50 protein-coding genes and 1 tRNA gene (2 of these 51 only partly in view) are annotated in these 56033 nt (G+C 70.7%); 31 read left to right on the forward strand and 20 right to left on the reverse strand.

Going from position 1 to position 56033, the window contains the following annotated elements; genetic code table 11:
- The 4 genes in view from glgX to treY are tightly spaced (each overlapping or abutting the next) and all read left to right on the forward strand, a layout consistent with a single transcriptional unit that may run on beyond the window.
- Positions 1-1819, forward strand: the 3' portion of a protein-coding gene (glgX, locus tag LHA26_RS10065; protein ID WP_252165489.1) for a glycogen debranching protein GlgX. 275 nt of this gene lie to the left of the window's left edge; 1819 of the gene's 2094 nt are visible here — the last part of the coding sequence; the start codon falls outside the window, past its left edge; it ends in the stop codon at positions 1817-1819.
- On the forward strand, positions 1819-3540 hold the full coding sequence (gene treZ, locus LHA26_RS10070) for a malto-oligosyltrehalose trehalohydrolase (RefSeq protein ID WP_252165490.1): 1722 nt from the start codon (positions 1819-1821) through the stop codon (positions 3538-3540). Before glgX ends, treZ begins: the two co-directional genes overlap by 1 nt.
- On the forward strand, positions 3537-5459 hold the full coding sequence (gene malQ, locus LHA26_RS10075) for a 4-alpha-glucanotransferase (protein WP_252165491.1): 1923 nt from the start codon (positions 3537-3539) through the stop codon (positions 5457-5459). Before treZ ends, malQ begins: the two co-directional genes overlap by 4 nt.
- Positions 5456-7933, forward strand: coding sequence for a malto-oligosyltrehalose synthase (treY, locus tag LHA26_RS10080; RefSeq protein WP_252165492.1), 2478 nt, complete (start codon positions 5456-5458; stop codon positions 7931-7933). Before malQ ends, treY begins: the two co-directional genes overlap by 4 nt.
- 43 nt (positions 7934-7976) lie before the next feature.
- Here treY and LHA26_RS10085 read toward each other — a convergent pair whose 3' ends face one another.
- Together LHA26_RS10085 and LHA26_RS10090 are read right to left on the reverse strand one after the other, a co-directional pair.
- Complete coding sequence (locus tag LHA26_RS10085) at positions 7977-8900, reverse strand: pirin family protein (RefSeq protein WP_252165493.1); 924 nt, start codon at positions 8898-8900, stop codon at positions 7977-7979.
- A 68-nt stretch (positions 8901-8968) separates the two neighbouring features.
- The gene (locus LHA26_RS10090; protein ID WP_252165494.1) at positions 8969-9667 is read right to left on the reverse strand and encodes a pirin family protein; all 699 of its coding nucleotides are present in this window, start codon (positions 9665-9667) and stop codon (positions 8969-8971) included.
- A gap of 173 nt (positions 9668-9840) precedes the next feature.
- On the opposite strand from LHA26_RS10090, the gene LHA26_RS10095 reads away from it, so the two are divergent.
- The 8 genes from LHA26_RS10095 (at position 9841) to LHA26_RS10130 (ending at position 18892) form a co-directional block, all read left to right on the forward strand.
- The gene (locus LHA26_RS10095) at positions 9841-10776 is read left to right on the forward strand and encodes a magnesium transporter CorA family protein (RefSeq protein ID WP_252165495.1); all 936 of its coding nucleotides are present in this window, start codon (positions 9841-9843) and stop codon (positions 10774-10776) included.
- Between the two features lie 124 nt (positions 10777-10900).
- Positions 10901-12490, forward strand: a complete 1590-nt coding sequence (locus LHA26_RS10100; RefSeq protein ID WP_252165496.1) for an isocitrate lyase — start codon at positions 10901-10903, stop codon at positions 12488-12490.
- Positions 12491-12634: 144 nt separating this feature from the next.
- Complete coding sequence (locus LHA26_RS10105) at positions 12635-13024, forward strand: four-helix bundle copper-binding protein (protein ID WP_252165497.1); 390 nt, start codon at positions 12635-12637, stop codon at positions 13022-13024.
- A gap of 132 nt (positions 13025-13156) precedes the next feature.
- Positions 13157-13230: transfer RNA gene (locus LHA26_RS10110), tRNA-Gly, on the forward strand.
- A gap of 142 nt (positions 13231-13372) precedes the next feature.
- A complete protein-coding gene (locus tag LHA26_RS10115) occupies positions 13373-13891 on the forward strand; it encodes a hypothetical protein (protein WP_252165498.1) in 519 nt (172 codons plus the stop codon).
- 1 nt (position 13892) lies between these two features.
- Entirely contained in the window at positions 13893-15941 is a 2049-nt protein-coding gene (locus LHA26_RS10120; RefSeq protein WP_252165499.1) for a TonB-dependent receptor plug domain-containing protein, read from the forward strand.
- Entirely contained in the window at positions 15938-17704 is a 1767-nt protein-coding gene (locus LHA26_RS10125) for a methyl-accepting chemotaxis protein (RefSeq protein ID WP_252165500.1), read from the forward strand. Before LHA26_RS10120 ends, LHA26_RS10125 begins: the two co-directional genes overlap by 4 nt.
- 99 nt (positions 17705-17803) lie before the next feature.
- Complete coding sequence (locus LHA26_RS10130) at positions 17804-18892, forward strand: sodium:calcium antiporter (protein WP_252165501.1); 1089 nt, start codon at positions 17804-17806, stop codon at positions 18890-18892.
- 30 nt (positions 18893-18922) lie between these two features.
- Here the strand turns inward: LHA26_RS10130 and LHA26_RS10135 are convergent, their stop codons facing one another.
- Both LHA26_RS10135 and LHA26_RS10140 read right to left on the reverse strand, forming a co-directional pair.
- Positions 18923-19738: a transporter gene (locus LHA26_RS10135; RefSeq protein ID WP_252165502.1), complete on the reverse strand. Its 816-nt coding sequence runs from the start codon at positions 19736-19738 to the stop codon at positions 18923-18925.
- Positions 19739-19768: 30 nt separating this feature from the next.
- Positions 19769-20827, reverse strand: coding sequence for a sensor histidine kinase (locus LHA26_RS10140; protein WP_252165503.1), 1059 nt, complete (start codon positions 20825-20827; stop codon positions 19769-19771).
- A gap of 204 nt (positions 20828-21031) precedes the next feature.
- Here LHA26_RS10140 and LHA26_RS10145 point away from each other — a divergent pair, with 204 nt between their 5' ends.
- The gene (locus LHA26_RS10145) at positions 21032-22897 is read left to right on the forward strand and encodes a HAMP domain-containing methyl-accepting chemotaxis protein (protein ID WP_252165504.1); all 1866 of its coding nucleotides are present in this window, start codon (positions 21032-21034) and stop codon (positions 22895-22897) included.
- Between the two features lie 48 nt (positions 22898-22945).
- Here LHA26_RS10145 and LHA26_RS10150 read toward each other — a convergent pair whose 3' ends face one another.
- Entirely contained in the window at positions 22946-23947 is a 1002-nt protein-coding gene (locus LHA26_RS10150) for a threonine aldolase family protein (RefSeq protein WP_252165505.1), read from the reverse strand.
- On the opposite strand from LHA26_RS10150, the gene zwf reads away from it, so the two are divergent.
- On the forward strand, positions 23946-25529 hold the full coding sequence (zwf, locus tag LHA26_RS10155; protein ID WP_252165506.1) for a glucose-6-phosphate dehydrogenase: 1584 nt from the start codon (positions 23946-23948) through the stop codon (positions 25527-25529). The two genes, LHA26_RS10150 and zwf, sit on opposite strands and share 2 nt — an antisense overlap.
- Positions 25530-25538: 9 nt before the next feature.
- On the opposite strand, the gene LHA26_RS10160 is transcribed toward zwf, so the two are convergent.
- The 4 genes from LHA26_RS10160 to LHA26_RS10175 all read right to left on the reverse strand — a co-directional run bounded on the left by LHA26_RS10160 (position 25539) and on the right by LHA26_RS10175 (position 29586).
- Positions 25539-25910 (reverse strand): hypothetical protein, encoded by a 372-nt coding sequence (locus tag LHA26_RS10160; protein WP_252165507.1) that lies wholly within the window; start codon positions 25908-25910, stop codon positions 25539-25541.
- 89 nt (positions 25911-25999) lie between these two features.
- Positions 26000-26398, reverse strand: a complete 399-nt coding sequence (locus LHA26_RS10165; RefSeq protein WP_252165508.1) for a response regulator — start codon at positions 26396-26398, stop codon at positions 26000-26002.
- Positions 26395-28923 carry a response regulator gene (locus LHA26_RS10170; RefSeq protein WP_252165509.1) on the reverse strand — a complete coding sequence of 843 codons (2529 nt, stop codon included), beginning with the start codon at positions 28921-28923 and terminating at the stop codon, positions 26395-26397. Before LHA26_RS10170 ends, LHA26_RS10165 begins: the two co-directional genes overlap by 4 nt.
- A gap of 3 nt (positions 28924-28926) precedes the next feature.
- Entirely contained in the window at positions 28927-29586 is a 660-nt protein-coding gene (locus tag LHA26_RS10175; protein ID WP_252165510.1) for a response regulator transcription factor, read from the reverse strand.
- Positions 29587-29708: 122 nt separating this feature from the next.
- Here LHA26_RS10175 and LHA26_RS10180 point away from each other — a divergent pair, with 122 nt between their 5' ends.
- The gene (locus LHA26_RS10180; protein ID WP_252165511.1) at positions 29709-30323 is read left to right on the forward strand and encodes a hypothetical protein; all 615 of its coding nucleotides are present in this window, start codon (positions 29709-29711) and stop codon (positions 30321-30323) included.
- Positions 30324-30344: 21 nt separating this feature from the next.
- On the opposite strand, the gene LHA26_RS10185 is transcribed toward LHA26_RS10180, so the two are convergent.
- Positions 30345-31148, reverse strand: coding sequence for a ferredoxin--NADP reductase (locus LHA26_RS10185; protein WP_252165512.1), 804 nt, complete (start codon positions 31146-31148; stop codon positions 30345-30347).
- A 154-nt stretch (positions 31149-31302) separates the two neighbouring features.
- Positions 31303-31986 (reverse strand): phosphoglycolate phosphatase, encoded by a 684-nt coding sequence (gene gph / locus LHA26_RS10190; protein ID WP_252165513.1) that lies wholly within the window; start codon positions 31984-31986, stop codon positions 31303-31305.
- Between the two features lie 59 nt (positions 31987-32045).
- On the opposite strand from gph, the gene glmU reads away from it, so the two are divergent.
- A complete protein-coding gene (glmU, locus tag LHA26_RS10195) occupies positions 32046-33398 on the forward strand; it encodes a bifunctional UDP-N-acetylglucosamine diphosphorylase/glucosamine-1-phosphate N-acetyltransferase GlmU (protein WP_252165514.1) in 1353 nt (450 codons plus the stop codon).
- A gap of 39 nt (positions 33399-33437) precedes the next feature.
- Here glmU and LHA26_RS10200 read toward each other — a convergent pair whose 3' ends face one another.
- Both LHA26_RS10200 and LHA26_RS10205 read right to left on the reverse strand, forming a co-directional pair.
- Positions 33438-33707 (reverse strand): hypothetical protein, encoded by a 270-nt coding sequence (locus LHA26_RS10200; RefSeq protein ID WP_252165515.1) that lies wholly within the window; start codon positions 33705-33707, stop codon positions 33438-33440.
- 86 nt (positions 33708-33793) lie between these two features.
- Entirely contained in the window at positions 33794-34528 is a 735-nt protein-coding gene (locus LHA26_RS10205) for an outer membrane protein (protein ID WP_252165516.1), read from the reverse strand.
- A 249-nt stretch (positions 34529-34777) separates the two neighbouring features.
- Here LHA26_RS10205 and LHA26_RS10210 point away from each other — a divergent pair, with 249 nt between their 5' ends.
- A complete protein-coding gene (locus LHA26_RS10210; protein ID WP_252165517.1) occupies positions 34778-35350 on the forward strand; it encodes a peptidase S14 in 573 nt (190 codons plus the stop codon).
- Between the two features lie 200 nt (positions 35351-35550).
- Here the strand turns inward: LHA26_RS10210 and LHA26_RS10215 are convergent, their stop codons facing one another.
- The 3 genes from LHA26_RS10215 to LHA26_RS10225 are packed head-to-tail and all read right to left on the reverse strand — an operon-like array spanning position 35551 to position 38838.
- Positions 35551-36180, reverse strand: coding sequence for a response regulator transcription factor (locus tag LHA26_RS10215; RefSeq protein ID WP_252165518.1), 630 nt, complete (start codon positions 36178-36180; stop codon positions 35551-35553).
- Positions 36177-38459 (reverse strand): ATP-binding protein, encoded by a 2283-nt coding sequence (locus LHA26_RS10220; RefSeq protein WP_252165519.1) that lies wholly within the window; start codon positions 38457-38459, stop codon positions 36177-36179. Before LHA26_RS10220 ends, LHA26_RS10215 begins: the two co-directional genes overlap by 4 nt.
- Positions 38452-38838, reverse strand: a complete 387-nt coding sequence (locus LHA26_RS10225) for a response regulator (protein ID WP_252165520.1) — start codon at positions 38836-38838, stop codon at positions 38452-38454. Before LHA26_RS10225 ends, LHA26_RS10220 begins: the two co-directional genes overlap by 8 nt.
- Positions 38839-39500: 662 nt before the next feature.
- Here LHA26_RS10225 and LHA26_RS10230 point away from each other — a divergent pair.
- From LHA26_RS10230 to LHA26_RS10280, 11 genes are all read left to right on the forward strand, one after another.
- Positions 39501-41864 (forward strand): PAS domain-containing sensor histidine kinase, encoded by a 2364-nt coding sequence (locus LHA26_RS10230; RefSeq protein ID WP_252165521.1) that lies wholly within the window; start codon positions 39501-39503, stop codon positions 41862-41864.
- A complete protein-coding gene (locus tag LHA26_RS10235; RefSeq protein ID WP_252165522.1) occupies positions 41864-42481 on the forward strand; it encodes a response regulator transcription factor in 618 nt (205 codons plus the stop codon). Before LHA26_RS10230 ends, LHA26_RS10235 begins: the two co-directional genes overlap by 1 nt.
- 365 nt (positions 42482-42846) lie before the next feature.
- Positions 42847-43122 (forward strand): STAS domain-containing protein, encoded by a 276-nt coding sequence (locus LHA26_RS10240; protein WP_252165523.1) that lies wholly within the window; start codon positions 42847-42849, stop codon positions 43120-43122.
- The gene (locus LHA26_RS10245) at positions 43119-45395 is read left to right on the forward strand and encodes a chemotaxis protein CheA (protein WP_252165524.1); all 2277 of its coding nucleotides are present in this window, start codon (positions 43119-43121) and stop codon (positions 45393-45395) included. The genes LHA26_RS10240 and LHA26_RS10245 overlap by 4 nt, the downstream gene beginning before the upstream one ends.
- Positions 45392-46264, forward strand: a complete 873-nt coding sequence (locus LHA26_RS10250) for a CheR family methyltransferase (RefSeq protein ID WP_252165525.1) — start codon at positions 45392-45394, stop codon at positions 46262-46264. The genes LHA26_RS10245 and LHA26_RS10250 overlap by 4 nt, the downstream gene beginning before the upstream one ends.
- On the forward strand, positions 46261-47286 hold the full coding sequence (locus tag LHA26_RS10255; protein WP_252165526.1) for a protein-glutamate methylesterase/protein-glutamine glutaminase: 1026 nt from the start codon (positions 46261-46263) through the stop codon (positions 47284-47286). The genes LHA26_RS10250 and LHA26_RS10255 overlap by 4 nt, the downstream gene beginning before the upstream one ends.
- Positions 47283-47822, forward strand: a complete 540-nt coding sequence (locus LHA26_RS10260; RefSeq protein WP_252165527.1) for a chemotaxis protein CheD — start codon at positions 47283-47285, stop codon at positions 47820-47822. Before LHA26_RS10255 ends, LHA26_RS10260 begins: the two co-directional genes overlap by 4 nt.
- Positions 47823-47834: 12 nt before the next feature.
- Positions 47835-48206 carry a response regulator gene (locus LHA26_RS10265; RefSeq protein ID WP_252165528.1) on the forward strand — a complete coding sequence of 124 codons (372 nt, stop codon included), beginning with the start codon at positions 47835-47837 and terminating at the stop codon, positions 48204-48206.
- A 26-nt stretch (positions 48207-48232) separates the two neighbouring features.
- Entirely contained in the window at positions 48233-48673 is a 441-nt protein-coding gene (locus LHA26_RS10270; protein ID WP_252165529.1) for a chemotaxis protein CheW, read from the forward strand.
- A 29-nt stretch (positions 48674-48702) separates the two neighbouring features.
- Positions 48703-49743 carry a chemotaxis protein CheB gene (locus LHA26_RS10275; RefSeq protein ID WP_252165530.1) on the forward strand — a complete coding sequence of 347 codons (1041 nt, stop codon included), beginning with the start codon at positions 48703-48705 and terminating at the stop codon, positions 49741-49743.
- Positions 49740-50012, forward strand: coding sequence for a gustatory receptor family protein (locus LHA26_RS10280; protein ID WP_252165531.1), 273 nt, complete (start codon positions 49740-49742; stop codon positions 50010-50012). The genes LHA26_RS10275 and LHA26_RS10280 overlap by 4 nt, the downstream gene beginning before the upstream one ends.
- A 77-nt stretch (positions 50013-50089) precedes the next feature.
- On the opposite strand, the gene LHA26_RS10285 is transcribed toward LHA26_RS10280, so the two are convergent.
- Both LHA26_RS10285 and LHA26_RS10290 read right to left on the reverse strand, forming a co-directional pair.
- Positions 50090-51184 (reverse strand): branched-chain amino acid aminotransferase, encoded by a 1095-nt coding sequence (locus LHA26_RS10285; RefSeq protein WP_252165532.1) that lies wholly within the window; start codon positions 51182-51184, stop codon positions 50090-50092.
- 233 nt (positions 51185-51417) lie between these two features.
- Entirely contained in the window at positions 51418-52206 is a 789-nt protein-coding gene (locus LHA26_RS10290) for a hypothetical protein (protein WP_252165533.1), read from the reverse strand.
- Between the two features lie 139 nt (positions 52207-52345).
- Between LHA26_RS10290 and LHA26_RS10295 the strand changes: the two genes are divergently transcribed.
- The gene (locus LHA26_RS10295) at positions 52346-52771 is read left to right on the forward strand and encodes a VOC family protein (RefSeq protein WP_252165534.1); all 426 of its coding nucleotides are present in this window, start codon (positions 52346-52348) and stop codon (positions 52769-52771) included.
- A 13-nt stretch (positions 52772-52784) separates the two neighbouring features.
- Here the strand turns inward: LHA26_RS10295 and LHA26_RS10300 are convergent, their stop codons facing one another.
- The gene (locus tag LHA26_RS10300) at positions 52785-53213 is read right to left on the reverse strand and encodes a hypothetical protein (protein ID WP_252165535.1); all 429 of its coding nucleotides are present in this window, start codon (positions 53211-53213) and stop codon (positions 52785-52787) included.
- Positions 53214-53303: 90 nt separating this feature from the next.
- Positions 53304-54401: a Gfo/Idh/MocA family protein gene (locus LHA26_RS10305; protein ID WP_252165536.1), complete on the reverse strand. Its 1098-nt coding sequence runs from the start codon at positions 54399-54401 to the stop codon at positions 53304-53306.
- Positions 54402-54562: 161 nt separating this feature from the next.
- Here LHA26_RS10305 and LHA26_RS10310 point away from each other — a divergent pair, with 161 nt between their 5' ends.
- Positions 54563-55732 (forward strand): MFS transporter, encoded by a 1170-nt coding sequence (locus tag LHA26_RS10310; protein ID WP_252165537.1) that lies wholly within the window; start codon positions 54563-54565, stop codon positions 55730-55732.
- 59 nt (positions 55733-55791) lie between these two features.
- Positions 55792-56033: the beginning of a 4-hydroxyphenylpyruvate dioxygenase gene (hppD, locus tag LHA26_RS10315; RefSeq protein ID WP_252165538.1), read on the forward strand. It continues 811 nt past the right edge of the window; 242 of the gene's 1053 nt are visible here — the first part of the coding sequence; it begins with the start codon at positions 55792-55794; its stop codon lies beyond the right edge, outside the window.

Consider the following 56033-nt stretch of genomic DNA (forward strand, 5'->3'; position numbering starts at 1 on the left):
CAATCCGAACAAGCTGCTGCTCGATCCCTATGCGCGGCGCATCCTGGGCGAGATCAAGTGGGACGACACGCTCTACGGCTATGACGTCCAGAGCGGCGACGATCTGAGCTTCGACGAGCGCGACAGCGCGCCCGCCATGCCCAAGGCGGTGGTGACCGAGGAGACGTTCGACTGGTCCGACGATGTGCGGCCGGCGACGCCGTGGAACCGCACCATCATCTACGAGGCGCACGTCAAGGGGCTGACCAAGCTCCTCAAGGACGTGCCCGAGGCGGAGCGCGGCAGCTACAAGGCGCTCGCCCATCCCAAGGTGATCGCGCATCTCCAGCGGATCGGCGTCACCGCGCTGGAGCTGCTGCCGATCCACGCCTTCGTGCAGGATCGCCGGCTGGTCGAGATGGGGCTCGCCAATTATTGGGGCTATAACACGCTCGGCTTCTTCGCGCCCGAAGCGCGCTACATGGCAACCGGCGAGGCCGATGAGCTGCGCGCCGCGATCAAGGCGCTGCACGCCGCCGGCATCGAGGTGATCCTCGACGTGGTCTACAACCACACCGCCGAGGGCTCGGAACTGGGCACCACGCTGAGCTTCCGCGGGCTCGACAATAAATCCTATTACCGCGCGATGCCGGACGATCCGCGCTACTGCGTGAACGATACCGGCACCGGCAACACGGTGGATGCCAGCCATCCGCGCGTGCTGCAGATGATCGCCGACTCGCTCCGCTACTGGGCGGAGAGCTTCCATGTCGATGGCTTCCGCTTCGATCTCGGCTGCACGCTCGGCCGCAACGGCCATAACGGCTTCGATCCGCGCGCCGGCTTCTTCGACGTGCTGCGCCAGGATCCGGTGCTGAGCCAGGTGAAGCTGATTTCCGAACCCTGGGATATCGGTCCCGGCGGCTATCAGCTGGGCAATCATCCGCCCGGCTTCGCCGAGTGGAATGACAAGTTCCGCAACACCACGCGCCTGTTCTGGAAGGGCGCGGGCGAGCGGGCGGAATTCGCCTCGCGCATCTCGGGCTCGGCCGATCTGTTCGACGAGCGCGCGCGCCGGCCCTGGGCCTCGATCAACTTCGTCACCGCCCATGACGGGCAGACGCTGGCCGATGTCGCCTCCTATGAGGAGAAGCACAATGAGGCCAATGGCGAGGACAATAAGGACGGCTCGGACGACAATAACAGCTGCAACTGGGGCGTGGAGGGACCGACCGACGATCCCGCCATCATCGCGCTGCGCGGGCGGGTGATCCGCTCGATGCTGACGACGCTGCTCACCTCGCTCGGCACGCCGATGCTGCTCGGCGGCGACGAGTTCGGGCGCACGCAGAACGGCAACAACAACGCCTATTGCCAGGACAGCGAGTTGAGCTGGTTCCACTGGGACCATCTCGAGAGCCCGCAGGGCCATGAGCTTTCGGATTTCGTGCGGCGGCTGACGGCGGTGCGGCGCCATTATCCGCTCGTCCGCTCCAGCAGCTTCCTGCACGGCCGCAACGAGATCGCCGAGGGCGTGCTCGATATCGACTGGTTCGACGAGAATGGCCAGCATCTCAGCGACGAGGATTGGCAGAACCCCGAGGCCAAGGCGCTGGTCATGCGGCGCGTGCGGCGCCGCCCGGACGGCATGGTCGAGGCGGTGACGATGCTCATGAACGGCGGCCCCGAGCCGATCGAGTTCACCTTCCCGCAGCCCGAACTGGAGCGCTATCTGGTGATCGACAGCGCCGATCCGCGCTGCCCGGAGCGCGAGGTCGGGCCGAGCATCACCGTGCAGGATCGCGCGGTGGTGGTGGTCGTCGGTACGGGCGGCCTGTAATGGCCGCCTGGGGGGCGACGCCGCGCGACGACGGCACCACCCGCTTCCGGCTCTGGGCGCCCGCGCTCGACGCGCTGACGCTGGAGCTGGACGGCGGCGCCGCGGTGGCGATGACGCCGGCGGGCGAGGGCTGGTTCGAGGCGATCGCGCCGGCCCCGCCCGGCACGCGCTACCGCTTCCGGATCAAGGACGATCTCGCCGTGCCCGATCCCGCCGCGCGCGCGCAGGCGGAGGATGTGCATGGCTGGAGCCTGGTGGTGGATCCGGCGCATGACTGGCAGAATGGCGACTGGCGCGGCCGGCCCTGGGCCGAAACCGTGCTGTACGAGCTGCATCCCGGGCTGATGGGCGGCTTTGACGGGATCGCCGAGGCGCTGCCCCGTCTCGCCGAACTGGGCGTGACGGCGATCGAGCTGATGCCCGTGGCGGCGGTGTCCGGCCGCCGCAACTGGGGCTATGACGGGGTGCTGCCCTATGCCCCGGCCAATCAGTACGGCACGCCGGCGGCGTTCAAGACGATGGTGGATCGCGCCCATGGCCTGGGGCTGATGGTCTTCCTCGACGTGGTCTACAATCATTTCGGCCCCGACGGGAATTATCTCTCGGCCTATGCGCCCGCCTTCTTCCACGAGGAGAAGCACACGCCCTGGGGCGGCGCGATCGCCTTCGACCGCGCCCCCGTGGCGGACTTCTTCATCGACAATGCGCGCATGTGGATCGAGGAGTACCGGCTGGACGGGCTGCGCTTCGATGCGGTTCATGCGATCGGCGATCCCGCCTTTCTCGATCGCATGGCGCAGGCGATCCGCGCCGGCGCCGGGGATCGGCACGTCCATCTCGTGCTCGAGAACGAGGAGAATGACGCCGACCGGCTCGCGCCCGAGCGGTTCGACGCGCAGTGGAACGATGATTTCCACAATGTGCTGCACGTGCTGCTGACCGACGAGCGCGACGCCTATTATCAGGATTTCGCGGATCGTCCGGCCGAGCGGCTGGCGCGCTGCCTGGCGGAAGGCTTCATCTATCAGGGCGATCCCTCGCCCAATCATGACGGCGCGCCGCGTGGCCGGCCCAGCGCGCATCTGCCGCCCACGCGCTTCGTGAGCTTTCTCCAGAACCACGACCAGATCGGCAACCGGGCGATGGGCGAGCGGCTGACCCGGCTGGCCGGCGCCGAGCGGCTGCGCGCGGCCACCGGCCTGTTGCTGCTGGCGCCGCAGATCCCGCTGCTGTTCATGGGCGACGAGCTTGGCAGCGAAAGCCCCTTCCTGTTCTTTACCGATTTCCACGATGCGCTGGCCGATGCCGTGCGCGAGGGCCGGCGCAAGGAATTCGCCAAGTTCGCCGCCTTCCAGAGCGAGGATGCCCGCGCCCGCATCCCCGATCCCAACGCGGCCGCCACGTTCGAGGCGTCGCGCGTCGCGCCGGGGCCGGAGAGCGAGAGCTGGCGCGGTCTCTATATGCGTCTGCTCGCGCTGCGGCGGACGCGGATCGTGCCGCATCTCGAGGGCGCGACCAGCCTCGGCGCCGAGGCGATCGGCGACAAGGCGGTGGTCGCGCGCTGGCGGCTCGGCAATGGCGAGACGCTCGGCATCGCGCTCAATTTCGGCGTGGGGGACGTGGCGTTCGCGGCGCCGGACGGCGCCCCGTTCGAGCGGATCGGCGAGGGCATTGTCGATGGCCGGCTGCGCCCCGCCTCCCTGCTCGCGTGGCTGCGATGAGCGACGCGGCGCTGATCCGGCTCGCCGCAAGGGCCGGCCTGCTGGCCGAGTGGCGCGACTTCGAGAACCGTCCGCAGACGGTGGCGCCCGACACGCTGCGCGCGGTGCTGGGCGCCATGGGCCTGCCCGCCGGCAGCGAGGGCGAGATCGCGGACAGCAGCGCGCGCCTCGATGCGCGCGCCGCCGTCCCGCACTTCGTCACGGGCGATATCCACCATCCCAGCCCGGTGGCGCTGGACGGGCTCGCCACGCTGACGCTGGAGGATGGGCGCGCCTTCGAATGCGATCCGCGCCAGCTCACAATCCATGATTGCGGCTATCACCGGCTGCGCCTCGGCGCCCACGAGATCGGCCTCGCGATCGCCCCGGCGCGCGCGCCCTCGGTGCCCGATCTCACCGGTCGCGATCGCGCCTGGGGCGCGGCGGTGCAGCTCTACGCGCTGCGTGGCGACGCGCCGCGCGGCTTTGGCGATCTTGGCCAGCTCGGTGCCTTTGCGCGCGCGGCGGCCGCCGCCGGCGCCGATGCGCTCGCGGTCAGCCCCGCCCATGCGCTGTTTTCGGCAGATCCGGGCCGGTACAGCCCCTATTCGCCCTCCTCGCGCGATTTCCTCAACATCCTCTACGCCGATCCCGAGGCCGACGAGCCCGCGGGCGGCGACCTGATCGACTGGCCCGAAGCCGCCGCCGCGCGGCTCGCGGGGTTGCGGCGCGCCTATGCGGCGTTCGAGGGCGATGCCGGCTTCGATGCCTTTGTGGCCGAAGGCGGCGCCGCGCTGCGCGGCCATGCCCTGTTCGAGGCGCTGGACCATCATTTCCGCGCGCTCGGCCATGGCAGCGGCTGGCAGGCCTGGCCGTCCGCCTATCATGATCCGGCGAGCCCGGCAGTGGCCGAGTTCGCCCGCGCCGAGGCGGACGCGGTACGCTTCCATCTCTTCCTGCAATGGCGCGCGGATCGCGGCCTGGCGCGCGCCCAGGCGGGCGCGAAACAGGCGGGCATGGCGATCGGCCTGATCAGCGATCTCGCGGTCGGGCTTGATACCGGCGGCAGCCATGCCTGGTCGCGACGCGGCGAGCTGATCGCCGGCCTCACCATCGGCGCGCCGCCCGATGCCTTCCAGGCCGAAGGCCAGGGCTGGGGCATTACCGGCTTCTCGCCGATCGCGCTCGAGGAGCTGGGCTTCCTGCCCTATCTGCGGACGCTGCGCACCGCGCTGCGCCACGCCGGCGGCGTGCGCATCGATCACGCGCTCGGGCTCGGCCGGCTCTGGGTGATTCCCGAAGGCGCGCGGCCGCTCGACGGCTGCTATATGCGCTATCCCTTCGAGGACATGATGCGCCTGCTCGCGCTGGAGGCGGCGCGCCACCGCGCGCTGGTGATCGGCGAGGATCTCGGCGTGGTGCCCGAGGGGTTTCGCGACCGGCTCGCCGAGCGCCATCTGCTCGGCATGTCGATCCTCCTGTTCGAGCGCGACAATGCCGGTCGCTTCACCGATCCCCGCCAATGGCGCCGGGCATCGGCCGCGATGACGACGACGCACGATCTCACGCCCGTCGGCGGCTGGTGGAAGGGCGTCGATATCGAGTGGCGCACGCGGCTCGGCATCGGCGCCGAGAGCGCGGAGGCGCGCGCGCACGACCGCGACCTGTTCGCCGAGCGCGCGCGCCAGTCCGGCGCGGGCGACGTCGGTGGTTCCGAGACGGCGGTGGATGCCGGCATCGCGCTGGTCGCGCGATCGGCGTGCGAGCTGGCGATCGTGCCGGCGGAGGATCTGTTCGGCCTCAGCGAGGCGCCCAACATGCCCGGCACCATCGACGAGCATCCCAATTGGCGGCGCCGCTATCCGGCGCCCGCCGAGACGCTTTTCGCCGATCCCGCGGCCGAGCGCCGCACCACCCTTCTTCGCGAGCAGCGCTCATGACCCCGCGTGCCACCTATCGCGTGCAGTTCCACAAGGATTTCCCCTTCGAGGCGGCGCTGCCGCTGGTCGATTACTGGGCCGATCTCGGCATCAGCCATGTCTATTCCTCGCCCATCGCCACCGCGCGCGCGGGCTCGAACCATGGCTATGACGTGGTCGATCCCGGGGTCATCAACCCCGAGCTGGGCGGCGAGGCGGGGTTCCGGGCGCTGGCGGCGGCGCTCAAGGCGCGCGGCATCGGCATCATTCTCGATATCGTGCCCAATCACGTCGCGGTCGGCGCCGGCGACAATGACTGGTGGCTCGACGTGCTCGAAAAGGGCGAGGCGAGCGAATTCGCCGGCTTTTTCGATATCGACTGGCACCCCGGCGATCCCGCGCTCGACGGCAAGCTGCTCGCCCCCTTTCTCGGCGCGCCCTATGCCGAGGCGCTGGCCTCGGGCGATGTCGTCGTACGCAAGCTGGGCGAGCGCATCGCGGTCGTCGCCTATGACACGCATGTCTTCCCGCTCCGCCTTGAGGACCAGGCCGCGCTCGCCGACGCCGATCTGGGCGCGATCACCGGCGCGGCGCTGCACGCGCTGTGCGAGCGCCAGCATTGGCGGCTCGCCTGGTGGCGCACCGCCGGCGATGTCATCAACTGGCGGCGCTTCTTCGACGTCAGCGAACTGGCCGGGATCCGCGTGGAGGAGGAGCGCGTGTTCGATGCGGTGCATCGGCTGCCGCTCAAACTCTATGCGCAGGGCCTGATCGACGGCGTGCGCGTGGATCATGTCGATGGCCTTGCCGATCCCGCCGGCTATTGCGTCAAGCTGCGCGCCAAGCTGGAGGCGGCAGGCGAGTGGCGCCCGGCCGACGCCGCGCCGGGGCCGGCCTATTTGGTCGTCGAGAAGATCCTCGGCGAGGGCGAGCAGCTCGATCCGGCGTGGCGTACCGATGGCACCAGTGGCTATGACTTCATGAACGCCGTGGCGGCGCTGCTCCATGATCCGCGCAGCGCCGATGCCTTTGGCGCGCTGTGGCACGAGCTGAGCGGCCGGCCCGCCGATTTCGCCAGCGAGGAACTGGCCGCGCGGCGCGAGATTTTGGAGCGCAACTTTGCCGGCCAGCTGGATTCGGTGGCGCGCGCGCTGCGGCGCGTGGCGCTGTCCGATCCGTCGCTGATCGATCTCACCTATGCGGCGCTGCGCCGCGCGAGCGCCGATCTGATCTGCGGCTTTCCCGTCTATCGCACCTATGGCACCGGCGATGCCGCGCCGGAGAGCGACGCGCCGCTGCGCGCCCGCGCGGTCGCGCGGGGGCAGGAGATTGCGGGCGTCGCCGACGAGGATCTCGTCCAGCGCATCGCCGACTGGCTGGCGGGCGAGGGGCCGGGCGATCTCGATCGGCGGCGCGAGGCGGTGCGCCGCTTCCAGCAGCTGTCCGCGCCGATCGCCGCCAAGGCGGTCGAGGATACCGCCTTCTACCGCTATGGGCGGCTGCTCTCGCGCAACAATGTCGGCTTCGATCCCGATCGCTTCGGCACCGGCGCGGGCGCCTTTTGCCGGGTCATCGCCGAGCGCGCGGCGGCGCATCCCCATGCCATGCTCGCCACCGCCACGCACGATCACAAGCGCGGCGAGGATGTCTATGCCCGGCTCGCCGTGCTGTCCGAGCGGCCCGAGCGCTGGGCCGGCTTCGCGCGCCGCTGGGCGGGGCTCGCGCCCACCGAGATCAGCCGGGGCGATGCCGATATCCTCCACCAGCTGCTGATCGGCGCCTGGCCGCTGGCGCTCGCCGCCGACGACGCGGACGGGCTCGCCGCCTTTGCCGAGCGGATGAGCGCCTGGCAGCTCAAGGCGCTGCGCGAGGCCAAGCTGCGCACCTCCTGGACCGTGCCCGACACGGACTATGAGGCGGCGTGCGACGCCTATCTGCAGGGGCTGCTCAAGCCCGACGGCGTGTTCGTGCGCGAGGCGATCGAGCTGGTCGGCGAGCTGGCCGCGCCGGGCGCCGCCAAGGGGCTGGTGCAGGCGGCGCTGCGCTGCACCGTGCCGGGCGTGCCCGATCTCTACCAGGGATGCGAATTCTGGGATCTGAGCCTTGTCGATCCCGACAATCGCCGCCCGGTGGATTATGAGGCGCGGCGCGCGGCGCTCGCCGCCGGCCGGCAGGATTGGCGTTCGGGCGCGGCGAAGCAGGCGCTGATCGCCGCCCTGCTCACGTTGCGGCGCGAGCGGCCGGCGCTGTTCCTCGACGGCACGTTCGAGCGGCTGACGCTGGAAGGCGCGCGCGCCTATGACGCGATCGCCTTCACCCGCAGCCATGAGGGGCAGACGCTCACCCTGCTCGCGGCGGTGCACAGCGCCGAGGTGGTGGATGCGGGCGAGACGCTGCGCCTGCCCGATGGCTGGTGGGGCGATACCCGCCTGCCGGACGGCCGCGCCGCCGAGCAGGTCTCGAACGGCGCGGTGGTGCGCTGGCTGCTGGACTGATCGCCCGACCGGCGCCGGCCCGCCATGTGCGGCGGGCCGGGGCTTAGGGGTAGCGGACCGGCGGCGGCGCGTCGGGCAGCGGTATGAAGTCCGTTTCGTGGGGGACATGGGCGAAGCGATCGCGCCGCCAATCCTCCTTCGCCTGTTCGATGCGCGCGGGATCGCTGTGCACGAAGTTCCAGAAGATGTGCCGCGGCTCGGCGAGCGGCTCGCCGCCCGCGAGCATGATCCGCGCCGGGCCGCCCCGCGCCTCGATCACGATCTCGGCGCCCGGCTTGAACACGACCAGCGCGTTCGCCTCGAACCCGCCCGTCTGTCCGGCGATGCCGATCGCGCCGGTGATGACATAGGCGGCGCGCTCGATATGCTCGGCCGAGAGGCGGTAGCGCGCGCCGGCGTCCAGCTGGACATCGGCGTAGAGCAGGTCGGACAGCACCGGCGCCGGCGCGCGCAGCCCGTCGAGCGTGCCCGCCACCACCGTCAGCCGAACGCCCTCCGCCTCGGCGACGGGGATCGTCTCGGCGGCGTGGTGGGAGAAGGCGGGATCCGTCTCCTCATGCGCCTTGGGCAGCGCCACCCAGGTTTGCAGGCCATACAGGCCGCCGCCGCTGGCGCGCATCTCGGGCGCGCTCCGTTCGGAATGGACGATGCCCGATCCCGCCGTCATCCAGTTCACCGCGCCCGGCCGGATCGGCTGCACCACGCCGAGGCTGTCGCGATGCAGGATCTCGCCGTCGAGCAGATAGGTGACGGTGGACAGGCCGATATGCGGATGGGGGCGGACATCCAGCCCCTCGCCCGGCCCGAAGCGCACCGGCCCCATCTGATCGAAGAAGATGAAGGGGCCGACCATGCGGCGATGCGCGGAGGGCAGGGCGCGGCGCACGGTGAAGCCATCGCCGAGATCCCGCACGGGCGGCAGGATGATCGTCTCCACGGAAGGGTTGCTGCTCGATTGCACGGTCATTCCACTCTCCTCGGCGCTCGCGCCATCAACGGGGCCGGCGGCGCCTGGTGCCGCCGGCCGCAGCCGCGTCAGGCCGCATCCACCAGCACCACCTCGCTATCCTCCAGCGCGGTGATGCGGATCGTCTCGACATCGGCGATCGCGACGCCATCGCGCGCCCGGGCGGTGGCGCCGTCGATCTCGATCGCGCCCGTCGCCGGCACCAGATAGGCGCGGCGCCCCGCGCCCAGCGCATAATCGAGCGTCTCGCCCGCCTTGATCGTGGCGCCGACGACGCGCGCCTGGGTGCGGATCGGCAGCGCGTCCGCATCGCCGTCCAGCCCCGAGGCGAGGGTGACGAACTGGCCCGCGCGATCATCCTTGGGGAAGGGCTTGCTGCCCCAGCTCGGCGCCTCGCCCGCGCGATCCGGCAGGATCCAGATCTGGAAGATGGTGGTGGGCTCGTCCTCCAGATTATATTCGGCATGGGCGATGCCCGTGCCCGCCGACATCACCTGCACGTCGCCCGCCACCGTGCGCCCGCTATTGCCGAGATTGTCCTGATGGGTGATGGCGCCGCTGCGGACATAGGTGATGATCTCCATGTCGCGATGCGGATGCGGCGGAAAGCCGCTCTTGGGGGCGATCACATCATCGTTCCACACGCGCAGCGATCCCCAGCTCATCCGCGCCGGATCATGATAGCCGGCGAAGGAGAAATGATGGTGCGCATCGAGCCAGCCGTGATTGGCACCGCCAAGGCTCGCAAAGGGTCTCACGTCGATCATGGCTTGTCTCCCGTGGCGGCGCCGATCGGGCCGCCCTGTGCTGGCATCCGATCTAGGCGCGGCTCTGCGTTCGGCAAACTGGCATAATCTAGCGATCAACATTTCCAATTTGTAAGAGGTGCGGCGCGGGACCACGGGCTAGCGTTGATCCCGCCTTGCAGGAGATGCCTTGCGTGCTCAGCCTATTCCCGAAGACGGCCACGCTCGACGCGGCCTGCTGGATCGATCTGCGCGAGCCTTCGGCCGATGAGGTGGCGCGGGTCTCGGCCCGGCTCGGCATGGCGCTGCCGACGCGCGAGAGCCTCGCCGAGATCGAGGCCTCGAGCCGGCTGCGCGCCGACGCGGCGGGGCTGACGATGAGCGCGCCGCTGATCGGCCGGCTGGGCGAGGCGGTGGTGCTGGTGCCGGCGGGCTTCGTGCTGCGCGAGGATGTGCTGGTGACGATCCGCTTCGCCGAGATCCGCGCCTTCGATTCGGTGCACGAGGCGCTGGAGCGGGATCATCTCTCCGGCCCGCAGGAGGTGATGATCCGGCTGCTGGAGGAGATTGTCGACCGCGCCGCCGACCGGCTCGAGCGCGTCGCCGAGACGCTGGCCGAGGCGAGCGGCGAGATTTTCTCCGAGCCGGCGCGCGGCCACCGCCTGGGCCATGAGACGCGCCGGCTGCGGCGGCTGATGGTGAAGATCGGCCGCTCGAACGAGGAACTGGTGCGCGTTCGCCATTCCTTCCTCGCCATCGCGCGGATGGCGAGCTTCCTGCTCGATCGCTGCGAGCCACGGCTCGCCGCGGGGCTGCGCGACCGGCTGAAGACGGTGGCGCACGATGTCAGCTCGCTCGACGAATTCGAATCCAGCCTGGTCGGCCGCACCTCGATGCTGCTGGACGCGGCGGTGGGCTTTATCAGCATCGAGCAGAATGATGTGGTGAAGCTGCTGACGGTGGTCTCCACCGCCGGCGTGCCGCCGGTGCTGATCGCGGGCATTTACGGGATGAACTTCAAGGTCATGCCGGAGCTGAACTGGACGATGGGCTATCCCTTCGCGCTGGCGCTGATGGTGGCCTCCACGGTGCTGCCGGTGCTCTGGTTCAAATGGCGCGACTGGCTCTAGACGGAGGGATTGTCACAGGCTGACAATTCCTCCTTGTCGTGGCGTGACAGCGCGTCACCCCTCGCCCTATCGCGCGGCGGCGCCGTGCCGCATCAGCCGGCCCTCTTCGGCTGGAGGTCCGCCCATGTCCTATGTCTCGCATCTAAACGCCGCCCAGCGCCTGCGCGACGCCCGTCCCGATTGGGACGGCATCTCTCCCGATGCGGTGGCGCGGATGCGCGTGCAGAACCGCTTCCCCACCGGGCTCGACATCGCCCGCCACACCGCCCGGCTGCTGCGCGAGGACATCGCCGCCTATGATGCCGATCCCGCCTGCTACACCCAGTCGCTGGGGGCGTGGCACGGCTTCATCGCCCAGCAGATGGTGATCGCCATCAAGAAGCATTTCGGCACCACGCGGCGGCGCTATCTCTATCTCTCGGGCTGGATGGTGGCGGCGCTGCGCTCGCGCTTCGGGCCGCTGCCCGATCAGTCGATGCACGAGAAGACGAGCGTGCCGGCGCTGATCGAGGAGATCTACACCTTTCTCCGTCAGGCCGATGCGCGCGAGCTCGGCCAGATGTTCCGCGATCTCGATGCCGCGCGCGCGTCGGGCGATGCCCTCGGCGCGCAGCGGCTGATCCGCGCGATCGACGCGCACGAAACGCATATCGTGCCGATCATCGCCGATATCGACGCCGGCTTCGGCAATGCCGAGGCCACCTATCTGCTCGCCAAGACGATGATCCAGGCGGGCGCCTGCGCGCTGCAGATCGAGAACCAGGTGTCGGACGAGAAGCAGTGCGGCCATCAGGACGGCAAGGTGACGGTGCCGCACGAGGAATTCCTCGCCAAGATCCGCGCCTGCCGCCACGCCTTTCTGGAGCTTGGCGTGGAGCAGGGGGTGATCGTCGCCCGCACCGATTCGCTGGGAGCGGGGCTCACCAAGCAGATCGCGCTCAGCCACCGGCCGGGCGATCTCGGTGATCGCTACAACAGCTATCTCGCCTGCGATCCGGTGACGGACCTGGCCGAGCAGGAGGGCGCGGTGCTGCTAGTGCGCGACGGCGCGCTGGTGAAGCCGCGCCGCATCGCCTCCAACCTGTTCGAGTTCCGCCCGGGCAGCGGCGCCGACCGGTGCGTCCTGGACGGCATCGCCGCGCTCGACCATGGCGCCGATCTGCTGTGGATCGAGACGGAAAAGCCCGATGTCGCGCAGATCGCGGGCATGATGGACCGGATCCGCGCGGTGCGGCCGGACGCGCGGCTCGTCTACAATAATTCGCCCTCCTTCAACTGGACTCTGGCCTTCCGCCAGGCCGTGTTCGACGAGTGGCAGGCGGCCGGGCGCGATCTGTCCGGCTATGCGCGCGCGCAGCTGATGGCGCCCGACTATGACGGCACCGCGCTCGCCGAGGAGGCCGATGCGCGCATCCGCGCCTTTCAGCGCGAGGGCGCGGCGCGCGCGGGCATTTTCCACCACCTCATCACCTTGCCCACCTATCACACCGCCGCGCTTTCCACCGACCGGCTGGTGCGCGACTATTTCGGCGCGGCGGCGATGCTCGGCTATGTCGCCGCCGTGCAGCGGCCGGAGATCCGCGAGGGCGTGGCCTGCGTCCGCCACCAGGCCATGGCGGGCTCCGATATCGGCGACGACCACAAGACCTATTTCGCCGGCGAGGCCGCGCTCAAGGCGGGCGGCGCGCTCAACACGATGAACCAGTTCGCCTGAGGGCGGGGCGGGGCGACGCGGGGCGCGGCCGTCCGCCCGGACCGGGCGCCGCGCCACCTCCGCCCGTCGAGCGGCCGCGCCCGCCGGCGGAACGCTTGCCGCCGGCGGCCGGTTGAGCGGCGTGACAAGCGAGAGGAAGATGCCATGTCCGTCCGGAAGATGATTGCGCTGCACCCCAATGCGGCGGGCCATGCCAACGAGCCGATGGCGACGGCCGCCAAGCACGCCATGTATTGCGCGCTGTTCTGCACCTCCTGCGCCGATGCCTGTTCCGCCGAGCCGATGGACATGAGCCAGTGCATCCGGACCTGTCTGGATTGCGCCGATGTCTGCACCGCCGCCGCCAAGCTCGCCGCGCGCCAGACCGGCGACGACGCCGCCATGCTGCGCACCATGCTCACCGCCTGCATCGAGGCGTGCGAGATCTGCGCGGCCGAGTGCGACACGCACGATCACGAACATTGCCGCCTGTGCGCCACCATGTGCCGCGAATGCGCCGAGGATTGCCGCCGCGCGCGCAGCACGCTGAACTGAGACCGCAGGGAGGGGCGCCCCCGGCATTGACCGCAAGGCCCCGCCTGTGGCACTCGGCATGCCGATCGGTGGCGCCGGCCCGGCGCCCCGATTGCCGTGGCGTCGCTCTCAAGGCGCACGCCACACAAGGGCGCGGGTGTAGCTCAATGGTAGAGCAGAAGCCTTCCAAGCTTACGACGAGGGTTCGATTCCCTTCACCCGCTCCACCTCCCGCCGCCGGCGGCGGGGCGGACTGAGGCCGCCGCAGCGCGCCTTTGAGCGCGATATTCTTAATTCCTGCCAGCGCCTTAACCATCGAGTAAGGGCTCGGAGATAGAGCCGATCCGCACAACAGCGGCGGATCCCAGAGTGACGTTCAACAAGGTCGGCATCGTGGCCCTCGCGGCGAGTGCAGTGGGGGCGCCATGCGCCGCCGCCTCGTTCAACCTACCCGTCGCGGCGCGGGTCATCGGCTTTGTTCAGCCGCCGCCGAGCGGCGTCGTGCTCGCGGGGATCGTCTACGAACCCGGCAACGCGGCGTCCGAGGAGGAGGCCGCGCTGATCGAGCAGCAGCTCGCCGCCATGCCGGCCATCGGCCATGCCACGATCAAGGGGCGCCGGGTCTCGGCCGCCAACCTTGGCGGCCTCGCCGGCACGCGCGTCGCCTTCGTCACCGCGGGCGTGCGCAACCAGCAGCAGCTGGGCGAGTGGGCCGCGCACAATGGCCTGCTCACCATCACCTCCGATCTCGCCTGCGTCGAGGCGGCGCGCTGCGCGGTGGCGGTCTCGTCCGCCGCCCGTACCCAGATCACCGTCAGCCGTGCCGCCGTGAAGGCCGCCGGCCTGCGCTTCGGCTCCGCCTTCCTCATGCTCGTCAAGGAACTCTGAGATGCCCCGCGTCTCCTGCTGTCTCGGTGTCGCGGCGGCGCTGTTGCTCCCCTCGGGCGCCGGCATGGCCCAGATCGTCGATCACGCCGCGCTCGAGGCCACGCTCGGCGAAACGGTGACGACCAGTGTCACGGGCTCGCCCGAACGCGCCTCCGACGCGCCGGCCTCGCTGACGATCATCTCGCACGAGGAGATCGCCCGCTCGCCGGCGCGCAGCGTTCCCGATCTGCTCAAGGCCTATGCCGGGGTCGAGGTGACGCGCTGGACGGCCGGCCAGAGCGATGTCGCCGTCCGCGGCGGCGTGCAGACCTACAACGCCCGGCTTCTGGTGCTGGTGGACGGCCGCCAGGTCTATCTCGATCACTATGGCATGACCGACTGGAACCTGTTGGGCATCCAGCTGGAAGACATTCAGCAGATCGAGCTGGTGCGCGGCCCGGCCAGCGCGCTGTTCGGCTTCAACGCCGCCGATGGCGTGGTCAACATCATCACGCGCAACGCGCTGGGCGATCGCTCGGCGGCGATCACCGCCGAAGGCGGCACGCATGGCTATGGCCGCGTCGCCGGGTCGCTGATCCTGCCGCTCGCCGACCGGTTGGGGCTGCGCCTGTCCGGCGGCCATCAGCGCGAGGATGAGCGGGCGATCCCCGACCGCTTCTATGCGCCGCCCACCATCCCCGCCACCACCGCCGACCAGGCGGCCGCCACGCTCGCCTTCGCCCCGGACGGGGCGACGCGGATCGAGCTGAATGGCGGCTGGGCGGCCAATCGCCAGCTCGAATTCCTGCCCAGCCAGATCCTGACGGTGCAGCGCTTCCAGAGCGAGACGGCGGGCGTGCTGGTGGATCACGATACGCCGTTGGGCAGCCTGACCGGCCATGGCTATGTCAATTGGCTGAACGCCGACTATGGCGTGACGACCCCGCCCGACAGCCCGTTCGGCGCGGTCGCGGCGTTGCGCGCGCGCAATCGCACGGCGGTGCTCGACGGCGCCGCGCTGATCCGGCTGACCGACGTGAACACGCTGCGGATCGAGGGCGAATATCGCAACAACCAGCTCCATTCCGGCCGGCTCTTCTCGCCGCGCATCGGCTATCAGATCGCGGCGGCGAGCGGGATGCTCGATCTCCACCCGACCGACCATATCGGGCTGACGCTGGCGGCGCGCGTCGATCATAGCTGGCTCGACCAGGGCGGCGCTGCGGTGCTTCCGCAGATCGACATGGCGTCCGCCTATCATCGCGCCTTCACCCAGGCGAGCTTCAACCTCGCCGTCACCGCGCGGATCGGCAGCGCCGGTCAGCTGCGCGTCAATGGCGGCAAGGGCGTGCAATCGCCCTCGCTGATCAGCTACGGCCTGCGGGTGATGGTGCCGGCCGACGATACGCCGGTGCCCGTCTTCCTCTCCGGCGATCCGCGGCTGCGGCCCGTCGCGGTGTGGAGCGGCGAGATCGGCTATAATCAGCGGATCGGCGGCCTCACCGTCGATGCCGGCGTCTTCTACAACCACACCGCCCATGCGATCGCGTCGCCGGGCGATCCGATCGAGCTTAGCTTCGTCCTCTCGCCCACGCCGGCGGCCTTTGCGCGCTTCGCCAATGTCGGATCGTTCGATACCTATGGCCTCGCTTTGTCCGCCTCGGGCCGGCTGCTGCAGCGGCTCGGCTGGAAGGTCAATTACAGCTGGCTGGGCGTGGACCAGGATCTGCCGGCGGATCGCACCCCCTATACCTATGCGCTGTCGCCGCGGCTCACCACGCCGCGTCATGTCGCCAATCTGTCGCTCGATTATCAGCGCGGCCGTTGGTCGCTGAGCGCGCTCGGCCATTATGCCTCGGCCACGCGGCAATTCGCGTTCGATCCCGCCACCAGCCTGCTGGTGGTCGGCGTGCCGGGCGCGGTCACGCTGGACGCCAAGTCCGGCTTCGTCGTGTCGCCGCATCTCACCGCCTATGTCGCGGGCGAGAATCTGGGCGCGGCGCGCGGCGCCTATGGCTCGCCGATCCCCGCCGACCGGCGCGTGCGGGGCGGCGTGAGCATAAGGTTGTGACCCGGCGCGCGCGGCTTGTCGCGCGGCTGGAGCGCCGGCTCCAGCTCGAGGATTGGCCGCTGCTGATCAAGTTCGGCGCGGCGCCCTCGGTGATGCTGCTGCTGTTCGTGCTCGCCTCCGCGATCAGCATCGCGGCCTTGCTCTATGCGCAACACGCGGCCAGCACGGTGGCCGAACGCGACATGACGATCGTGGCGGGGCTGAGCGCGACCTCGGCCCAGTTCGAACATGCGGACGGCGATCTCTACAGGCTGCTCGTGGAGAAGGCCGCGGGCAGCGCGCCCGATGTGGCGCGGCGGAGTGCCGCCATCCAGAAGCGGATCGCCCATGTGCGCGGCAATCTGAAGGCGGTCGAGCCGCTGCTCCTGCCTGCGGACCAGCGCCGCCTGCGCGGCGCGATCGAGCAGATCGACCGCTATGGCGAGGCCGTGACGGTGGTCTCCTCCATGCTCGATGTCGATTTCGCCGCCAGCGCGGCGATGCTGGCGCCGTTCCGCGCCAATGCCGATCATGTGCTGCACGACGTGTCCGATCTCGCGCGGAACGGCGTGACGGCGGCGCGGGACCGGGCCGCCGCGGCGGCGGCGCGGACGCGCTGGCTGGTGGGCCTTGTGCTCGGCTCGGTGGTGCTGTTGATCCTGTTCGGCCTCACCGCCCCCTGGCTGATCGCCCAGGCGACGACACGCTCGATCCTGCGTATCGCGGAAGCGACCGAAATGGTGGCGGCTGGTCACCTCGATCTCGATCTGGTGCCCCTGGCGCGCCGCGACGAACTTCAGGCGATCGTGCGTGCGCTCGGCACCTTCCGCGACCAGGCGCTCGCCAAGGAGGCGCTGGAGCGCGCCGCCCGCGAGGAGGAGCGCCGGCACCAGCAGCAGGTCGCCGATGCCGCGGCCAGCAACACGCGCGAGCGTTCCGCCATGCTGGCCTCGCTCAGCCACGCCTTCGAAACCAAGGTGCGGACGATGATCGCCGAGGCTTCGACGACGATGGCGCGGGTCGAGGCCCATGCCGGCGATCTCGGCCGTGTCCTTGCCACCGCCAACCGTCTGGCGGCGTTGCTGGAAGAGATGGCGGCCGCCTTTGTCGAGGAGATGCATCTGGCGGATAGCGCGACCGGGGCGTTGACCGGCGCCATTCGCAGCATCGACCAGGAGGTGGAACATCTCAGCGGGGCGGCGACCGCGCTGCTGGCCCGGGCCGAAACGGCGCGGGCCGAAGTGGGCGGTTCGGAACAGCGCGCCGCCGAGGTCCAGCGCGTCGTCGGCGTGATCGATTCCATAGCCCGGCAGACCAATTTGCTGGCGCTCAACGCCACGATCGAGGCCGCGCGCTATGGCTCGGAGGGGCGGGGCTTCGCGGTCGTGGCGGGCGAGATCAAGGCGCTCGCGCAGCGAACCGGCCAGTCGACCGGGCAGGTCCGCGCGCAGGTGCGCGAAGTGCAGGAGGGCGTGTCGCGCGTGGTGAGCGAGACCGACCAGCTCGCCGCTCTGATCGAGGCGATGGAGCGTGCGGCCGCGCGCGTGTCGGCGGTCTCGCGCGATCAGGCGCGCAGCACCAACCTGATCGACGATCGCATCGCGGCGGTTCGCAGCCGGGTCGGCGGGCTTTCGAGCATGAGCGCCGATATTCGCACGGCGGCCGATGGCAATGCCGAGAGTCTGCTCGCGCTGCGCGCCGCCAGTGCGGCGCTTCAGGACACGCTGCTTGGCCTCGATGGCGATGCCCGCGCCTTTGTCGGCTTGCTCCGCGCGGCCGCCTAGCCGATCGCCCAGCGGCCTCGGCTCGGGCGCACGCCAGCGCCCGGCGGAACGGGCTTCGCGGAAATGGCGTTCTCCCCGGGCGTCGCTGGAGCGAAACCGATGGTGCATGGCCTGCCTCTCGCCGCGCTTCTGGCGCTCTTCGCCGCCGGCGCCGTGGCCATCTGGGTGGCGGGCATCGCGCTCTCGAACAGCACCGATGTGCTCGCCCGGCGCTTTGGCCTGGGCCAGGCGCTGGGCGGGGTGATCCTGCTCGCCATCGCCACCAACCTGCCCGAGATCGCGATCACCGCCAGCGCCGCGGCGGCGGGCACGATCGGCGTGGCGGTCGGCAACATTCTGGGCGGGATCGCGATCCAGACAGTGGTGCTGGTCGCGCTCGATGCCTTTGGCATGCCGGAGAAGGTGCCGCTCACCTATAAGGCGGCCAGCCTCACGCTGGTCATCGAGGGCCTGCTGGTGGTCGCCGTGCTGATCGTCTCGATCATGGGCACGCAGATGCCGGCCTCGCTGATCGCCTTGCGGATCACCCCGATCGCGGTGCTGATCCTGCTGTTCTGGCTGCTGGGCGTGTGGCTGATCGGCCGCGCCAATCGCGGCCTGCCCTGGCACGATCGCGCCGGCGATGCGCCCGGTACGCAGGAAAAGCCCAAGGGCCATTCGCAGGCGGCCAGGGCCGATGACGCGCACAAGAAGGGCGTCGGCACCACGCGCACCGTGATCGTCTTCGTCGCCGCCGCCGTGGTGACGCTGGTCGCCGGCGTGGTGCTGGAGCGCGCGGGCGATGCCATAGCGGACCATATCGGCATGACCGGCGTGCTGTTCGGGGCGACCGTGCTGGCCGCCGCGACCTCGCTGCCCGAACTGTCCACCGGCCTCGCCTCGACCAAGGCGGGGGATTATCAGCTCGCGGTGAGCGACATCTTCGGCGGCAATGCCTTTCTGCCGGTGCTCTTCCTGCTCGCCACGCTCGTCTCGGGCCAGGCGGTGCTCCCGCAGGCGCAGAAGACCGATATCTACCTCGCCGGTTTGGCCGTTCTGCTGACCAGCGTGTATCTGGCCGGCCTCATCTTCCGTCCCCGCCGGCGGGTGCTCGGCATGGGCGTGGATTCGCTCGCCGTGCTGGCCCTCTACCTGATCGGAACGGCGGGGCTGTTCGCGATCGCCTGGGCGGGCGGGCAGGGGGGCTGAGCGCGCCGGCATCGCCGGCGGGGGCGGCCTCTAGAAGCGGTGCGAGATGCCGGCATAGACTTCGGCATCGGGTGCGGCCCGGTTGAGGCCGACATTGGTGCCCAGATCGAGCTGCGTATTGTGGCTCGGCTGCCAGGAGAGCGCGACGCTCGCCAGCGCCGGGGTGCCGCGCACGCTGGGATCGGGATCGTCGTCGCGCAGGATCTGCGCGCTGACATCGGTCTTGACCGCGTCGCTCAGCGCATATTCGATCTCGACCGCGCTGCCATAGCGCGCGTGCCGGCCGCGGCCGTCATCGTCGACCGCCGCCGCCGCCATCGGCGTCGCCTGGATCGAGACCGTCTTCGAGGTGCGGTAGGTGATCGGCAGCAGGAAGGAGAAGCCCCAGTCGCCCGCGCCGATCGGCTGCCGCCCGACGGGCAGCGACGCGGTGGCGATCATCGAGACCGCGAGGCCATTGTCGCTCTTGCGCTCGACCAGCGAGGTCTTCACGCCGACCGTGGCGTCGCCGACCCGATGGGCATGCTCCACGCTGCCGTCCGCCGCGCGATCGCGATCGATCCCGAAGGGCGTCCAGCCAAAGCGGATCTCGGTCTTGCCGCCGACGCCGTAGCGGACCAGCGTATCGCCGATCAGAACGCTGTCGTCGCGCTCGCCCTGGCTGCGGTCCAGCGTCCAGTCGGCGAGCGCGGTCTCGGTCTGCAGCCGGCCCGGCGCCGTGATGCAGGCGCTCGTCGTCAGCCCCGGACGCTCGCTACACAGCCGGTCGGCATTGCTGTCCTCGGCGGCGGCCGCGGTGGCGAGAAACGCCACGCCACAGCCGAAGAGCGTTCCCCATCTTCCCATCATCCCCCCTTAAGGCCTTGCGGGGCCAGATCAATCCGCCTCGCTCTGCACCACCGTGCCGGCCGCCGGCGCGTCGATGGTGAAGCAGAGCCCGTCGCGATCGTAAGCGATGGCGGTATCGCCCTGGAGATAGGCGCGGAGCGAGCGCTCGATCATCACCGAGCCGAAGCCGCGCCGGGCCGGCGGCTGCACCGGCGGACCGCCCTCTTCCTTCCAGCGCAGGTGGAACCGCGCCGAATCCGGCGCATCGGGGCTCGAAATCAGCCCCCATTCGAGCGAAACCAGCCCGGACTCGGTCGAAAGCGCGCCATATTTGGTCGCATTGGTGACGAGTTCGTGCAGCGTCAGCGTCAAGGCCAGCGCGACCTCGGCGGTGACGGTGAGCGGCGGCCCCTGCATCCGCACGCGCCCGGCCAGCGCCTCGTGATGGCCGAGCGCGGCCTGCGCGACGGCGTGCAGCGCGGCGGCGCTCCATTCGCCCGCGATCAGCACATCGGTGGCGCGCCCCAGCGCGGCGAGCCGGACCATCAGCGCCTCGCCGGCGCCGCGCAGATCCTCGGCCTGGCGCAGCGTCTGGCTGGCGATCGCCTGGGCGAGCGTGAGCTGGTTCTTGAGCCGGTGGCTTAGCTCGCGGTTGAGCAGCTCGAGCTGGCCCTCGCGCGCGGTGAGCAGCGCCACCATCTCGCCGCGCGCGACGCTGTCCGCCCGGCTGCGGCGATAGGCCTCGCGCAACGCGGCGGCGAGCCGGGCGACGCCGAGGCCGATGGCGATGAACAACAGGCTCGCCGCCCATTGCGGCCGGCTGAGCCAGGGAAAAGAGGCCGGACCGGCGATGCTGATCGCCGCGAGCAGCGCCGCGAGCAGCACGGCATAGGCCCCCACCGCCCAGCCGGTGGCGAGCGCGATGCCCAGCACCGGCGGGATGAAGACCAGCCAGGGCAGGAGATTGGTGATGAACCACAGCCGGATCAGCGCCGCCAGCGTGATCACCAGCGTCGCCGCCGCGATGGCGAGCGGCGCCGGCAGCGGATGATCGAGCGACCAGGCGAGGAAGCGCTCGAGCAGCGCATTGGCGCGTCCGCCACTCATGGCCACACACTCGCGTGCCTGTTACCGAACCCCCTCAGCACGCGCGTCCTTGCTTTAAATCAACCGGAAGTTCCTTAGCCTATCTTAAGCACTCCGGACTTCGGAACGCAAACTTACCAAATTTCAATGAGTGTCACCTAGCGATAGACTCCAATGATCCGGGCCGGCGACACGCCGATCGGATGGGGGTTTCAGGAGGCGTTCTTGGGTAATCTCGCAATCGGCAAGAAGCTGCTGGTCTGCTTTGGCGCCCTGCTCCTCGCCTTTATCGGCGTGGGCGGCCTTGCCATCTTCAACCTTGGCACGCTGGCGGAAAGCACGCGCGATGTCGGGGTGGAGCGGCGCGCCAAGCTGGAGGCGGCCGCGATCATGAACACGGCCGCGTCCGATCTGCGCGTCGCCGAGGCCTATGCGATCCTCGCCACCGATCCCGCGCACAATGCCGAGGCCGAGGCGCTGATGAACCGGCAATGGTCGGTGCTCAACGCCAAGATCGCCTGGTTCCAGCCGCGCACCAAATTGCCCGAGACGCGCGCGCTTCTCGATCGCATCACCGCCGCCGCCGATGCCTATCGCGACGCCTCCAACCGCATGCTCGCCTTCGCGCGGGTCGACAAGAATAACGAGGCGCTCGCCCTGTTCCGCGGCGACCGCGCCCGCTTCGATGCGATGAGCGACACCATCGACGTGTTCCAGACGCAGCAGTCCAAGGTGATGGACAAGCGCGTCGCCGCGGCCGAGGACAGCTATCGCCTCGCCCGCGCGGTCATCATCGTCGCCATCGTCGCGGTGGTCGGGCTGTGCATCGCCATGCTCTGGGTGCTGGCGCGCGGCATCGCGACGCCGGTGGCGCAGGTGACGGTGGCGCTCGGCGCGCTCGCCCGGGGCGATCGCTCCGCGCGGGTCGAAACCGGCGGCCGTCGCGACGAGATCGGCCAGCTCGGCGGCGCGCTGGAGGGGCTGCGCGCCCAGCTTTCGGCGGCCGACGAGGCCAAGGAAGCGCAGGCGCGGCTGATCGTCTCCAGCATCGGCGACGGGCTCGACGCGCTGGCGCGCGGCGACCTCACCTATCGCGTCGAGGCGGAGCTGTCCGGCCCCTTCGCCAAGCTCAAGACCGATTTCAACGCCGCGCTCGATTCGCTCGGCCAGGCCATGGGCGCCTTCTCGGAAGCGGCCAACGCCATCAACAGCGGCTCGGCCGAGATCCGCCAGGCCTCGGAAGATCTTTCCAACCGCACCGAGCAGCAGGCCGCGAGCCTGGAGGAAACCTCCGCCGCGCTGGCGCAGGTCACCGCCACGGTGCGCCGTGCCGCCGAGGATGCGCTGCGCGCCAACCAGGCGGTGCAGGGCGCGCGCAGCGAGGCCGAGCATTCGGGCGACATCGTCCGCCGCGCGGTCGAGGCGATGAGCGGCATCGAACGCTCCTCCAAGGAGATTTCGGACATCATTTCGGTGATCGACGGCATCGCCTTCCAGACCAACCTGCTCGCGCTCAACGCCGGCGTGGAAGCGGCGCGCGCGGGCGATGCGGGCAAGGGCTTCGCCGTGGTCGCCTCCGAGGTGCGGGCGCTCGCCCAGCGCTCGGCCGAGGCCGCCAAGGACATCAAAGGCCGGATCGAGGCCTCGACCGAGCAGGTCGGCGCGGGCGTCGAGCTGGTCACCGAAACCGGCCGCGCGTTGGATCGGATCGTCAGCTCGGTCGGCGAGATCAGCGGACTGATGCAGGAGATTGCCGACTCCTCGGAAAAACAGTCGGCCGGCCTCACCCAGGTCAACGCCGCCGTGTCCGAGATGGACTCGATGACCCAGCAGAACGCCGCCATGGCCGAGGAGGCGACCGCCGCCGCGCGCAGCCTGGCTGGCCAGTCCGGCCAGCTCGCCGCCGAGGTGGGCAATTTCACGCTGGGCGACGGCGCGACCGGCACTATCGTGCCGCTGCCCACGCGCCGCAGGGCCGCGCCGGCGCGCGCGGCGCGGCCGCCCCAGCCGCGCCCGGCGGTGGCGCGCGCCGCGCCGGCCGCCGCCGCGGCGGCGACGGCCATGCTCGAGGATGACTGGACCGAATTCTAAGCCCGGTCCCGATCAGGCGGGCCGCCCCGACGGCGGCCCGCATCCCGGCTAGAGCGCCCGCAGCGCGGCGGCCAGCGGCGCGACATCCTCGGGCCGATGGTGCCAGGCGGTGACGAGCCGGATCTCGCCCTCGGCCCAATCATAGAAGCCGAAGCCCTGCGCGCGCAGCCGGGCCGCCTCCTCCGCCGTGACGCGCACAAAAAGCTCGTTCGCCTCCACCGGCAGCAGCAGGCGCGCTCCCGCCGCGGCGCCGAGGTGATCGGCGGCGGCATTGGCGGCGCGGGCGTTTTCGAGCCAGCGCTCCTCCTCGAGCAGCGCCAGGATCTGCGCCGCCTGGAACCGCCCCTTGGACGCGAGATGGCCGGCGCGCTTGATCCGCACGCGCGTCGCCCCGGCGCGCTCGGGATCGAAGAAGATCAGCGCCTCGGCCGAAAGCCCGCCATTCTTGACGAAGCCGAAGCTCAGCACGTCCACGCCGGCGCGCCAGCTGCACTCGGCCGGATGGCAGCCCAGCCGCGCCACCGCATTGGCGAAGCGCGCACCATCCATGTGCAAGGCCAGCCCTTCCGCGCGCGCCGTCTCGGCCAGGGCGGCGATCTCGTCGGGCGTATAGACCTGGCCATATTCGGTGGCGTTGGTGATCGAGAGCGCGTGGGGCTGGACGCGATGCACATCCCGCGCGATCGCCGCGCGCGCGGCGCGGACCGTCTCCGGCACCAGCTTGGCGCCGGGGCCGTCGAGCGGGATGAGCTTGGCGCCATGCGTGTAGAATTCGGGCGCGCCGGCTTCGTCGCAATTGATATGCGCATCGCGGTGGCAGAAGACGCCGCCATGCGGCGGGGTGAGCGCGGCGAGCGCGAGCGCGTTGGCGGCGGTGCCCGTGGTCACCCAGAAGGCCGCCACCTCGCGCCCGAACAGCGCCGAGAAGGCGCCGCTCAGCGACCGGCTGAGCGCATCGCCGTCATAGCCGGCATCGGCCGGGTTGGCGCGGGTCAGGGCTTCGAGCACGGCGCCATGGGCCGGCGCGGCATTATCGGAGAAGAAGTGCATGGCGCAGGGCTTGGCGGGCGCGGCGGCGCGCGTCAATGAGGCGTTGAAGCCGGCCGGCGGCGCCGCTAGGCCGGCGCCGGGCGCGAGGCCGCGCGGCGTGCGCCCGGACTATGAGGAGGAAGTTGGCATGGCCAAGGTTCCGCAGGGGGTCGGCCCCCGTCATCCGCAGCTCGTGGTGCTGTTCGGCGCGACCGGCGATCTCGCCCGGCGCAAGCTGCTGCCGGGCCTGTTCCACCTCGCCAGCGCCGGCTTCATCCCCGGCTTCCGCATCATCGGCGTCTCACTGGATCCGCTCGACGCGGACGGTTTCCGCACGCTGGCGCGCGGCGCGCTGGACGAATTCTCCACCCGCCCGGTCGACGAGGCGGCCTGGCAGGACTTCTCCTCCGCGCTCGATTATGTGCCGCTGGCGGGCGGCGCCGATGCGCTGCGCGCGGCGGCGGAGCAGGCGGCGGCGGCGCTCGGCCCCGATCATCGCCGGCTCCATTATCTCAGCGTGCCGCCCAACGCCGCGCTCTCGGCCGTGCACCAGCTGGCCGAGGCGGATCTGATCGCCGGCGCGCGGGTGGTGATGGAAAAGCCCTTCGGCACCGATCTCGCCAGCGCGGTGGCGCTCAACGCCCGGCTGCACGAGGTGTTCGCCGAGGAGCAGATTTTCCGGATCGACCATTTCCTGGGCAAGGAGGCGGCGCAGAACATTCTCGCCTTCCGCTTCGCCAACGGTCTGTTCGAGCCGATCTGGAACCGCAACTTCATCGATCATGTCCAGATCGACGTGCCCGAGACGCTCGGCCTCGGCACGCGCTCGGCCTTTTACGAAAGCGTCGGCGCCTATCGCGACATGGTGGTGACTCATCTTTTCCAAATTCTCGCCTTCATGGCGATGGAGCCGCCGACCGCGCTCGAGCCGCAGCCGATCAGCGAGGAGAAGAACAAGGTCTTCCGCTCGATGCTGCCGATCGATCCGGCCAATGTGGTGCGCGGCCAATATACCGGCTATCGCGCCGAGCCCGGCGTCGATCCGGAAAGCGATGTCGAGACCTTCATCGCGCTCAAATGCGCGATCGACAATTGGCGCTGGGCGGGCGTGCCCTTCTATCTGCGCACCGGCAAGCGGCTGGCCCAGGGGCAGCGGGTGATCTCGATCGCCTTTCGCGAGCCGCCCAAAAGCATGTTCCCCGCCCATTCGGGCGTGGGCGCGCAGGGGCCGGACCATCTCACCTTCGATCTCTCGGACGCCTCGAAAGTCTCGCTGTCCTTCTACGGCAAGCGGCCGGGGCCGGGGATGCGGCTGGACAAGCTGAGCCTCCAGTTCGCCATGGGCGAGACCGAGCTGGTCGGCGATGTGCTGGAAGCCTATGAGCGGCTGATCCTCGATGCGATGCGCGGCGACCGCACGCTCTTCACCACGTCGGAAGGCATTGAGCGGCTGTGGCAGGTGTCGATGCCGCTGCTCGAGATGGCGCCGCCGGTGCGGCTCTACGAGGTCGGCTCCTGGGGGCCGAAATCGATCCATCAGCTGATCGCCCCCCATGCCTGGCGGCTGCCCTTCGAGCGCGCCTGGCGCACGCCGAAGGGCTGAGCCGGACGGTCAGACGGGCAGCGTCTTGCCGGTGGTGCGATCGAGCCCGCGCGCCGTCACCAGGTCCAGCGCGGTGGCGCCGAGCACGAAGGCGAGCGCGCCCCAGGCGAAGCGGTTGCGCGGCGCGCGGCGCAGCGCGCCGCCGAGCGCGGCCAGATCCAGCCCATCGCCCGCCACGCGGTTCCACACGCGCGGCGCGTGCGCGGGCGCGCCGAGCAGGCCGATGCCGGCGACGATCTCGCGCAGGCCGAACGCCTTGACCAGGCCGCTCCGCTCGGGCGCCTCCAGCGCCGTGGCGATCCGCCGGGCGGCGATCAGCTCGGTGGCGCCGAGCGCCAGGGAAAATAGCCCCAAGCCCTTGCTAAGACTAACATATTTCATGTCGGATCCTTTCCAGCCTGTGGCCGGCGGCAACGGCTGCGCGGGGGCGGGCGTTCCCTGCGCCGCGACGGGCGATAGCGCCCGCCGGCTCAGCCGCGCGCGTGGATGCCGCGCAGCCGCTCGCGCACCGTGGCCGCGAGCGTCATCGGATCGAAGGGTTTGGCGATCATCGCGGACTGGCCGATGGCGGTGTATTCGCTGATATCGCCGGCGCGGGCGCGCGCGGTCATGAAGATGATCGGCAGCCGCCCCAGCCCGGGGCGGGTCCGCAGATGGCGCGCCAGCTCGACCCCGCCCATCTCCGGCATCATCACGTCGAGCAGCGCGACATCGGGGCGCCAGCCCGCGCCGCCATCGAGCAGCGCCAGCGCCGCCGCGCCGCCCGGGGCGGTGCGCACGTCCAGCGTCGGATCGAGGCCGAGCGCCAGCTCGGCGATGGCGCGGATATCGTCGTCGTCGTCGACATAGAGAAGCGCGACGCGGCTCATGCCTCCTCCTCGCGCGGGCGGGCGCGCTGACGATCGAGGATGGCGCCGATCGTCTCGGACAAAGCGGTCAGCGACCGCCGCGACTTGACCAGCACGGCATCGAACACCTGGTTCATCTCGGGCACCAGATCCGTCGCCGAATAGACGATGGTGGGGATGGGGCTGCCATCGGCGGCGAAGAGATCGGGCAGCAGGTCGAGCCCCGAGCCGTCGGGCAGGTTGATGTCGAGGATCACGATGTCGGGGGTGCGGCTGGCGAGCAGCGCACGCGCGGCGGCGAGGCTGGTGGCGCGCAGCATGCGCCCGCGATCCGCCAGCCCCAGCGCGGTCACCTCGAGCATGTCCGGATCATCGTCGACATGGAGCAAGGTGGGCCGGTCCTCGCGCGCGCGGCGCATCGCGGTGGCGAGCGCGCGCAGCAGGCGCGGGCGATCCACCGGCTTGTCGAGCCAATCCACCACATCGAGCGCGCGTGCCACCGGCGTTCCCCCCTCGCTGTTCGCAAAAGCCGATACGACGATGATCGGCAGATCGCGCGTGGTCGGCTCGGCGCGGAGCGCGCGCACCGCCGCCAGGCCATTGGCGTCGGGCAGGCGCAGATCCAGCACCAGGCCATCGAACCGGCCGCTGCGCGCCAGCGCCTGCGCCTCGCGCGCGCTGCCGCATTGCTCCACCTCATAGCCCTCGCCGGCGATGATATCGCCGATGATCGTCGCCATGTCCGGATCATCCTCGCAGATCAGCATGCGCGGGCGGGCGGTATCGGCATCGATCGGGCGGGCATGGAGCGGCAGCGCGATGCGGAAGCAGGCGCCCCGCGCCCGATCCTTGTCGATCTCGATCTCGCCGCCCAGCGCGTGCACGATCTCGCGCGAGATGGCGAGGCCGAGCCCGGTGCCGCCGGGGATCGCGGCGCCCGCCTCGGACTGGGCGAAGCGGCCGAAGATGCGATCGCGGAAGGCGTCGGGCACGCCCGGCCCGTGATCGGCGACTTCCAGGACCGCGCGATCGCCATCCTCGCGCAGCGCCAGCGTCACCGTCTCGCCCTCGGGGGAGAAGCGGATCGCGTTCGACAGGAGATTGCCGAGCACCTGGAGCAGCCGGTCGCCATCGCCGAGCGCCGGCCGCGAGACGGGGTGCGCATCGAGCCGCAGCCCCACCCCGCGCGGCGCCGCGAGCCCGGCGGCATCGTCGACCGCGCGCCGCGCCAGCGCCGGCAGATCGATGGGTTCGGAACGCAGCTGGATCCGGCCCGAGCCGATCCGATCGATGTCGAGAATGTCGTTGATCAGCCGGATCAGCCGCTGCGCGTTGTTCTCGGCGATCGTCAGCAGGCGCAGCGCGGGCTCGGGGAGCGGACCGGCGGCGCCGCCGCTCAGCAGGCCGAGCGCGCCGATCACCGAGGTGAGCGGCGTGCGCAGCTCGTGGCTGACGGTGGAGATGAACTCGTCCTTGAGCCGCTCGGCCGCCTTGCGCTCGGAGATGTCGCGCAGCGTCGCGATCAGGTGGAAGCCCTCGGCCAGCGGCAGCCGCGCCAGCGACACATCCACCGGCACGATGTGGCCGCGCTTGTGGCGCGCGGACCGATCGACGCCCTGGCCGCGCGCGGGCGTGCCTTCGGTGGAAAGCCCCAGCCGGCGCGCGAGCGGCGCATCGCCGGGCGCGGCATCCAGCAGCATGCCGATGTCGCGGCCGATCAGCTCGTCGCGCGCATAGCCGAACAGCCGGTCGGTGGCGGCGTTGACGCTTTCGATCAGCCCCGTGGAATCGAGGATGATGAGCGCGTCGGTGGTGCTGGCGAAGATGGTGCGCAGCCGCGTCAGGCTTTCCCAGGCCTGCTGCTCGGTCTTGTGCCGCTCCACCCCGACCCGCCAGCCGACCAGCAGCGCGGCGGCGACGAGCAGGATCAGCAGCAGCAGCACCACGCCGAGGATGATGTCGATATGGCGGCGGGTCGCGCCCGCGCGATCGACCCCGGCGGCGAGCGTCGCCCCCTCGTCGGCGACGATCGCGGCGACCAGCGTCCGCGCGCGCTCCATCAGCGTGCGGCCCTGCTGATCCTCCACCCGCGTCCGTGCGCGCGCCAGGCCACCCTGGCGATAGCGGGCGAGGACATCGTCCATCTCGGTCAGCTTGGCGCCGACCACGTAGCGCAGCTCGACGAGATGGGCCTGTTGCGCCGGCATCGTCCGGTAATCCGCGCCGAGCCGGTCCAGCGCCTCGGCGATGCTGCGGCGCGCCGGCGCATAGGGGGTGAGAAAGGCGGGCGCGCCCGTCAGGATGAAGCCGCGCTGGGCGCTTTCCGCCTCGACCAGCCCGGTCAGCACATCGTTCACCGCCACCCGTCGCGCGAAGGAGCGGATCACCTCGCCGCGCGCCGCGAGCGCGGCGTGACGCTCCACCTGGATGCGGACCGCCAGGATGGACAGCGCGACGATCGACAGCAAACCGACCAGCAGGAAGACGCTACGCGACGGCCTTTGGGGCAGTTCGAGAGCCTGACCGCTCTGGAACCCGAGGGGCATGATCTAGAGCTGCTCCCCCTCCGCCTCGCCGACGCTGGCGCCGAGCAGGGGCTGCATCGCCAGCAGGGCCTGGGTGCGGTTGTTGACGCCGAGCTTGCGGAAGATGGCGGTGAGATGCGCCTTCACCGTCGCCTCGGTGATGCCGAGATCCCCGGCGATCTGCTTGTTCAGCCGGCCATCGGCGAGCGCGAGCAGCACCCGCATCTGGGCATCGGACAGGTCCGCGATGCGCGCCTTGGCGGCGGCCGCGCCGGTATCGCGCCGCGCCGAGAGCGTGGGGAAGACGGCGGTGCCCGAATGGATGGTGCGGATCGCCGCGCTCATCTGGTCCAGCGGCTGGGCCTTGTTGAGGAAGCCGGCGGCGCCGAGCGACTTGGCCGTCTCCACCAGATCGGGCGCGGCATGGGCCGTGACGATCACGATGGGCACCTGCGGCAGCGCCTGCTTCAACCGCAGAAAGCCCGAAAAGCCGCGCGCGTCGGGCAGCATGAGATCCAGCAGCACCAGCCGGTAGCCGCGCCGCTCGCGGCCCAGCCGTTCCGCCTCGGCGATGCTGCCGGCGGAATCGACCACCACGCCGGGGATGCAGGCCCGCACCGCCATGGCGAGCGCTTCCACGACCAGCGGATGATCGTCGGCGATGAGCAGGCGTGGGCTCGACACTCAGCTCTCCCTCATGTCTTTAAACGATCCATTCTCAGTGGACCTGCTTTGCCAGGAGTGCAATGTTGTCCCAGAGGCTTGGCGCAGGCAACTCTATTCAAACCGGAATGGATTAGATGGCGTTGGCGGGTAAAGTCTTTGTCGTGGATCATGATGAGTTCCGACGCCGCGCCATTGTCTGTGCGGTGCAGCAGGCAAGTTGGGAGGGGTGGGGCGCCGACGCCATGGACGGGGCGGGGGCGGCCGATCTGCTCCTGCTGGCCGATGCGCCCGGCGCCTTCGATGCGATCGCGGCGCTGCGGGCCGATCCCGCGACGCGGGCGCTGCCCATTCTCGGCTATGGCGGTGCGGCCCCGCCCGAGGCGGCCGATCTTGACGGCTGGATCGCCGATCCGCGCGACGGCGCCGCGCTGGCGGCGACGCTCGCCCTCTGGGCGCCCGATCCGCCGCCCGCCGCGCGCGCCGGGCTGGCGGCGCTGTTCGGCGCGGCGGAGGTGGCGCGCCTCTATGCGGGGCTGCGGGACCAGCTGGCCGAAGGGCTGGCGCTGATCGCGGCGCCCGATGCCGCGCCGCGCGCGCACCGCATCGCGGGCCTGGCCGGCACGCTCGGCTATGGCGCGGTGTACGAGGCCTGGTACCGGCTGTCCGAAGGCGAGGCGGCGGCGCGCCCCGAGGCGCGGCGACTCGCCCGCAAGGCGCTGCACGCGCTGGATCGCGCGGCGGCGGCGGCCGGCTGAGCGGCCGTCGCCCGCGCGGGTTCAGCCGACGAAGGCGCGCTCGATCACATAGGCGCCCGGCTTGGCGTTCGAGCCTTCCTCGAAGCCCAGCGCATCGAAGCGCGCCGCGAAATCGCGGATCATGTCCATGCTGCCGCACATCATGATGCGGTCGGTGGCGGCATCGAAGCCGGGGCCGCCGGCGAACAGCGTGCCATCGTCGATCAGCGCGCCGATCCGCCCCTGGGTGTGGAAGGGCTCGCGCGTGACGGTGGGCAGATAGCGCAGCTTCTCCGCCGCCACCTCGCCGACGAGCGGATCCTCGGCCAGCCGCGCCTCCAGCTCGTCGCGGAAGGCGAGATCGCTGACGCGGCGCACCGAATGGACGAGCACGATCTCGTCGAACATGTCGTAGATGTCGGGATCGCGCGCCACCGAGAGGAAGGGCGCGAGGCCGGTGCCGGTGGAGAGCAGGAAGAGCCGCTTGCCCGGCAGCAGCGCATCGGCGACGAGCGTGCCGGTGGGCTTGCGGCCGAGGAAGAGCGGATCGCCCGGCTGGATCTTCTGCAGGCGCGAGGTGAGCGGACCGTCCGGCACCTTGATCGAGAGAAAGTCCAGCTCCTCGGCATAGGCCGGGCTGGCGATGGAATAGGCGCGCAGCAGCGGGCGCTGGCCATCGGGCAGGCCGATCATCACGAACTCGCCCGAGCGGAAGCGGAAGCTGGCGGGGCGGGTGATGGCGAAGCTGAACAGATGCTCGTTCCAGTGATGCACCCGAACCACCGTCTCGACGCTCAGCGCCGCCGAAGGCGCCAGCGTCTGCGCCTCGCCCGTCCTGTCGCTCATGCCTTAATCTCCGTCGCCGCGCGCATTGCGGTCGCGCGCGCTATCATCTTAACGGCCGGTTTGCCAGAGCCCGGCCCCAGAACCCGCGCCCATGACTCACCCGGCCGGCCGAGGCAAGGCCAAGCGCGTCAAGGATAAGTGTGCCGCGCGCAACTCAGCCTTGGGCGGCCCCGCCGCCGAGCGCGCGCAGAGCGGGGAGCAGCGCGTCCCAATGGTCGATCAGCCGGTCGGCGCCGAGCTGCTCGGGCGGCCTGTCCGAAAAGCCGAAGCTCAGCGCCACGCAGGGCACGCCGGCGGCGCGCGCGGTCTCGGTGTCGGTGATCGAATCGCCGACAAAGGCGGCCGGGCCGCCCCCGGCGGCGGCGATGGCGGCGTGGAGCGGCGCCGGATCGGGCTTGCGCACCGCCAGCGTGTCGCCGCCGATCACCGCCGCGAACCGGCCCTCCCAGCCGAGCGCGGCGATCAGCTGACGCGCCAGCCCCTCGAGCTTGTTGGTGCAGATGGCGAGCGCCACGCCTTCGGCCTCGAGCGCGGCGAGTGCCGCCTCCACGCCCGGGAAGGCCTGCGAATGATCGGCGATATGCGCCTGGTAAAAGGCCATGAAGATCGGGAAGCCGCGATCCACCTCGGCCTCCGATCCATCGCCCGTCGCGGCCAGCCCGCGGGCGAGCAGCGCACGGGCGCCATGGCCCACCATGTGGCGCACCGCCTCGCCCGCGATCGGCGCGCGGCCGAGCGCCACCAGGCTGTGGTTGAGCGCGGCGGTGAGATCGGGCGCCGTATCGGCAAGCGTGCCGTCCAGATCAAAGACGACGCTGCGGAAGGGAAAGCCGTTCATGGTGGCGGCGCTGCCCGGAGGCGCTGGAATATGCAAGCGCCGCGTGGCAGGGACGGAGCATGAGTGACACGCCCTTCGCCGCCATCATCCTCGCCGCGGGCAAAGGCACCCGCATGGCCTCCGATCTCCACAAGGTGCTGCACCCGCTCGCCGGCCAGCCGATGCTCCACCATCTGCTCGGCACCATCGACGCGCTCGGCGCGGCGCGGGCCGTGGTGGTGGTCGGCGCCGGGCGCGACCAGGTGGAGGCGGCGCTGGCCGGCCGCGAGGTGGCGGTGGCGGTGCAGGAGCCGCAGCGCGGCACCGCCCATGCGGTGCGCCAGGCGGAGGCGGCGCTGGCCGAGTTTTCCGGCGATATCCTGATCCTCTACGGCGATGTGCCGCTGGTCACGGCGGAGACCTGCGCGCGCCTGCTCGACCGGCTGAACGCGCCCGACGCGCCCGGCGCGGTGGTGCTGGGCTTCCGCCCCGCCGATCCCGGCGCCTATGGCCGCATCCTCGCCGAGGGCGAGACGATCACCGGGATCGTCGAATATAAGGATGCCGATGCCGCGCAGCGGGCGGTGACGCTCTGCAATTCGGGCATGATGGCGGTGCGCGCCGCCGATCTCTGGCCGCTGCTGGGCCAGATCGGCAACGCCAATGCCGCCGGGGAATATTATCTCACCGACCTGCCGATGCTGGTCCACGCCGCCGGCCGTCCGGCGGTGGTGGTCGAGGCCGAGCCCTGGGAGGTGGCGGGCGTGAACAGCCGCGCCGAGCTGGCGGCGGTGGAGGCCTTGTGGCAGGGCCGCCGCCGCGCCCGCGCCATGGCCGAGGGCGCCACGCTGATCGCGCCCGAAACCGTGTGGTTCGCCTGGGACACGCAGATCGGGCGGGACGTGGTGATCGAGCCCCATGTCGTGTTCGGCCCTGGCGTGACGGTGGCCGACGGCGCCGTGATCCGCGCCTTCAGCGCGCTGGAAGGCGCCGAGGTGGGGCCGGCGGCGCTGATCGGCCCCTATGCCCGGCTGCGGCCGGGCGCGCGCATCGGCCGCGCGGCGCATATCGGCAATTTCGTCGAGGTGAAGAACGCCAGCATCGGCGAGGGCGCCAAGGCCAATCACCTCGCCTATCTGGGGGATGGCAGCGTCGGCGCCCGCGCCAATATCGGCGCCGGCACCATCTTCTGCAACTATGACGGCTATTTCAAGAACCGCACCGAGATCGGCGCGGGCGCCTTTGTCGGGTCCAACAGCGCGCTGGTGGCGCCGGTGACGATCGGCGCGGGGGCGATCGTGGCGGCGGGCTCGGTCATCACCCGCGATGTCGCGCCCGATGCGCTCGCGCTGGCGCGGCCCGATCAGGGGCAGAAGCCGGGCTGGGCGGCGCGCTTCCGCACGCGCATGGCGGCGAAGAAGGCGGAAGGCTGAAGCCGCGGCCGCCGCCCGCCGGGGCGGCGGCGACGGGGATCAGCGCGTGGCGTTCTTGATCGAATCCCCCGCGCGGTCGGCGGCGCGGCCGGTCGCGTCGGCGGCGTTGGAGAGCGCGTTGCCGGCATCCTCGAGCGCGGGCTTGGCGCTATCGGCCGCATTGTCGGCGGCGCCGAGCGCGGCATCGGTATTGGCCTTGGTATCGTTGGCGGCGGAGCTGGCGGTGGCGTCGGCGGCATTTTCGGTCTTGGCGCTGCACGCGGGCAGCAGCAGCACGGCCGCGAGCAGCGGCGCCATCATCTTCACCATAACGTCTCTCCCAAAGTGACCATCGGCCAACGAGCGGGCGCAGACGGGGTTGCGCCCGGGCCGAAGCCCGGGCGCAGGTCGGTCGCTCAGAAGCGGACGCCGAAGCCGCCGAGCACCTGGTTGCGATCGAAGCGCAGCGAGGCATCGGGGGCGAGGTTGAAGCGGTTGAAGCGGGTATAGTCATACTCCGCCTTGATGTAGGTGTGGGCGTTGAGGGCATATTCCACGCCCGCGCCGGCCCGCCAGCCATCGCGGTTCGACGCCGCGTCGAGCGCGCTGTCGATGATGCGGCCGTTCACATAGGCGCCCTTCACATAGACCAGCGCCTTGTCGTCCATCAGCTTGGCGCCGATGCGGGCGCCGCCCTCGATCTCGCGACCGGCCTTGAGGCAGCCGCCGCCCTCGGCGCAGCTGCGCGCGGTGGACAGGGAATAGCTACCGAAGATGCCGGCGACGAGGCGATCGCCGATCGGCAGATCATAGCCGAGCAGGCCGCCGCCGGTGAAGCCGTTGCGGTGGTTGCGCTGCGTATCGGTGCCATCGACGGTGGCGGTGCGCAGGCGGGTGCCGACGCGATCATAGCCGAAGAAGATCTCGGCGCGCGGCCCGGTGAAGGACGAGCTGGCGGCGGGCGCCTGATAGCCGCTGGTGGTGCTGGGCGCGGTGCCGGCATCGGCGGGCGCGGGCGCCGGGGCGGCGGCGGGATCGGCCATCGGCGCCGTGGCCGCGGCGGGATCGGCCGGCGCGGTGCTGTCCTGCGCGAAGGCGGGGGCGGCGGCGGCCAGGAGGAGGGCGCCACCGGCGAGCAGGAAAGTCTTCATAAACAACCTCGCAAAGCTACTGGTACATCCGGCGCGCAACCACGCGCCAGTGGGGTGCTCTATGCCGGGGCCGGTCGGATCGTTCCCTGAACGAACGGTAACCTTGCCCCGCCAATCGCCCCCTGTGGCCGGAGGGTCACGGTTTCTGTCGGTCGCATGAACCAAATCGGGCGGTGATGCGGCGGGAACCGGCACAAGCCGCCACAATCGCGCGTTACGCCTCCGTTCCAGATCCGCCGGAGACCCGCCATGGCCAGCCCTGCCCCGCTTCCGCCCGAGTCCTTTCAGCGCCCTGCCATCCTGCTTGCGGGCGCGGTGGATTATGCGCTGTACGAGCGCTTCCGCAGCCAGCTCGATCAGGCCCCCGCCGAAGGGCTGGTGGTGGTGGAGCTGACGACGCTGGGTGGCGATCCGGAAGTGGCGCGGATGATGGGCGAGGATATCCGCTTCCATTCCGCGCTCGCGCCCGCGCGCCGGCTGGTGTTCCTCGGCAAGGCCGCGATCTATTCCGCCGGCACCACCTTCATGAGCTTCTTCGCGCGGGAGAACCGCTATCTGACGCGGGGCACGCGGCTGATGGTGCATGAGCGCCAGCTGACGCGCACCCTCTCCATCTCCGGTCCGCTCACCACCTGCGGCGCCAGCGTGCGCGCGGTGCTGCACGAGATCGAGGCCTCGATCGCGATCCAGGAAGAGGGGTTCGCCAATCTCGTCGCCGGCTCGTCCGTCTCGCTCGAGGAGGCGATCGAGCGGGCGGCGAGCAACTGGTATATCGAAGCCGCCGAGGCCCAGGCGCTGGGGCTGATCGCGGCCGTGGTGTAGGCCGCCGAAAGGGACGTCGGGCCGATCGCGACCGGCGCATCGCTCGTCCCCCCGGGCGAACGATGCGCCGGCGGCCGGGCGCAGCGGCGGCGCGCCATCAGGCCATGTCCGCCGGAGCGGAGACGCGCTCGCCTGCCGCGGCCGGCGGCGAACGTAATGCCGGCCTAGCCTCCCGCCTAACCCGTCGCCACTTGGGTATTTTACGAGAATGCGGGGAGGTTCGGCTCGATCAGACCGGCGGCGAGCGCGATGCGGGTGGCGTCGGTCAGGCTCTTGACGCCGAGCTTGGCCATGGCGTGGGCGCGATACACCTCGACCGTGCGGATGCTGAGGCCGAGATTATAGGCGACGATCTTGTTCGGCGCCCCCTCGACCAGCCCGACCAGCACGTCATGCTCGCGCGGGGAGAGGCGGGAGATGAGCGCGGCGGCCCGGTCGGAGGCGGCGCGCGCCTTGCCGTTGGCGGCGATCCGCGCCAGCGAGGCCTCGATCGCGGCCATCAGCGCGCGCCCGGAAAAGGGCTTCTCCAGAAAATCGCTGGCGCCCGCGCGCATCGCCGCGACGGCGGCGCCGACATTGCCGGCGCCGGTGAGCATGATCACCTCGTGCGGGGCGCCGCAAGCGACGAGCGCGCGCTGCACCGCCAGGCCATCGAGCCCGGGCATGGCGAGATCGAGCAGGATGCAGCCCGGCTCGAGCCCGCCAAGCTCGGCGAGCAGAGACTGGCCGTCGGCAAAGCTGCGAACGACGCGATCGGCATCGCTGAGCGCCTCGCTCAGCTCCTCGCGGATCGTGGAATCGTCATCGACAATATACACATAGTCGGTCATGCGGCCACTTCCTTACGATACGCACCAAAAGCAGAAGCCCGCCGGGCGCCGGGGAAGCGCAGCGTCAGGCAGCATCCACGCGCGGGGAAATCCCGTGTTTCCAGGCTGATCGCGCCGCCAAGCTCGCGCATGATCTGGCGGCAGATGAACAGGCCGAGCCCGGTGCCCTGACCCGCCGGCTTGGTGGTGTGGAAGGCATCGAAGAGATCGGGGGCGATGGCGGGCTCGATCCCGGTGCCGTCGTCGACGATGCGCAGCAGCGCATCCTCACCGTCCGCCGCGAGCGCGAGCGTGATGACGCCTTCGGTGGCGGGATCGCGCTCGCGCTGGGTGGCGATGGCGTCGATCGCGTTCTGGATGGCGTTGACGAGGATCTGTTCGATGCCGACCTGGGGCAGGAAGAACAGCGCCGTGCCCGGCACCGCCTCGACCACCAGCCGCACATCGCGCGCGACGAGCAGCGGCCGCATGAACTGCGCGGCACGGGTGATGATCTCGGCCAGATCGATCACCGCCTCGCTGCTTTCCTCGACCCGGGCATAGCGCGACATGCGCTCGATGATCATGCGCGCGCGCTCGACCTGCTCGACGATGCGCGCGAACTTGGCGGCGACGCGCGCCGTGGCGGGATCGTCGATCGCATCGAGCTGGGCGACGCCATTCTCGGCGGCGAGCGCGATGGTGAAGAGCGGCTGGCGCAGCTCGTGGCTGAGCGCCGAGGCCATGGCGCTCAGCTCGATCAGCCGCGCCTGGTGCAGCATGACCGTCTCGGCGACGCGCGGCGTGCGCAGCCGCATGAGGCAGCCCCAGCGCCAGCCATCGCGGCCGCAGGGCTCGCGCACGATCAGCAGATGCCAGCCGCCCTGGCCTTCGATGCGCAGCTCGGCCATCGCCTCGTCGCCGAGCGTGGCGCCGGCCAGCGCCGCCGCATCATGGGCGTGGACCGTCAGCACGCGCGCGCGCGCGCCGGCCTGGTGATCGATCTCGACAAAGGCCAGCCGCCGCGTCGCCGGATCATAGCGGATGTCGCTGAGCAGCGTGAGATTGACCGCGGCGTTCAGCTCGGCGGCCGCCGCCGCCAGCCGCGCGCGCTCGCGCGCCATCTCGACATAGGCGTTGTTGGCGCGCACGAACTGGCCGATCGGCGCGTCGAATTCCTGGAAGGTCCAGCCCGCCGGCCGGGTCAGGTCCGGGCGCCCCAGCCCCTCCACCGTTTCGCGCCACAGCCGCAGCGAGCGGGTGAGCGCGATCCGCACGCCGAGATGGAGCAGCATCGCCGCGATCAGCAGCAGCGCCACCGCCGTCAACCGCAGCAGCAGATCGGCATAGGCGAGATCCGCCAGCGCGCGGAGCGGGGTGGCGACCCAGACCGGGCCCGCGCGCCCCGCCGTCCGCTCCACATGACAGGCCAGGAACCAATAGACGAAGGTGTTGCGGCGCCTTGGGCCGGTGCCGGGCTCGTCGTCCAGGTGCGTGCAGCCGAGGCGATCGCGGATCAGCGCCGCCGGCCACTGCGCGCTGCGCACCACCAGGATCGGCTGCCGCGCCTTGCTGGTGGCGATCGCGGCGAGGATCGGCACGTCCGGCGTGGCGGGCGGGTGATCGCGGGCGAAGGCCTTGGCGCGCGCCTCCAGCTCGGTGCGCTGGCTGACGAAGCCATCGATGAACTGGCGCGCATCCTCGGTGAAGACGAGGACCGCCGCGAGCGTCAGCAGCCACAGCATCGACAGCTCGATCAGCCGCAGCAGCGACACGCTGCGCCGCGCGAAGGCGAGCCGCGCGCGATCGAAGGTGAAGGCGAGGAAGAGACTATCGACGAGGAGCGCGCCGCTCATGTCGATCAGCGCCTTGCGCAGGATGGTGAGGCAGATGACCGCGGTGGTGGCGTGATAGTGCCAGGTCATGAACAGCGCGCTCGCCGCCCAGCCGATTGTCAGGTGATAGAGGATGGTGCGGTGGACGAGCGGCAGGCCGCGCCGGCGCAGCGCCCAGACGAACAGGACATGGCCGAGCGCGAACAGGATCGGGAAGCCATGGCCCCACCACCAGAGGCTGGGCGCCATGAACAAGACCGCCGCGACTAGGCCGATCCGCACGCCGCCCAGCCGATAGGCGGCGAGATAGAAGATGGGGCCGAGATACAGCTCCATGCCGGGGGCGAGCACGATCCGGTGCGCGGCGGCCCAGAGGCTGGCGGCGGCGGCCAGCGCCAGCAGCGCGCCGCGCGCCGCGCGGGCGCGGCGGGACGGGACCGGCGGCGGCAGGCGCGACTCAGCCATCGGTCGGCTCCGTGGCCAGCAGCCCGCGCAGCGTGGCGATGCTGATCGGCTTGAGCAGCAGCCGATCGGCGAGCCCGTCCAGATCCTGACGGCGGCTGTCCAGCAGATCGGTATGGCCCGTCATGGCGACGATGCGCGGTCGCCGCCCGGCGAAGCGCGAATCGCGGTGGATGGCGCGCAGCAATTCGAACCCGCTCTCGCGTTGCAAATGCAAGTCGCAGAGTAGAAGACTCACAGGATGGGCGTGCAGCGCGGCGAGGGCCTCGGCGCCGGTGGCGGCGGCGATCGAGTCGCACCCAAGCAGAGTGACAAGCTCGACAAGCTCCTCGCGCAGTGCGGACTCATCCTCAAGAATGACTATGTTCGCTCGTGTCTTCACGAGCTTAGATGTCCACCCCTGGTCTTTACGGACAATTGCAACGACGCTTGGGTGGCGCCCTCTGCGACCATCGTATAAACCACAGGGTGCGTTCCGGCCGGCCTGATCGCTAGACTTGGGCCCGAGCACCCTGCGCACGGTGCGGCCCGGGGATGCGCCGATCCCGCTGGGGGTGGCGCGCGTCGGGCTCCAGGCATCGGCCGCTAGCCAGGCCGCGGGCCCGGACGCGCGGCGGCGTGGTGGTTATGCCCGAGGGCGCGCCAATAGGATTGCAGCCGCCACAAGTAATTGAAAGCGAGGGAATTCCCCGACAGAATAGGCGTAGACCGCGCGCTGAACCGCACAATTGGCGGCGTCCGGCCCAAGGCCGGCGAGTTGAACCACCAACTCGTCAAGCGTCTTGTGTAAGCCGTTGTTGCCCATAGCCTTTGCTAAACTCGATTTCATCCGCCGGAAATCCTGTGAATCTACTGATACCTTTCCGTGCCGTATTGAGGCAGGCCTTGATTCCCCGTCTGGAATTCAATTGGGCCCTGTTGGATTCGTTTTGCTATGTGCGGCCTGGGATGAGAGCACGGCCGGCCATGTCGGGGGCCGTAGGCGGAGGGTCGGGTGTGACAGAGGCGGCGCGCTTCTGTCCTGCGGGGTGGCGTCTGCGTGCGGTGCCCGGGGACTCGAGGGACGGAGCAAGCGGGGCGGCCCGGCCGAGCCCGCGGGCGCTGGCCACCATCCGTTTTGCCTGCGTCGTCGCCATCGGCATCGGCGTCCTGTCGCTGCTGGGCTGGGTGGCCGGCCTGCCCGCCCTGGTCCATTTCGGCGCCGAAGCCTATCCCCACTGGCCCAACACCGCGCTGGCGCAGAGCGGGCTGGCGCTCGCCCTGCTGTTCTGGACGGCGGGCCATCGCGCCTGGGGCGTGCCGCCGCTGGCGCTGGCGCTGTGCGTGGGCGGCGGAACCTTCCTCCAATATGCCACGAGCCGCGATCTCGGGATCGACCGGCTGCTGCTCAACCCCATGTTGATCCCGACCGACTCGATCATTCCCGGGCGGCCGGGCATTCTCACCACCTTGTCGCTGCTGCTGCTGGCCACGGGCGTGCTGCTGCTGCTTTCGCAGCCGCGCTGGGCGCGCGCGGGCGTGCTGGCGCTGGCCTGCCTCGCCCTGGGGCTGACCGTCACGTCGCTGAGCCTGCTGCTCGCCCTGCCCAAGGTGGGCGAGCCGGTGGTGCGGCTGGCGAGTTCGATCCCGTCCTCGCTGGCGACGGCGAGCCTCGGCCTGGCGCTGGTGCTGAGCCAGCCCGGCCCGCGCGATCTCGCGCAGCCGCTCCAGAGCCTGTGGGGCCGGGGCTCGCCCTGGACGCGCGCCGAGCTGGCGCTGCCCGCGCTGGTGGTGCTGCCCGCGATCCTCTTCCCCATCGAGGTGCAGCTGGCGCAGACCGGGCGCATCCGGCCGATGGAGATCGAGCTGCTCGGCTCGGTCATCAATCTCGCGCTGGTGGTGGGGCTGTTCGCCTGGGCGCTGGTGGTGCTGGAGCAGGAGCGGCGCACGCTGGTGGAGAGCGAGGCGCGGCTCGGGGTGGCGACCGAGGCCTATGGCATAGGCGTGTTCGAGTGGCACATGTGGACCGGGGATCTGGTCTGGTCGGCCGGCGCCGAGCGCAAGCTCGGCCTGCCGCCCGGCGCGCTTTCCAGCTATGCCGCGTGGCGCGCCCATCTCGATCCGGCCGAGGCGGAGGCGCTGCTGGCGCGGCTGGAGGGCTTCATCGCGCGCGGCGCGCTGGGCGACCGCTTCGTCTATCAGTATCGCTTCCGCCGCCCCGACGGCAGCCTGCGCCTGATCGAGAACAGCGCCCGCGTGCTGTGCGATGCGCAGGGCCGGCCCGCGCGGATGATCGGGCTGGCGGTGGACATCACCGATCGCGAGCGCCAGCAGGCGCAGCTGCGCTCGCTGATCCAGACGGTGCCGAGCGCGATGATCGTGATCGACGCGCAGGGCGTGATCCGGCGCTTCAATCCCGCCGCCGAGATCCTGTTCGGCCTCTCGAAGAAGGTGGTGCTGGGCCGCGACGTGGCGCTGCTGCTCGCGGAGCCGGGGCCGGGCGAATCGCTGTTCGGGCGGCCGCTCGTCCGCGCCGACCTGCTGGTGCCGAGCCGCTCGCTGGCGCGGGTGGTGCGTCGTCGCGCCGGCAGCGAAGTGCCCGTGGAGCTGAGCGTGGGCGAGGCGATGGCGGCGGGCGAGCGCCTCTTCACCATCTTCATCCGCGACGTGTCCGAGCGCGAGGCGGCGCTGGCGCGGCTGGAGACGCTGCGCAACGAATATGCGCATGCCAGCCGCCTCACCACCATGGGCGAGATGGCCGCCGGGCTGGCGCACGAGCTTAACCAGCCGCTCGCCGCCTGCGCCAATTTCCTCAGCTCGGCCGAGCTGATGCTCGATCCCCAGGCGGGCAGCGCGGTGCAGGCGGTGCGCCAGGCGCGCGAGCAGGTGCTGAGGGCCGGCGCCATCACGCGCAAATTGCGGGATTTTCTGGCCAAGGGCGAGGCCGAGATGAGCGTTCACCCGGTGCGCGGCGTGATCGAGGATGCGCTGACGCTGGCGCTGGCGGGGCGCGACCGCGCGCGGCTGACGATCGCGCTCGCGCTCGCCCCGGAGGCGGATTCGATGCTCGCCGACCGCGTGCAGATCCAGCAGGTGCTGGTCAATCTGATCCGCAACGCCGCCGAGGCGATCGCCGAGTGCGCCGATGGCCGCGGCACCCTCTTCATCTCCACCGCGCTCGCCGAGCAGCGCATGATCCGCTTCACCATCGCCGATACCGGGCCCGGCATCGCGCCCGATATCCTCGCAGCGCCGTTCAGCCCCTTCGTATCGACCAAGAAGGGGGAAGGCATGGGGATCGGCCTCGCCATCTGCCGCCGCCTGATCGAGGCGCATGGCGGCACGCTGGTGCTCGCCAACCGCGCGGAAGGGGGCGCCTGCCTCTCCTTCACCATACCGCTCGCCTATCTAGAGGAAGCCGCTGCCTGATGAGCCACTTCGTTCACATAGTCGATGACGACGCCGCGGTTCGTACCTCGCTGTACACGCTGCTTTCCACGCGCTCGGACCTGCTGCTCCGCAGCTTCCGCTCGGGCGACGATTTCCTCGCCTCGCTGCCCGAGCTGGAGGGCGGGGTGGTGCTGCTCGACATCCATATGCCCGGCACGTCCGGGCTCGACGTGCTGCGGCTGCTGCAAAAGCATGACGTGCCCTTCGCCAGCGTCATCATCACCGGCCAGGGCGACATCCAGATCGCGGTGCAGGCGATGAAGCTGGGCGCGATCGATTTCGTCGAAAAGCCCTATGACCATGACGCGCTGTTCGCGGCGCTGGACAGCGGCATCACGCGGCTGGATCGCGACGCCGCCGCCGCCGAGCGCACCCGCTCGGCCAAGGCGCTGATCGACGCACTTTCGGAGCGCGAGCGCGAGGTGCTGCACCAGCTGCTGGAGGGCCGCGCCAACAAGCAGATCGCCTATGCGCTGGATGTCAGCCCGCGCACCGTGGAGGTGCACCGCGCCAACCTCATGGCCAAGCTGCGCGCGCGCAGCCTGCCCGAGGCGGTGCGGCTCGCCTTCGCGGCCGGAATCGTGGGAAGCGACTAAAGTCTGAGCGCCCGGCCGCGCCCGCGCGACGGGCGTCGCGCGGCGTCTCGGCGTTACCTGCGGGCAATACGTAGCAATCGCTTAAGCCGCCACAGAGCGCGCCCGCCTATCTCCAAATCCGGCTCGAAGCGCCGTTTTCGCCCGATCCCGCCTCCCATCGTCCGGGGCGCGGCGATCGCGCGGAGCCGATGCGGAGAAAGGATTGGGGGCATGACGATGCGGGACGGAAGGGCAAGCGAGGCAGGCCGCGCCGGCGCGACATTTAACGCAATCGTAAGCCTGATCGGCGAGTTTCTCCGCGAGTTCAACGGAGCGACGCCGCCCGCCACTGGGGCGTGCGGTCGCGCAGCCCGGGGAGAGGCGGCATGACGCACCAGATCGTTCTTCCGGCGCAGATCGACCGCGGCACCGCCGCGTCGCTGGCGCCCGAAATCGCGCATGCGCTGTCCGCGGGCGGCCTGGAGCTTGACGGCCGCGAGGTGCGCCGCGCCGGCCAGTGCGCGCTGCAGATGCTGCTGTCCGCCCGCAAGACGGCGGGCGAATGGGGCGTGGCGCTGCTGATCCGCCCCTCGGAGAGCCTGCGCGACGCCGCCCGCCTGGCCGGACTCGAGGATCGCCTGTTCGAGGAGGCCGTTGCGTGACCAACGAGGAAATCCTTCAGATCTTTTTCCTCGAGTGCGAGGAAGCGCTCGGCGCGACCGAAAGCAGCCTGCTCGCCTGTCGTTCGGGCGAGGCCGATGGCGAGACGGTCAATTCCATCTTCCGCGCCGTCCACTCGATCAAGGGCGGCGCCGGCGCCTTCGGCTTCACCGCGCTCCAGGCCTTCACGCATAGCTTCGAGACGCTGCTCTCCTTCGTGCGCGATGGCGTGCTCCAGCTCGACGAGCCGCTGGTGGCGCTGATGCTGCGCGCCTTCGACATTCTGAGCGATCATGTCGCCGCCGCGCGCGGCGAGGGCGAGGCGCCGGCCGACGCGGCCTGCATCGCCGAGCTCGAGGCCTGGTCCGCCCGTGCCGAGAAGGGCGAGGCGCCCCCGGCGGCCGCGCCCGCCGCCACGCCCGCGCCTGCTCCGGCGGCCGAGGAGGCGATCGCCTTCGAGCCGGTCGCGGTGAGCGATTTCGATCTGGATGCGCTGCTCGGCGATTTCGGCGCGGAGGTCGAGGCCTCGGCGCCGCCGGCCGCGCCCGACTGGCATGTGCGCGTGCGGCCGCTGGACGGCGCGCTCGGCAATGGCGGCGAGCCGCTGCTGCTGCTGCGCGAACTGGCGGGGCTGGGGGGCACCTGCCTGCGCGTCGAGCCCGGCGAGATCCCGGACATCGACCGGTTCGACGCCAACCGCGCCTTTCTGAGCTGGCATTATGTGGTGCCGGCCTCGGTGGATCGCGCCGCGATCGAGGAGATCTTCGATTTCGTCGGCGATGATTGCGAATTGCTGATCACCGCCGCCGATGCGGCATCCGCCGCGCCCGAGGCGGCGCCCGCGCCCGAGGCGAGCCCGGCGCCGGCCGCCCCGCCGCCCGTCGCGCCTGCGCCTGCGCCGGCCCCCGTCGCCGCGAGCGCCGCGCCCGCGCCGGCCCCCGCGCCGGCCGCGTCCGGGCCGAGCGCTTCGCCCGCCGCCGAGGCCAAGCCGGTCGAGGCCAAGCCCGCCGAATCCAAGGCGGTCGATGCCAAGGCCGCCGAGGCCAAATCCGTGGATGCCAAAGCCGCCGACGCCAAGGCCGGCGGCGCGGGGGCGCAGTCGATCCGCATCGATCTCGCCAAGCTCGATCGGCTGATCGACACGGTGGGCGAGCTGGTGATCGCGCAGGCGATGATGGCGCAGCGCCTCGCCCAGCACAATCTCAGCAGCATCGACGAGCTTGCCATGCTCGACGGCCTGACCCGCGACATTCAGGAAAGCGCGATGGCGATCCGCGCGCAGCCGATCCAATCGGTCTTCAGCCGCGTGCCGCGCCTGCTGCGCGAGCTGGAGGCTTCGACCGGCAAGCGCGTTCGGCTGGAAATGGCCGGCGAGACGACCGAACTCGACAAGACCGTGCTCGAGCGGCTCGGCGAGCCGCTTACCCATCTCATCCGCAACGCCGTGGACCATGGGCTGGAATCCACCGAGGCGCGGATCGCGGCCGGCAAGGATCCGGTCGGCGTGCTGCGGCTCTCGGCGGAGCAGCGCTCGGGCCGCATCCTCATCAAGGTGGGCGACGACGGCAAGGGCATTGATCGCCCGCGCGTCTATGCCAAGGCGGTGGAGCGCGGCCTGATCGCGCCCGACGCCACGCTTTCCGACGAGGAGATCGACAATCTCATCTTCGCGGCCGGCTTCTCCACCGCCGCCACCGTGTCCAACATCTCCGGCCGGGGCGTCGGCATGGACGTGGTGCGGCAGAATGTGAAGGATCTGGGCGGCCGCATCTCGATCGAGACGCATCCCGGCCAGGGCAGCACCTTCACGCTGGCGCTGCCGCTGACGCTCGCCATCTCGGACGGCATGATCGTGACCGTCGGCGATCAGACGCTGGTCGTGCCGCTGACGCACGTGGTCGAGAGCCTGCGGCCCGGCGACGGCGAGATCCAGGCGATGGGCGTGGGCCAGGACATGCTCAACGTGCGTGGCCATTTCCTGCCGATCGTGCCGGTGCATTCGGCGGTGAGCGCGCGCGACGCCGTGTCCAAGGCGCATGAGGGCGTGCTGATCGTGGTCGACACCGAGGCCGCCGGCCAGGCGGCGCTGCTGGTCGACACCATTTGCGACCAGCGCCAGTTCGTCATCAAGAGCCTGGAAACCCACTATAAGACCGTGCCCGGCATCGCCGGCGCCACCATTCTCGGCGATGGCCGGGTGGCGCTGATCGTGGATGTGGACGGGCTTGTCATCAACGCCATGCGGCTGGGCGAGCCCTTGCGGAGGGCCGCATGAGCGCCACCGCCTCTCCGGCCGATTTCGTCCCCTTTCCGGGGGTGAGCGCCGGCGTCTATGCCCGCGAGGATTTCGAGGCGGTGCGCGACCTGATCTATCAGGAAGCGGGCATCGTGCTGCCGCCGCGCAAGGCGACGCTGGTCTATTCGCGGCTCGCGCCGCTGGTGCGCGCCACGGGCAGCGCCACCTTCGCCAATTATATCCAGCGGATCCGCGCGGACGACCAGGAGCGGCGGCGGGCGGTTTCGGCGCTCACCACCAACCACACTTTCTTCTACCGCGAGCCGCATCATTTCGAGCATTTCATCGAGACGGTGCGGCCCGAGCTGGTCCATGCCGCCGAGACGGGCAAGCCGGTGCGGCTCTGGTCGGCGGGATGCTCGACGGGCGAGGAGACCTGGTCGCTGGTGCTGTCGCTGCTCGGGCCGGACCGGACCGAGGGCCGCCGGCTGGCGCAGCGCGACGTGGCGGTGCTCGCCACCGACATCGCCGATCACGCGCTCTCCGCGGCGCGCGAGGCGAGCTATGCCGCCGATGCGCTGAAGCCGGTCCCCGAGCCGCTGCGCCGCGCCTGGTCGGAAAGCCGGGACGGGCGCGCCGCGATCGTGCCCGACGCCACCGCGCTGGTGCGCTTCCGCTGGCTCAACCTGCTGGGCGAATGGCCCATGAAGAAGAAGTTCGACGTGATCTTCTGCCGCAACGTGATGATCTATTTCGACCAGCCCACCAAGGAGCGGCTCGTGGAGCGGCTCGGGCAGATGCTGGTGCCCAATGGTCATCTTTATATAGGCCATAGCGAGCGCGTGACGGGCGCCGCCGCGCGATTTCTTTCGCCGGTCGGTTCCACCATTTACCGGAGGACGGCATGATCCGTGTTCTTGTCGTCGATGACAGCCCGACCATGCGGGCGCTGCTGTCGAGCCTGCTCGGCCAGGAGGCCGATATCGAGGTGATCGGCACCGCCGCCAATGCCGAGGAGGCGCGCGGCATGATCCGCGTGCTCGATCCCGACGTGGTGACGCTGGACATCGAGATGCCGGGCATGAACGGCCTGGATTTTCTCGAGAAGATCATGCGCCTGCGGCCGACGCCGGTGATCATCGTGTCCGGGCTGACGCGCGCCAACACCGATGCCACGGCGCGGGCGCTCGAGATCGGCGCGGTGGATTGCTATGCCAAGCCGCAGCGCGCCGGCCAGCTGCTGACCGACGATGGCGGCCGGCTGGCGGGGCTGGTGCGCCAGGCGGCGCAGGTGCGGATGCGCGGCCGCGAGCCTTCGCGGCAGATGCTGGGCTCCACCGTGCGCGCCATCGGCTCGCACGATGTGCGGCTGGTCGCGGTCGGCGCCTCGACCGGCGGGGTGGAGGCGCTCACCACCATGCTCGGCGCCTTTCCGGCCGATTGCCCGCCGACGCTGGTGGTGCAGCATGTCAACGGCGCCTTCGCCGGCGCCATCGCGCGGCGGCTGGACCAGCATTGCGCGCCGACCGTGCGGCTGGCCGAGCCCGATCTGCCGCTGCGGCGCGGCCATGTCTATATCGCGCCGGGCAACGAGCGGCATCTCCAGGTGCAGGGCATCGGCACCATGTCCGCCAAGCTGCGCGTCGCCGATCCGGTTTCGGGCCATCGCCCCAGCGTCGACATGCTGTTCCTGTCGGTGGCGCAGAATGCGGCTGCGGGGGCGGTGGGCGTGCTGCTGACCGGCATGGGATCGGACGGCGCCGCCGGGCTGCTGGCGATGCGCCGCGCCGGCTGCGTCACCATCGTCCAGGACGAGGCCACCTCGACCGTCTACGGCATGCCGCGCGCGGCGGCCGAGATGGGCGCCGCGCAATTCGTGCTGGGCCTGCCCGACATCGCCTCGCGCGCGCTCGCCGGAGGTGTGGCATGACCGTCTCCGCGCTCGCCAGCCCGCATCGCATCACCGTGATGCAGGGCAAGTCGCATGTCGCCAGCGGCCGCGAGACGGTGCTCACCACCGTGCTCGGCAGCTGCGTGGCCGCCTGCCTGTTCGATGCCGAGGCCGGGATCGGCGGCATGAACCATTTCCTCCTCGCCGAGCCGATGAGCACCAGCGGCCATACGGTGGACGAACATTATGGCGTCTACCTGATGGAGCTGCTGATCAACGGCATGCTGCAGGGCGGGGCCGCCAAGCACCGGATGCGCGCGCATCTTTATGGCGGCGCCAATCTTCACGCCGGAATGCGGGCGATCGGCACGATGAACGCCGATTTCGCGCGCTCCTTCCTCCGCCAGGAGGGGATCACGCTCACCCATGCCGATCTCGGCGGGACGCGGGCGCGCCGTGTGGAGTTCATGCCCGCCCTTGGGCGGGCCCGTTGTCGCCTGGTCGAGGGTCGTGGCCCCGCCGAGCAAAAACCCATCCGCGCGCTGCCGACCGGCGGCGACGTCGAACTGTTCTGACCGGAGGAGACCATGTCCAACGTCACTCGAGTATTGACCGTCGACGACAGCGCCAGCATGCGCGCGCTGTTGCTCCACGCCCTGCGCGACCGCGGTTTTGAGGTCGCCCAGGCGGAGGACGGCATGGCCGCGCTGGAATGGCTCGCCATCAACGACACCGACGTGGTGGTCACCGACATCAACATGCCGCGTCTCGATGGCTTCGGCCTGATCGAGAAGCTGCGCGACCATGCGCGGCATCGCGACCGGCCGATCCTGGTGCTCACCACCGAAAGCTCGGACGAGAAGAAGGCGCGCGCCCGCGCCGCCGGCGCGACCGGCTGGATCGTCAAGCCGTTCGACGCGGAAAAGCTCGCCAACGCCGTGCGCCGCGTGGCGCTCTGATCGTGCAACCCAGAGGAGAGAGAGCAATGGTCAGCCAGTTGATCACCTTCCAGGTGGGTGAACAGGTGTTCGCCATCGATATCATGGCCATTCGCGAGATCCGCGCATGGTCGCCCACCACCCGCCTGCCGCACGTGCCCGACTATGTCGCCGGCGTCGTCAATCTGCGCGGCACCGTGCTGCCCGTGATCGACATGGCCAAGCGGCTGGGCTGGGATCTTGGCGAGCCGACCGCGCGCCATGTCATCATCGTCACCCGCGTGGGCGACCAGCTGCGCGGCCTGATCGTGGACGCGGTGAGCGACATCGTCACCATCGATCCCGATACGCTGCAGCCGCCGCCCAATGCCGGCTCGGCGCCCGTCGTGCCCTTCCTTCAGGGCCTTGCCGCGATCGACGAGCGCATGGTGATGGTGCTCGATCTGCCGGCGCTGACCGGCGACGAGGATCTGCCGCTCGCTGCCTGACCGCCTGCCGTTCCTCCCGGAGAGTTTTCATGTCCGTCAAGAAAGTCCTGATCGTCGATGACTCGCTCACCATGCGGGCCTTGTTCACAAGCGCGCTGGAGAAGAGCAACGAGCTGGCGGTGGTCGGCGCGGCATCGGGGGCCGATATGGCGCGCGACATGATCCGCGAGCTGCGGCCCGACGTGATCACGCTCGATGTCGAGATGCCGGGCAAGAACGGCATCGAGTTCCTGCGCGAGCTGATGGAGACCAGCCCGCTTCCGGTGGTGATGCTCTCCACCCTGACCCAGAAGGGCGCGGACGTGTCGCTCAAGGCGATCGAGCTTGGCGCGGTGGATTGCTTCCCCAAGCCGACCAAGACCACGCCCGACGAGTTCGACAAGATCTCGGGCAAGCTCTGCAAGCTCGTCGCCACCGCCGCCAAGACCAACATGCTGGCCAAGCGCAGCGGCACGCCCTCGGCCGCCAAGGTGGCGGCCTATCAGTGGGACGGCTCGCTGGTGGCGCTGTCCGCCGGCATGGGCGGGATCGACGCCATTCCGCAGGTGCTGGCGAGTTTCCCCGCCAATTGCCCGCCCACCATCCTGCTTCACCCGATGGAGGACGGGCTGGCCGAGCCCTTCGCCGCCAAGCTCGCCACGACGATCGCGCCCAAGGTGGTGCTCGCCGCCGACGGGCTGCCGCTGGAGCAGGGCCATGTCTATCTCGTCGCCGACACGCGCTGGCATGCCGCCATCGACAAATGGCCGAGCGGCCGGCTGCGGCTGGTGGATCGCGATCCGGTCAACGGCCATCGTCCCTCGGCCGATCTGCTGTTCGGCGTGATGGCCAAGGCGGCGGCGGCGCGCGCGGTGGGCGTGATCCTTTCGGGCGGCGGCGCCGATGGTGCGGCCGGGCTGGCGGCGCTGCGCGGCACCGGCGCGGTCACCTTCTGCCAGGATGCGGGCTCCTCGCTGATCCACGAGGCCGCCGAGGCGGCGGTGGCGCGCGGCGCGGTGGTGCACCAGCTTCCCGCCGCCGCGCTCGGCGCGGCGATCCTCGCGGGCCAATCAACGCAGGTGGCGGCATGAAGGGCGACAATCTCTACCAGGCGATCGCCGACGAACTCGATCTTCTGCATCAGGATATCGAGGCGCTGGGGGCCGAGCTGTGCGGCGACGCGGATTTCGCGCGACGCCACATGCATCATCTCCAGCGGCTCGACGAGATCGGCCAGCGCCACAACCAGCTGGCGCAGGTGCTCCGCGCGACCGATCCCGGCGCGGCGGCGCGCAGCGTGTCGCTCGAGGCGCTCGCCGGGCGTCTGATGAGCAGCGGCACGCCCGATTTCTGGAACTGATCGCACGCGCGCCGGGCGGCTGAGGCCGCCGTCCGGCGCGCGGACATGATGGGCGGCGGCGCCGGCGCGCGCCGGGCTCAGCCGAGCCGGCGCACCCAGCCGTGCGGATCGGGCTCGCGGCCGCGCTGGATGCCGACCAGCCGCGCCTTGAGCGCCTCGGTGGCGGGGCCGCCCCCGCCATTGCCGATCAGGAACGCGCCCGAGGCCGATTTCACCTCGCCGATCGGCGTGATGACGGCGGCGGTGCCGCAGGCGAACACCTCGCGCAGCCGGCCCGAGGCGGCGTCGGCGCGCCACTGATCGAAGGAATAGGCTTCCTCGCGCACGCGGTGGCCGGCTTCCTGGGCCAGGGTGAGGATCGATTCGCGCGTGATGCCGGGCAGGATGGTGCCGCCGAGCGGCGGCGTCACCAGCGAGCCATCGTCCAGCAGGAAGAAGATGTTCATGCCGCCCAGCTCGTCCACCCATTTGCGCTCGGTGGTATCGAGGAAGACGACCTGGTCGCAGCCATGCTGGATCGCCTCGGCCTGGGCGAGCAGGCTGGCGGCATAATTGCCGCCGCATTTGGCGGCGCCGGTGCCGCCGGGCGCCGCGCGGGTATAATCCTCGGACACCCAGACGGTGACGCTGGTCTTGCCGCCCTTGAAATAGCCGCCCACCGGGCAGGCGATCACGCAATAGCGGTAGGACGCGGCCGGGCGCACGCCGAGAAAGGCCTCGTCGGCGAACAGGAAGGGCCGCAGATAGAGGCTGCCCTCGCCCTCCGGCACCCAATCGCGATCGGCGCGGATCAGCTCGTCCAGCGATTGCAGGAAAAGCGCCTCGGGCAGCTGCGGCATGGCGAGGCGCTGCGCCGAGGCGCGGAAGCGCCGGGCATTCTCCTCGGGCCGGAACAGCGCGATGCCGCCATCGGCGAAGCGATAGGCCTTGAGCCCCTCGAAAATCTCCTGCGCGTAATGGAGCACGGCGCAGGCGGGATCGAGCTGGAAGGGGGCGTGCGCCTCGACCCGCGCATCGTGCCAGCCAAAGCCCTCGCGCCAGCGGATCGTCACCATATGATCGGTGAATACGCGCCCGAAGCCCGGATCCTCCATCAGGACCGCCCGCTCGTTCGCGCTGCGCGGCGCGGCATGGGGGTGGAGGGTGAAGCTCGGCAACGTCGCAAGATCCATGGTGCGGCTCTCCTTTGCGAAGCGCTCCTAGCCGCAATCGCGGCCGCGTTGAAGCGCGGCCTTGCGCGGCCGCGAGCGGCGCCGCTAGGGGCGGGGCGATGATCCGTCCGCTCTTCTCCCGCCTTGCGGCGTGGCGCTACCGGCTCTGGTGGCGCTGGTGGGCGGCGCGGATCGGATCGGACGCGCTGATCGCGAGCGGCCATGCGCCGCCGCCGGGCTGGCGCCGGCGCGGCTCAGCCGGCGGAATCGCCATGCCCCTCGGTGAAGGTCCATTGGATGCGGACCCACACGCCGAGCTGCTGCCGGCCGCCGATCCGGGGCGGTAGCACGCGGAACTGCCACGCCGCCTGGCGCAGCGCGCGGGCGAAGCCGGAGCCCGGCGTCTCGTCAAGCTCGCGGCAATCCTCGACGCGGTAATCGGCGATCATGCGGCAGGCGATCATGCCGAAGCCGGTGCGCGGCGAGCGATCCGAAAGATAGCCGGTGATCATCGCGGGCGTGGGCCGGCTGTACCAGGCGACGTCATAATAACGCTCGCCGCCGCCGCTGCCGCCCGCCTGGCTCGCCCCGCCCGCCGCCGCGCCCGCGCCCGCGCCGGCGCCCGCCTCGGCGCCGCGCGCCTCGTTGCGATCGCCATGGCTGGTGCTCATCGTATGATCGAGCGAGGCCAGTTCGTTGCTGCTGAGCGGGATGACGTTCCAGGCCGGCACGGGCGCGGGCACCGGCGGCGGGGGCGGCGGCGTGCGCGCCGGGGCGGGCGCCGGCGCGGCGGCGGCATGGGCGGCGCGCGCCGCCTGGGCGGGCTTGCGGCTGGCGGAGGTGTCGCGCGTCTCGCCGGGGGCGAGCGCGATCGTCGTCAGCGCGCCGCCGCCGCGCGGGGGCGCCGGCTGGATCACGCCGAGCATGACGAGCATGAACAGGATCAGCCCGGTGATCGCCAGCGCGAGCAGCGCGGCGACCAGCCGATCGCGCGGCGAGGCCTGGCCCGCATAGCGAGGAGGGAAGACGGGCGCGGACCGCATGGGGATCGGTTAGAGATTTGCCGGCCCGGCGGCAATCCGCCGCCGCCGGGGTGACGGGAAGTTAATTCCGGCGGCCGGCGCATCGGCGGCGATGCAGCCGCGACGGCGCTGGCGCGTTCGCCCGCCACGGAGGTCCACCATGCCCAAGCTGCACGGATTGTTGGAAAATGCGCTCTATTTCGACGACAAGCCCCGCGCCGTCCGCTTCTTTTCCGAGGTGATGGGCCTGCCGATCATGCTCGACGAGGAGCGGCTGACGGGGTTCGACGCGGGCGGCCACTCGGTGCTGCTCGTCTTCCAGCGCGGCGGCTCGGTGGCGGGCGAGGACACGCCGACCGGCTTCATCCCCGGCCATGACGGCGCCGGCCCGCTGCACATGGCCTTCAAGATCGACGAGGCGGACTACGAGGCCTGGCGCGACCATCTCCTCGCCCAGGGCGTCGAGGCGCTGAGCGAGGTGCGCTGGCCGGCGGGCGGCCGCAGCTTCTATTTCGCCGATCCCGAGGGCCATTGCCTCGAGATCGCCACCCCCGGCCTGTGGCCCAATTACGCGCGGAAGGCGTGAGCGGCGGCCGCGATCAGCGGCACACCACCGTTACCGTGGTGCCCGCGCCCTGGGTCATCTTGCGGACCATCAGCGGGTTCTTGCCGGCGGGGCAATAGACTTTGAGCCCCGAGCCGGGAACGCTCATGGTGCCGCCGGGCCGTGCCGGCGCCGGGGCGGCAGCGGCGGCGTGGCGCCCGCTTTTGTCATGCGCGCGCGTGCCGTGCGCGGCCGTGGCCCCGCCGGCCTTGTGCCGGCTCTCGGAGTGCCCGGCCTTGTGCCGGCTTTCCGTATGCCCGGCCTTGTGCCGGCTTTCGCTGTGGTGGCGGGCGGCGGTGCCGCCCTTGCTCCTGTGCGTGCCATGATGGCGATCCGCCTGGCGATGCGTGCGGGCCGGCGCGGCGCCGGCGGCGAGAACGGACAGCAGCGCAACTGAGACGAGATCGCGCACGAGACGGGACACTGGCTTCTCCCCGATGGAACCGGCCGCCTTATGCGACGGGCCGGCCCCATTCCGCAACGGTCGCGCGCGCCGACGCGCGCGGCCGTCCGCTCAGCCGAGGCTGATCGCGCGCCCCTCGCGCGCGGAGCGGTAGATCGCCTCGATCAGCCGCAGGTCGCGCAGGCCTTCCTCGCCCGGCACGATCGGCTGGCGCCCCGTCAGGATGCATTCGGACAGATGATCGAGCTGCCCGACAAACTGGTTGGCGGGGGGCGGGGTGGGGCCCGCCTCGGTATGGTTGTTGCGGTTGATCCGCATGGTCTGGCCCTGATAGGCCGTGGCCGGCTCCATATCGATCCAGCCCTGATCGCCGACGATCCGGTAGCGATTGTGCGGGGAGGTGTAGCTCGACACGCAATTGGCCACGATCCCCGAGGGGAAGCGGAACATCCAGTCGATGCGATCCTCGACCGTGCGGAAGCGCGGATCGCTGCGATCGGTCGATTCCACCGCGCTCACCAGGATCGGCTCCTCGCCGGTCAGATAGCGCGTGGCGTTGAGGCTGTAGATGCCGATATCCATCAGCGAGCCGCCGCCCGACATGGGCTTGTCCAGCCGCCACTGATTGGGCTGGGCGTTGAAGCCATGTTCGGCGGTGATGATCCGCGTGGGGCCCACCAGCCGATCCTTGGCGAGCTTGATGCACAGCCGGTTATAGGGCTCGAACCGCGAGCGATAGCCGATCATCAGCAGCCGGTTGGCGGCGCGGCAGGCGGCGATCATCGCCTCGCATTCGGCCGAGGAGACGGCCATGGGCTTTTCGCACATGACATGCTTGCCCGCCTTGGCGGCGCGGATCGTATATTCCGCGTGCATGGAATTGGGCAGGATCACATAGACGATGTCGATATCCGGATTGTCGCGGATCCGGTCGTAGTCGGCATAGCTGTAGCGATGCGTCTGGGGGATGCCATATTCGGCGCCATAGCGCTCGAGCTTTTCGGGCGTGCCGCTCACCAGCGCGACCAGCCTGGACGAGGCGCATTGCGCGAATTGCGGCATGATCTGCTTGGTGGCGTAGGAGCCGAGGCCGACGATCGCATAGCCGAGCTTGCGATCCTTGGGCGCCGCCCAGGCCGGCGCGGCGGCGGCGGCGAGGCCGACCCCGAGGCCGCGGAGAAGGCTGCGGCGATCCTGCGGCGGTATCATGTCTCTCTCCTGGGCGATCCTTAAGTCGGCGCGCAGCTTGCCCGCGCCGGGGCGCCGCTGTCCACCGCTTAAGGGTCTTAGTTTGCTGCCGGAATCGCGAGATCGGGCGGCGCTGCAAAAGCGGGCTTTGCAGCACCCCGCGCTGCGCCTAGCGGGCGGGCATGGATCGTCGCTGGCCCCGCATCGTCGCCTTGTGGCTGATCGGCCTGCTGGCGGCCGCGCAGCTCGCCAAATTCGCCGTGCTGGCGCCGCAGCTGCGGCGGCTGCACCGGCTGGATCTGGCCGAGATGGGGCTGCTGATCTCGCTGATGGAGGTGGGCGGCGGGCTGTTCGGCTTTGTCGCGGGGCTGGCGCTGGGCCGCATCGGCGCGCGGCGCGCGCTGCTCGGCGGCCTCGCCCTGCTCTGCCTGAGCGGCGCGGGCGAGGCGGTGGCGCCCGATGCGGCGCTGCTCTTCCTGGCGCGCGGGCTGGAAGGCGTGGGCTATCTGCTGGTGGTGATCGCCGCGCCGACATTGATCGTGGCGGTGGCGCGGCCGGCCGAGCGCGGCACCGCGCTCGCGCTGTGGAGCAGCTTCGTGCCCGTCGGCCTGGCGCTGGGCAGCGCGGTGACGGGGCCGCTGGCGCATCCGCTCGGCATCGCCGGCACGCTGCTGCTGTGGAGCGGCGCCGGGCTGGCGCTGCTGCTGCTCGCGGCGCGGCTGCCGCTGGCCGATATCGCGATCGCGCCGCGCATCGCGCTGCCCCGCGCCGCCGCCTGGCCGGCCACGCTCGGCTTCGGCGCCTATACGCTGTTCGTCTGCGCGCTCACCATGTTGCTGCCGAGCTTCCTGATCGAGGCGCGCGGCGCCACCACCGCCGAGGCGGGGCTGATCGCGGGCCTGGCGTCGCTCGCGGCGCTGCCGGGATCGGCGCTGGCGGCGCGGATCATGGCGCGCGGTCCGCTGAGCGGCGCGCGGCTGCTCGCCCTGATCGCGCCGCCCACGCTGATCGCCGCGCTGGCGATGCCGCTGATCTTCCGCCTGGCCGATCGCGCCGCCAGCGCGGCGCTCGCGGTGGCCGCGCTCGGCCTGGGCGCGGTGGCGGCGCCCTTCCTGTTCGGACGCCTGCCTTTGCTCGCCGGCGCGCGGGGGCCGGCCGATCCGCGCATCGCCGCCGCCAACGGCCTGCTCACCCAGTTCGGCGCGGGGGGCGCGCTGCTCGGGCCGCCTTTGGGCGGCCTGGTGGTGCATCGCGCCGGCTGGACCGGGCTCGGCCTGGCATCGGCGCTGCTCGCCGCGACCATGCTCCTGCTCGTCGCGCTGGCCGAGGCGATCCACGCCCGCGCCGATTGACAGCGGCCGGCGAAAGGCGGAAACCAGTATCAATCGTTACAATTTGGCGGAGAGCCGCGATGCCCCATCTCGATGTGAACCCGCTCGGCCTGGACGGTTTCGCCTTTTGCGAATTCACCGCCCCCGATCCCGATCGCATGGCCGATCAGATGCTCCAATTCGGCTTCGTGCCGGCGGCGCACCATCCCGATCGCCCGGTGACGCTGTACCGCCAGGGCCGCATCCAGCTGCTGCTCAACCGCGCGCGCGACGGCCAGGCCGGCGCCTTCGCCGAGGCGCATGGCCCGTCCGCCAACGGCAT

The sequence above is a fragment of the Sphingomonas morindae genome, from assembly GCF_023822065.1.
GTDB lineage: Bacteria > Pseudomonadota > Alphaproteobacteria > Sphingomonadales > Sphingomonadaceae > Solisphingomonas > Solisphingomonas morindae.

What these genes read in the sequence shown, in the direction of transcription:
- LHA26_RS10100 (WP_252165496.1), top strand. Translation starts at nt 10,901, where the DNA reads ATGTCCTATGTCTCGCATCTAAACGCCGCCCAGCGCCTGCGCGACGCC.
- LHA26_RS10250 (WP_252165525.1), top strand. Translation starts at nt 45,392, where the DNA reads ATGAGCGCCACCGCCTCTCCGGCCGATTTCGTCCCCTTTCCGGGGGTG.
- LHA26_RS10085 (WP_252165493.1), bottom strand. Translation starts at nt 8,900, where the DNA reads ATGACCGTGCAATCGAGCAGCAACCCTTCCGTGGAGACGATCATCCTG.
- LHA26_RS10120 (WP_252165499.1), top strand. Translation starts at nt 13,893, where the DNA reads ATGCCCCGCGTCTCCTGCTGTCTCGGTGTCGCGGCGGCGCTGTTGCTC.
- LHA26_RS10205 (WP_252165516.1), bottom strand. Translation starts at nt 34,528, where the DNA reads ATGAAGACTTTCCTGCTCGCCGGTGGCGCCCTCCTCCTGGCCGCCGCC.
- treZ (WP_252165490.1), top strand. Translation starts at nt 1,819, where the DNA reads ATGGCCGCCTGGGGGGCGACGCCGCGCGACGACGGCACCACCCGCTTC.
- LHA26_RS10135 (WP_252165502.1), bottom strand. Translation starts at nt 19,738, where the DNA reads ATGGGAAGATGGGGAACGCTCTTCGGCTGTGGCGTGGCGTTTCTCGCC.
- LHA26_RS10235 (WP_252165522.1), top strand. Translation starts at nt 41,864, where the DNA reads ATGAGCCACTTCGTTCACATAGTCGATGACGACGCCGCGGTTCGTACC.
- LHA26_RS10165 (WP_252165508.1), bottom strand. Translation starts at nt 26,398, where the DNA reads ATGAGCCGCGTCGCGCTTCTCTATGTCGACGACGACGACGATATCCGC.
- malQ (WP_252165491.1), top strand. Translation starts at nt 3,537, where the DNA reads ATGAGCGACGCGGCGCTGATCCGGCTCGCCGCAAGGGCCGGCCTGCTG.
- LHA26_RS10310 (WP_252165537.1), top strand. Translation starts at nt 54,563, where the DNA reads ATGGATCGTCGCTGGCCCCGCATCGTCGCCTTGTGGCTGATCGGCCTG.
- LHA26_RS10265 (WP_252165528.1), top strand. Translation starts at nt 47,835, where the DNA reads ATGTCCAACGTCACTCGAGTATTGACCGTCGACGACAGCGCCAGCATG.
- treY (WP_252165492.1), top strand. Translation starts at nt 5,456, where the DNA reads ATGACCCCGCGTGCCACCTATCGCGTGCAGTTCCACAAGGATTTCCCC.
- LHA26_RS10260 (WP_252165527.1), top strand. Translation starts at nt 47,283, where the DNA reads ATGACCGTCTCCGCGCTCGCCAGCCCGCATCGCATCACCGTGATGCAG.
- LHA26_RS10270 (WP_252165529.1), top strand. Translation starts at nt 48,233, where the DNA reads ATGGTCAGCCAGTTGATCACCTTCCAGGTGGGTGAACAGGTGTTCGCC.
- gph (WP_252165513.1), bottom strand. Translation starts at nt 31,986, where the DNA reads ATGAACGGCTTTCCCTTCCGCAGCGTCGTCTTTGATCTGGACGGCACG.
- LHA26_RS10275 (WP_252165530.1), top strand. Translation starts at nt 48,703, where the DNA reads ATGTCCGTCAAGAAAGTCCTGATCGTCGATGACTCGCTCACCATGCGG.
- LHA26_RS10130 (WP_252165501.1), top strand. Translation starts at nt 17,804, where the DNA reads ATGGTGCATGGCCTGCCTCTCGCCGCGCTTCTGGCGCTCTTCGCCGCC.
- LHA26_RS10170 (WP_252165509.1), bottom strand. Translation starts at nt 28,923, where the DNA reads ATGCCCCTCGGGTTCCAGAGCGGTCAGGCTCTCGAACTGCCCCAAAGG.
- LHA26_RS10215 (WP_252165518.1), bottom strand. Translation starts at nt 36,180, where the DNA reads ATGACCGACTATGTGTATATTGTCGATGACGATTCCACGATCCGCGAG.
- LHA26_RS10280 (WP_252165531.1), top strand. Translation starts at nt 49,740, where the DNA reads ATGAAGGGCGACAATCTCTACCAGGCGATCGCCGACGAACTCGATCTT.
- LHA26_RS10290 (WP_252165533.1), bottom strand. Translation starts at nt 52,206, where the DNA reads ATGCGGTCCGCGCCCGTCTTCCCTCCTCGCTATGCGGGCCAGGCCTCG.
- zwf (WP_252165506.1), top strand. Translation starts at nt 23,946, where the DNA reads ATGGCGCAGGGCTTGGCGGGCGCGGCGGCGCGCGTCAATGAGGCGTTG.
- glmU (WP_252165514.1), top strand. Translation starts at nt 32,046, where the DNA reads ATGAGTGACACGCCCTTCGCCGCCATCATCCTCGCCGCGGGCAAAGGC.
- LHA26_RS10255 (WP_252165526.1), top strand. Translation starts at nt 46,261, where the DNA reads ATGATCCGTGTTCTTGTCGTCGATGACAGCCCGACCATGCGGGCGCTG.
- LHA26_RS10200 (WP_252165515.1), bottom strand. Translation starts at nt 33,707, where the DNA reads ATGGTGAAGATGATGGCGCCGCTGCTCGCGGCCGTGCTGCTGCTGCCC.
- LHA26_RS10090 (WP_252165494.1), bottom strand. Translation starts at nt 9,667, where the DNA reads ATGATCGACGTGAGACCCTTTGCGAGCCTTGGCGGTGCCAATCACGGC.
- LHA26_RS10305 (WP_252165536.1), bottom strand. Translation starts at nt 54,401, where the DNA reads ATGATACCGCCGCAGGATCGCCGCAGCCTTCTCCGCGGCCTCGGGGTC.
- LHA26_RS10285 (WP_252165532.1), bottom strand. Translation starts at nt 51,184, where the DNA reads ATGGATCTTGCGACGTTGCCGAGCTTCACCCTCCACCCCCATGCCGCG.
- LHA26_RS10185 (WP_252165512.1), bottom strand. Translation starts at nt 31,148, where the DNA reads ATGAGCGACAGGACGGGCGAGGCGCAGACGCTGGCGCCTTCGGCGGCG.
- LHA26_RS10160 (WP_252165507.1), bottom strand. Translation starts at nt 25,910, where the DNA reads ATGAAATATGTTAGTCTTAGCAAGGGCTTGGGGCTATTTTCCCTGGCG.
- LHA26_RS10150 (WP_252165505.1), bottom strand. Translation starts at nt 23,947, where the DNA reads ATGCACTTCTTCTCCGATAATGCCGCGCCGGCCCATGGCGCCGTGCTC.
- LHA26_RS10140 (WP_252165503.1), bottom strand. Translation starts at nt 20,827, where the DNA reads ATGAGTGGCGGACGCGCCAATGCGCTGCTCGAGCGCTTCCTCGCCTGG.
- LHA26_RS10295 (WP_252165534.1), top strand. Translation starts at nt 52,346, where the DNA reads ATGCCCAAGCTGCACGGATTGTTGGAAAATGCGCTCTATTTCGACGAC.
- LHA26_RS10105 (WP_252165497.1), top strand. Translation starts at nt 12,635, where the DNA reads ATGTCCGTCCGGAAGATGATTGCGCTGCACCCCAATGCGGCGGGCCAT.
- LHA26_RS10220 (WP_252165519.1), bottom strand. Translation starts at nt 38,459, where the DNA reads ATGGCTGAGTCGCGCCTGCCGCCGCCGGTCCCGTCCCGCCGCGCCCGC.
- LHA26_RS10240 (WP_252165523.1), top strand. Translation starts at nt 42,847, where the DNA reads ATGACGCACCAGATCGTTCTTCCGGCGCAGATCGACCGCGGCACCGCC.
- LHA26_RS10210 (WP_252165517.1), top strand. Translation starts at nt 34,778, where the DNA reads ATGGCCAGCCCTGCCCCGCTTCCGCCCGAGTCCTTTCAGCGCCCTGCC.